The sequence below is a fragment of the Celerinatantimonas sediminis genome, from assembly GCF_046054195.1.
In the GTDB taxonomy this organism is placed as follows: domain Bacteria; phylum Pseudomonadota; class Gammaproteobacteria; order Enterobacterales; family Celerinatantimonadaceae; genus Celerinatantimonas.
Genome location: NZ_JBEQCS010000001.1, coordinates 403209 through 460879, shown reverse-complemented (window position 1 = coordinate 460879; position 57671 = coordinate 403209). Strand labels below are relative to the sequence as shown.

The 57671-nt window shown below is 43.7% G+C and carries 52 protein-coding genes (2 of these 52 cut by a window edge); 28 read left to right on the top strand and 24 right to left on the bottom strand.

The window, feature by feature from the left end; all coding sequences use genetic code 11:
• The 5 genes in view from ABTQ23_RS02175 to ABTQ23_RS02155 are tightly spaced (each overlapping or abutting the next) and all read right to left on the bottom strand, a layout consistent with a single transcriptional unit that may run on beyond the window.
• Positions 1–1340, bottom strand: partial view of a type IV pilus secretin PilQ gene (locus tag ABTQ23_RS02175; RefSeq protein ID WP_408613980.1) — the 5' portion only. Its footprint begins 307 nt before the window's first position; only the first 1340 of its 1647 coding nucleotides appear in the window; its start codon is at positions 1338–1340; its stop codon lies beyond the left edge, outside the window.
• Entirely contained in the window at positions 1244–1687 is a 444-nt protein-coding gene (locus tag ABTQ23_RS02170; RefSeq protein ID WP_408613979.1) for a hypothetical protein, read from the bottom strand. The genes ABTQ23_RS02175 and ABTQ23_RS02170 overlap by 97 nt, the downstream gene beginning before the upstream one ends.
• Positions 1684–2094 (bottom strand): hypothetical protein, encoded by a 411-nt coding sequence (locus tag ABTQ23_RS02165; RefSeq protein ID WP_408613978.1) that lies wholly within the window; start codon positions 2092–2094, stop codon positions 1684–1686. Before ABTQ23_RS02165 ends, ABTQ23_RS02170 begins: the two co-directional genes overlap by 4 nt.
• Positions 2094–2537 (bottom strand): PilN domain-containing protein, encoded by a 444-nt coding sequence (locus ABTQ23_RS02160; RefSeq protein WP_408613977.1) that lies wholly within the window; start codon positions 2535–2537, stop codon positions 2094–2096. The genes ABTQ23_RS02165 and ABTQ23_RS02160 overlap by 1 nt, the downstream gene beginning before the upstream one ends.
• Positions 2524–3369 (bottom strand): hypothetical protein, encoded by an 846-nt coding sequence (locus ABTQ23_RS02155; protein ID WP_408613976.1) that lies wholly within the window; start codon positions 3367–3369, stop codon positions 2524–2526. Before ABTQ23_RS02155 ends, ABTQ23_RS02160 begins: the two co-directional genes overlap by 14 nt.
• A gap of 172 nt (positions 3370–3541) precedes the next feature.
• On the opposite strand from ABTQ23_RS02155, the gene ABTQ23_RS02150 reads away from it, so the two are divergent.
• The 4 genes from ABTQ23_RS02150 to ABTQ23_RS02135 all read left to right on the top strand — a co-directional run bounded on the left by ABTQ23_RS02150 (position 3542) and on the right by ABTQ23_RS02135 (position 10615).
• A complete protein-coding gene (locus ABTQ23_RS02150) occupies positions 3542–6049 on the top strand; it encodes a penicillin-binding protein 1A (RefSeq protein ID WP_408613975.1) in 2508 nt (835 codons plus the stop codon).
• A 360-nt stretch (positions 6050–6409) separates the two neighbouring features.
• Positions 6410–7807 carry a sugar porter family MFS transporter gene (locus ABTQ23_RS02145; protein WP_408613974.1) on the top strand — a complete coding sequence of 466 codons (1398 nt, stop codon included), beginning with the start codon at positions 6410–6412 and terminating at the stop codon, positions 7805–7807.
• A gap of 139 nt (positions 7808–7946) precedes the next feature.
• Positions 7947–9386: a sugar porter family MFS transporter gene (locus ABTQ23_RS02140; RefSeq protein WP_408613973.1), complete on the top strand. Its 1440-nt coding sequence runs from the start codon at positions 7947–7949 to the stop codon at positions 9384–9386.
• A 44-nt stretch (positions 9387–9430) separates the two neighbouring features.
• A complete protein-coding gene (locus tag ABTQ23_RS02135) occupies positions 9431–10615 on the top strand; it encodes a Gfo/Idh/MocA family protein (protein WP_408613972.1) in 1185 nt (394 codons plus the stop codon).
• 226 nt (positions 10616–10841) lie between these two features.
• Here ABTQ23_RS02135 and ABTQ23_RS02130 read toward each other — a convergent pair whose 3' ends face one another.
• Complete coding sequence (locus tag ABTQ23_RS02130; RefSeq protein WP_408613971.1) at positions 10842–12047, bottom strand: MFS transporter; 1206 nt, start codon at positions 12045–12047, stop codon at positions 10842–10844.
• Between the two features lie 113 nt (positions 12048–12160).
• Between ABTQ23_RS02130 and soxR the strand changes: the two genes are divergently transcribed.
• From soxR to ABTQ23_RS02090, 8 genes are all read left to right on the top strand, one after another.
• Entirely contained in the window at positions 12161–12628 is a 468-nt protein-coding gene (soxR, locus tag ABTQ23_RS02125; protein WP_408613969.1) for a redox-sensitive transcriptional activator SoxR, read from the top strand.
• A gap of 101 nt (positions 12629–12729) precedes the next feature.
• The gene (locus tag ABTQ23_RS02120; RefSeq protein ID WP_408613968.1) at positions 12730–13272 is read left to right on the top strand and encodes a DUF7716 domain-containing protein; all 543 of its coding nucleotides are present in this window, start codon (positions 12730–12732) and stop codon (positions 13270–13272) included.
• 268 nt (positions 13273–13540) lie between these two features.
• Positions 13541–13843: a hypothetical protein gene (locus ABTQ23_RS02115; protein WP_408613967.1), complete on the top strand. Its 303-nt coding sequence runs from the start codon at positions 13541–13543 to the stop codon at positions 13841–13843.
• A gap of 203 nt (positions 13844–14046) precedes the next feature.
• Complete coding sequence (locus ABTQ23_RS02110) at positions 14047–14538, top strand: hypothetical protein (protein ID WP_408613966.1); 492 nt, start codon at positions 14047–14049, stop codon at positions 14536–14538.
• Positions 14539–14662: 124 nt separating this feature from the next.
• Entirely contained in the window at positions 14663–15004 is a 342-nt protein-coding gene (locus tag ABTQ23_RS02105) for a hypothetical protein (RefSeq protein ID WP_408613964.1), read from the top strand.
• Between the two features lie 54 nt (positions 15005–15058).
• Positions 15059–15583 carry a GNAT family N-acetyltransferase gene (locus ABTQ23_RS02100; protein ID WP_408613963.1) on the top strand — a complete coding sequence of 175 codons (525 nt, stop codon included), beginning with the start codon at positions 15059–15061 and terminating at the stop codon, positions 15581–15583.
• 174 nt (positions 15584–15757) lie between these two features.
• On the top strand, positions 15758–16240 hold the full coding sequence (locus ABTQ23_RS02095; protein ID WP_408613962.1) for an SMI1/KNR4 family protein: 483 nt from the start codon (positions 15758–15760) through the stop codon (positions 16238–16240).
• Between the two features lie 496 nt (positions 16241–16736).
• On the top strand, positions 16737–17156 hold the full coding sequence (locus ABTQ23_RS02090) for a hypothetical protein (RefSeq protein ID WP_408613961.1): 420 nt from the start codon (positions 16737–16739) through the stop codon (positions 17154–17156).
• Here ABTQ23_RS02090 and ABTQ23_RS02085 read toward each other — a convergent pair.
• The 3 genes from ABTQ23_RS02085 to ABTQ23_RS02075 form a co-directional block, all read right to left on the bottom strand.
• A complete protein-coding gene (locus ABTQ23_RS02085; protein ID WP_408613960.1) occupies positions 17149–17562 on the bottom strand; it encodes a GNAT family N-acetyltransferase in 414 nt (137 codons plus the stop codon). The genes ABTQ23_RS02090 and ABTQ23_RS02085 overlap by 8 nt on opposite strands.
• Positions 17563–17594: 32 nt before the next feature.
• On the bottom strand, positions 17595–18482 hold the full coding sequence (gene oxyR, locus ABTQ23_RS02080; RefSeq protein WP_408613959.1) for a DNA-binding transcriptional regulator OxyR: 888 nt from the start codon (positions 18480–18482) through the stop codon (positions 17595–17597).
• 216 nt (positions 18483–18698) lie between these two features.
• Positions 18699–19361, bottom strand: coding sequence for a TetR/AcrR family transcriptional regulator (locus ABTQ23_RS02075; RefSeq protein WP_408613958.1), 663 nt, complete (start codon positions 19359–19361; stop codon positions 18699–18701).
• 177 nt (positions 19362–19538) lie between these two features.
• Here ABTQ23_RS02075 and hlyD point away from each other — a divergent pair, with 177 nt between their 5' ends.
• From hlyD to ABTQ23_RS02055, 4 genes are read left to right on the top strand one after another with little or no spacing between them, the layout of a single operon-like run.
• On the top strand, positions 19539–20516 hold the full coding sequence (gene hlyD / locus ABTQ23_RS02070) for a secretion protein HlyD (RefSeq protein ID WP_408613957.1): 978 nt from the start codon (positions 19539–19541) through the stop codon (positions 20514–20516).
• A 7-nt stretch (positions 20517–20523) separates the two neighbouring features.
• Positions 20524–22245, top strand: a complete 1722-nt coding sequence (locus tag ABTQ23_RS02065; protein WP_408613956.1) for an ATP-binding cassette domain-containing protein — start codon at positions 20524–20526, stop codon at positions 22243–22245.
• On the top strand, positions 22245–23372 hold the full coding sequence (locus ABTQ23_RS02060) for an ABC transporter permease (RefSeq protein ID WP_408613955.1): 1128 nt from the start codon (positions 22245–22247) through the stop codon (positions 23370–23372). The genes ABTQ23_RS02065 and ABTQ23_RS02060 overlap by 1 nt, the downstream gene beginning before the upstream one ends.
• Positions 23372–24469: an ABC transporter permease gene (locus ABTQ23_RS02055; protein ID WP_408613954.1), complete on the top strand. Its 1098-nt coding sequence runs from the start codon at positions 23372–23374 to the stop codon at positions 24467–24469. The genes ABTQ23_RS02060 and ABTQ23_RS02055 overlap by 1 nt, the downstream gene beginning before the upstream one ends.
• Here ABTQ23_RS02055 and ABTQ23_RS02050 read toward each other — a convergent pair.
• Both ABTQ23_RS02050 and ABTQ23_RS02045 read right to left on the bottom strand, forming a co-directional pair.
• On the bottom strand, positions 24466–24687 hold the full coding sequence (locus ABTQ23_RS02050; RefSeq protein ID WP_408613953.1) for a hypothetical protein: 222 nt from the start codon (positions 24685–24687) through the stop codon (positions 24466–24468). The two genes, ABTQ23_RS02055 and ABTQ23_RS02050, sit on opposite strands and share 4 nt — an antisense overlap.
• A 3-nt stretch (positions 24688–24690) precedes the next feature.
• On the bottom strand, positions 24691–25551 hold the full coding sequence (locus tag ABTQ23_RS02045; protein WP_408613952.1) for a helix-turn-helix domain-containing protein: 861 nt from the start codon (positions 25549–25551) through the stop codon (positions 24691–24693).
• Between the two features lie 184 nt (positions 25552–25735).
• Between ABTQ23_RS02045 and ABTQ23_RS02040 the strand changes: the two genes are divergently transcribed.
• Together ABTQ23_RS02040 and fusA (ABTQ23_RS02035) are read left to right on the top strand one after the other, a co-directional pair.
• Positions 25736–27145, top strand: a complete 1410-nt coding sequence (locus tag ABTQ23_RS02040) for an MFS transporter (RefSeq protein WP_408613951.1) — start codon at positions 25736–25738, stop codon at positions 27143–27145.
• A gap of 432 nt (positions 27146–27577) precedes the next feature.
• Complete coding sequence (gene fusA, locus ABTQ23_RS02035; protein WP_408613950.1) at positions 27578–29668, top strand: elongation factor G; 2091 nt, start codon at positions 27578–27580, stop codon at positions 29666–29668.
• Between the two features lie 68 nt (positions 29669–29736).
• On the opposite strand, the gene ABTQ23_RS02030 is transcribed toward fusA (ABTQ23_RS02035), so the two are convergent.
• Entirely contained in the window at positions 29737–31110 is a 1374-nt protein-coding gene (locus tag ABTQ23_RS02030; protein WP_408613949.1) for an MFS transporter, read from the bottom strand.
• Positions 31111–31216: 106 nt separating this feature from the next.
• A complete protein-coding gene (locus ABTQ23_RS02025) occupies positions 31217–33436 on the bottom strand; it encodes a FepA family TonB-dependent siderophore receptor (RefSeq protein ID WP_408614050.1) in 2220 nt (739 codons plus the stop codon).
• 309 nt (positions 33437–33745) lie between these two features.
• Between ABTQ23_RS02025 and ABTQ23_RS02020 the strand changes: the two genes are divergently transcribed.
• The 4 genes from ABTQ23_RS02020 to ABTQ23_RS02005 are packed head-to-tail and all read left to right on the top strand — an operon-like array spanning position 33746 to position 37315.
• Positions 33746–34633, top strand: coding sequence for a siderophore ABC transporter substrate-binding protein (locus ABTQ23_RS02020; protein WP_408613948.1), 888 nt, complete (start codon positions 33746–33748; stop codon positions 34631–34633).
• Positions 34633–35592 (top strand): ABC transporter permease, encoded by a 960-nt coding sequence (locus ABTQ23_RS02015; protein ID WP_408613947.1) that lies wholly within the window; start codon positions 34633–34635, stop codon positions 35590–35592. The genes ABTQ23_RS02020 and ABTQ23_RS02015 overlap by 1 nt, the downstream gene beginning before the upstream one ends.
• Positions 35589–36563, top strand: a complete 975-nt coding sequence (locus ABTQ23_RS02010) for an iron chelate uptake ABC transporter family permease subunit (protein WP_408613946.1) — start codon at positions 35589–35591, stop codon at positions 36561–36563. Before ABTQ23_RS02015 ends, ABTQ23_RS02010 begins: the two co-directional genes overlap by 4 nt.
• The gene (locus tag ABTQ23_RS02005; RefSeq protein WP_408613945.1) at positions 36560–37315 is read left to right on the top strand and encodes an iron ABC transporter ATP-binding protein; all 756 of its coding nucleotides are present in this window, start codon (positions 36560–36562) and stop codon (positions 37313–37315) included. The genes ABTQ23_RS02010 and ABTQ23_RS02005 overlap by 4 nt, the downstream gene beginning before the upstream one ends.
• Positions 37316–37319: 4 nt before the next feature.
• Here the strand turns inward: ABTQ23_RS02005 and ABTQ23_RS02000 are convergent, their stop codons facing one another.
• From ABTQ23_RS02000 to ABTQ23_RS01985, 4 genes are all read right to left on the bottom strand, one after another.
• The gene (locus ABTQ23_RS02000; RefSeq protein WP_408613943.1) at positions 37320–37838 is read right to left on the bottom strand and encodes a PadR family transcriptional regulator; all 519 of its coding nucleotides are present in this window, start codon (positions 37836–37838) and stop codon (positions 37320–37322) included.
• 268 nt (positions 37839–38106) lie between these two features.
• Positions 38107–38856, bottom strand: a complete 750-nt coding sequence (locus ABTQ23_RS01995; RefSeq protein WP_408613942.1) for a DUF554 domain-containing protein — start codon at positions 38854–38856, stop codon at positions 38107–38109.
• Complete coding sequence (locus ABTQ23_RS01990; RefSeq protein ID WP_408613941.1) at positions 38853–39482, bottom strand: UbiX family flavin prenyltransferase; 630 nt, start codon at positions 39480–39482, stop codon at positions 38853–38855. The genes ABTQ23_RS01995 and ABTQ23_RS01990 overlap by 4 nt, the downstream gene beginning before the upstream one ends.
• A gap of 2 nt (positions 39483–39484) precedes the next feature.
• Positions 39485–40978 (bottom strand): UbiD family decarboxylase, encoded by a 1494-nt coding sequence (locus ABTQ23_RS01985; protein WP_408613940.1) that lies wholly within the window; start codon positions 40976–40978, stop codon positions 39485–39487.
• A gap of 133 nt (positions 40979–41111) precedes the next feature.
• On the opposite strand from ABTQ23_RS01985, the gene ABTQ23_RS01980 reads away from it, so the two are divergent.
• Positions 41112–41999 (top strand): LysR family transcriptional regulator, encoded by an 888-nt coding sequence (locus ABTQ23_RS01980; protein WP_408613939.1) that lies wholly within the window; start codon positions 41112–41114, stop codon positions 41997–41999.
• A gap of 25 nt (positions 42000–42024) precedes the next feature.
• On the opposite strand, the gene ABTQ23_RS01975 is transcribed toward ABTQ23_RS01980, so the two are convergent.
• From ABTQ23_RS01975 to ABTQ23_RS01955, 5 genes are all read right to left on the bottom strand, one after another.
• A complete protein-coding gene (locus ABTQ23_RS01975) occupies positions 42025–43410 on the bottom strand; it encodes an efflux transporter outer membrane subunit (protein ID WP_408613938.1) in 1386 nt (461 codons plus the stop codon).
• Between the two features lie 7 nt (positions 43411–43417).
• Positions 43418–46561 carry an efflux RND transporter permease subunit gene (locus ABTQ23_RS01970; RefSeq protein ID WP_408613937.1) on the bottom strand — a complete coding sequence of 1048 codons (3144 nt, stop codon included), beginning with the start codon at positions 46559–46561 and terminating at the stop codon, positions 43418–43420.
• 3 nt (positions 46562–46564) lie between these two features.
• Positions 46565–47731 (bottom strand): efflux RND transporter periplasmic adaptor subunit, encoded by a 1167-nt coding sequence (locus ABTQ23_RS01965; protein ID WP_408613936.1) that lies wholly within the window; start codon positions 47729–47731, stop codon positions 46565–46567.
• Between the two features lie 111 nt (positions 47732–47842).
• Positions 47843–49114, bottom strand: coding sequence for an ATP-binding protein (locus ABTQ23_RS01960; protein ID WP_408613935.1), 1272 nt, complete (start codon positions 49112–49114; stop codon positions 47843–47845).
• Positions 49111–49809 carry a response regulator gene (locus ABTQ23_RS01955; RefSeq protein ID WP_408613934.1) on the bottom strand — a complete coding sequence of 233 codons (699 nt, stop codon included), beginning with the start codon at positions 49807–49809 and terminating at the stop codon, positions 49111–49113. The genes ABTQ23_RS01960 and ABTQ23_RS01955 overlap by 4 nt, the downstream gene beginning before the upstream one ends.
• Before the next feature lie 373 nt (positions 49810–50182).
• Here ABTQ23_RS01955 and ABTQ23_RS01950 point away from each other — a divergent pair, with 373 nt between their 5' ends.
• From ABTQ23_RS01950 to ABTQ23_RS01930, 5 genes are all read left to right on the top strand, one after another.
• Entirely contained in the window at positions 50183–51109 is a 927-nt protein-coding gene (locus ABTQ23_RS01950) for a VirK/YbjX family protein (RefSeq protein WP_408613933.1), read from the top strand.
• A 92-nt stretch (positions 51110–51201) separates the two neighbouring features.
• A complete protein-coding gene (gene yghU, locus ABTQ23_RS01945; protein ID WP_408613932.1) occupies positions 51202–52047 on the top strand; it encodes a glutathione-dependent disulfide-bond oxidoreductase in 846 nt (281 codons plus the stop codon).
• A gap of 135 nt (positions 52048–52182) precedes the next feature.
• The gene (locus ABTQ23_RS01940) at positions 52183–53415 is read left to right on the top strand and encodes a toxin-antitoxin system YwqK family antitoxin (protein WP_408613930.1); all 1233 of its coding nucleotides are present in this window, start codon (positions 52183–52185) and stop codon (positions 53413–53415) included.
• Positions 53402–54130 (top strand): hypothetical protein, encoded by a 729-nt coding sequence (locus ABTQ23_RS01935; protein WP_408613929.1) that lies wholly within the window; start codon positions 53402–53404, stop codon positions 54128–54130. The genes ABTQ23_RS01940 and ABTQ23_RS01935 overlap by 14 nt, the downstream gene beginning before the upstream one ends.
• Positions 54130–55341 carry a hypothetical protein gene (locus ABTQ23_RS01930; protein ID WP_408613928.1) on the top strand — a complete coding sequence of 404 codons (1212 nt, stop codon included), beginning with the start codon at positions 54130–54132 and terminating at the stop codon, positions 55339–55341. Before ABTQ23_RS01935 ends, ABTQ23_RS01930 begins: the two co-directional genes overlap by 1 nt.
• Positions 55342–55450: 109 nt before the next feature.
• Here the strand turns inward: ABTQ23_RS01930 and tuf are convergent, their stop codons facing one another.
• Positions 55451–56635, bottom strand: coding sequence for an elongation factor Tu (tuf, locus tag ABTQ23_RS01925; RefSeq protein ID WP_408613927.1), 1185 nt, complete (start codon positions 56633–56635; stop codon positions 55451–55453).
• A 57-nt stretch (positions 56636–56692) separates the two neighbouring features.
• A protein-coding gene (gene fusA, locus ABTQ23_RS01920; RefSeq protein WP_408613926.1) for an elongation factor G crosses the window boundary here: on the bottom strand, positions 56693–57671 show its final stretch. 1121 nt of this gene lie beyond the right edge of the window; the window shows 979 of its 2100 coding nt (coding positions 1122–2100); its start codon lies beyond the right edge, outside the window; it ends in the stop codon at positions 56693–56695.

Sequence of the window (57671 nt, the reverse complement as noted above, 5' to 3'; positions counted from 1 at the left end):
CCATCATCTGGGGTAATTTGCGGGGTCACCTTCAAACTTAGCTCAGCTTTTTTATAAGTGACCGAAGTTGCACCACTTGCAGCAGATTCAACATAAGGGATTTCTCGCCCTTGAGCAATATAGGCGGTTTGGCGATCTAGCGTGGTTATCTGAGGGCTGGCTATAATCTCGCCTTTGTCCTCTTCTTCCAAAGCCGAAAGTTCAAGATTGAGCTGTGAGGAAACACCGAGCCTTGCCAATTTAAACGTAGCACTCGTGGTTGGCGAAGCCACTGGCAAATTAATGTTAAGTTGATCAGGCGTGCTTTGCTCAATTGAACTAACAGAACCTGCTTGCCACTGGATCCCCAGCTCTTTAGAAGCCTGTGAGCTCACGGTCACCATTTTAGATGCAATAGCCACTTCACGCACTGGCAAATCGAGGTGTTGAACCAGTTGATGTAATTGTGAAAGCTCAGAGCTAAGCGCCCGCAAAATAAGCGTATTGGTTCGCGCATCAGCCGAAACAGAACTGCGCGATGAGAGAATATGCTTTGCCGCTTTATTAATGACTTTGGCAAGGTTCGCCGCTTTGGCATAGCGAATTTTAATAAACTCAGTCTGTAGCGGCGCTAATGTTTGAGCCATTTTTTGCTGGGCAAGGCGGCTTTTTTGTCGCTTAGTTAACGTCTCAACCGACTCAACATATAAGCCGTGCTGGTGAGAGCTCGCGACCAAGTTACATAAATCCAATACCCAATCAAAGACCTGCTGCCAACTTTGCTGATGCACCGATAAACTAATAGGCGGTAAATTTTGAGCTTTAAGTAACAAACTTTGATGTCGCAATCGGGCAAGCCATAATAAAAGTTCTCCTGGAGGCATATTGGCCACATCCATCGTAATTTGCAGCGAACTCGGTTGTTGCTCAGTTATAAAGACAATCTGCAAACTTGCTTGCTGTTCTGAATGTTTTATCGTTGCCAAAACGTGAGGCAATAAGCTAATCGTTAACAGCGAGAGCTTCGGCTGCCAACTCACATGACGGATGAACCGATGATGAAGGTGAATATTCTTTAACTGTGAAAGGTCAAATTGCACAGATGAGTCAAACCAAAGTTGTACTTTAGCATTTGTCACGCTCGCTCGGTAATGAGCTAGAGCCGGAGTAAATGCTAACTTAAGGCTGTCATCATGATTATTTTGACTGATGGCGCAACGAATAGATTCAGCCCATGCCAAATGAGCGTCCAAAGAGCTACCAATTACGAGGATGATGACCAGCGCTTTAAGACACACAGAGATTTTTGTTGAGCGCTGGCAAGCATGACTTGCTCGCTGCCAATAAGATGAATTTTCCATGCAGTTCCTGCTATTTGCTGTCCTTGAAAAAATTGCAAAACATGTTGTTTTTGCTCTAAGAGTGCTTGTAGCTGGTGATTAACCGTCATATTTCCCAAATAACGCCACCCTTTCGGACACCCTGAGATTGGCTCGACTTTTTTAACTAACGAGGCCGATTTTGGATTTGCGAGTACATTCTTTGAATGAGGATGTTCTGGTTGTTTTCGCTGTGCGTGAGATGATTTGAACTTAGGCTTTTGTATAACTGGGGTAAAGGGGTCACGCGTTAGCGGCTCTGCTCTAGCTGGCACTTGCAGCCAAAGCATCAATAAAGCCAATATTTCCCAGAGCCAAGTAACTTTCATCGCGATGTTGCCTTAGGGTTTAACAGCTTCAGGCGAATGGTTAAATGCTCAGCTTTAGGACTTTTAGAGAGCGTGATTTCTTGGATTTGTTCATTAATAGCAAGATTAATCGGACTATTAAGCCACGTAATAAAAGACGCGAAATCGCCTTGCCCATTGAGAATTAGCTCTTGTCCATGGCGCTGATAAGACTGCAATGCAAAAGGCAGCTCGCTTAACCAAGAACGATTTATTTGTAAATTCGCAGAAGATTTGCGATGAACGTGAGCATTCACTAACTTTCGTTTTAAAAAGATCTGATGATGTAACTGATGAACCTGATAAGCGCAGTTAAGCCAATCTATACCCAACGCCACGAGTGTAATAACGAGCAACAGCATCGACCATTTGTTTTTATCAAGGCGCATCAGTTAAGGCTCAACGTTAAAATAAATGACTGTAACTGCTCGCCAGTGGGCGCTTTTAACTGCTCTAAATGCGCTTGTTTTACCCAGCTCAATTGGCGCAATGACCGCAAATAGCTTTTTAATACGTTGGCATTTTGGGTCTTTCCCTGCAGTCGTAATACCGACTGTTTAAGCGCTAGCTGCTCAAAGTAAACCTCTTTGGGTAATGCTAATGCGACCTCTTTAAGCCTAGTCGACCAGTGAGTTGGGTGATAATTTAGCTGATGTTGATTGCCAATTTTTCGCGATAATTGATAAAGATAGTGCGTTTGCGAGCGCACTGACTGATGCAGTTGCCAATTATGAAGCCCGAGTAGGCCAACAAAAATCCATGCCAATATCAGATAATGGCGATTAAGTTGCGAAGGTGTATTCGCATCAGGGGAAAAATTATAGCCGCTCATAAACGTTTAATGCGCCCCCAAACGCTGCCATTTGGCTGGCATCATGAATCTGGCTGCTTTTAAACTCTAATACGTCCAGTGAACAACCAAGAGATGGCAAGCTCTCACCAAAAGAGCGAACTTGTTTTAGGCGAATCCCAGGCAAACGCCGCCATAATAAAGGAAGCTGCGCTAAGTAAGTGGCTAATGACTGGCTATTGAATGAATCAATCTTGCACCAATCTAATAAGCGCCGGGCTAAAAATAAGCTAATTTCCAAACCATGGGCAGATTGCACCAGATGTAACTCAGCGAATCGTCCCACGCAAGGGATTTGCTGTTGCCACCAGCAATAGGCTCGGGCAAAACAAGCGAGATCAATACGGATTAACTGCCAATGCAATGTGCGACAAACACCATCGATAACGCCGATTAATCGTTTGGGCAGTGCAACGGCTTGAAACAGTTGATGATTGTGATGACGATAATCATTGGCAAGCCAGCGCGTTTGGATTTGCCAGCTAGCAGAAATATCCATGCCATTGCGCTGACAAGCTTGAATGATTTGATAATGGTTAGATTGGTGCTCACTCACAGCGAGCGAAATAATGGCCATCTGGACACATTCATAAGGCACATTGAACATCACTCGAACACGTTTCACACCCAGCTGTGACTTAATTTGCACAAGCAACTTGAGTAATAATTCACTGTGCTGCCATAAGCTTTGTGGCCAATTGCCTGATGTTAAAAAATCGGCCTTAAATACTTTAATCGGCTGAGCCGGACGATATAACACAGCCCGAATGGCATCTTCTTGCAGATCAATTCCTAAAGCGGCATAACTGCTCACAAACTTTCTCCCTGTTTGCTTAAGTTATGCGCTAGTTTATCCTTTTAATGATAAATAAATCAATAAAAGAGTTTAAAGAGTAATCTGTTATTTCAGTAAAATGGGTCGAATCATAGCCGCAGTTACTTATATAATTAGCGTTTACGAAAACACCAACAGGTAACCATAATTAATGACGTGGCTTAAACGACTTTTGGGGATCATGCTTCTCGGTGCCATTGTTGGCACGGCGGGAGTCGGGGCAATGTATATCTATGTACGGCCTGAATTACCGGACGTAAGCACCCTGAAAGATGTTCAGTTACAAACACCAATGCGTGTTTATACCGCTGATGGCAAACTTATTTCACAATTTGGCGAAAAACGCCGGATCCCACTGCCTATTGACGATATTCCGACCAAAATGAAGCAAGCGTTTATCGCCACAGAAGACTCTCGCTTTTATCAAAACCCAGGCATTGACCCCATTGGGATCATGCGTGCGGCGGTGAATCTAGTCATTACCGGTAAAAAGTCACAAGGTGCCAGTACAATTACGCAGCAGGTTGCCCGTAATTTCTTTCTCACTCGTGAGAAAACCTATATTCGTAAAATCAAAGAGATCTTTTTAGCGCTGCAAATTGAACACGTTTTAACTAAAAATGAAATTCTCGATTTGTACCTCAATAAAATTGCGCTGGGCTATCGCGCATTTGGTGTAGGCGCCGCCGCTCAAGTTTATTATGGCAAATCGGTGGATCAGCTGACCCTTGCGCAAATGGCCATGATCGCCGGCCTGCCCAAAGCACCTTCGGCGTTAAACCCGTTACACGACCCAGTGCGAGCGAAAGATCGACGCAATACTGTCTTGGGCCGAATGTTAGAGCAGGGTTACATCGATAAAGCAACCTATGAAAAGACGCGTCTTGAACCGATTACCGCCACCTATCATGGCGCTGAAATTGAGGTTCACGCCCCCTACCTTGCCGAAATGGTTCGCCAGCAGATGGAAGCTAAATACGGCGATAAAGCCTATACTCGCGGGCTGAAAGTCTATACAACTGTTACTGCGAGACGTCAGTTAGCGGCAGAGCATGCCCTGCGCGAAAATTTGCTTAATTACGACCAACGTCATGGGTTCCGCGGCCCAATTATGCACCTTTGGAAGGCAGGTCAGAGCGCGCTTAGCCATGATGCAATTAATCAAAAGCTTAAAACATTACCCAATTACGCGCATCTAATTGCAGCGGCCATTACCAGCGTTGCAGGCCAACAGGCTAAAGCGGTGTTAAAAGGTGGAAAAAATATCACCCTGAATTGGGATGGCATGAAATGGGCACGGCGCTTTATTACCGATAGCCGCCAAGGCGATGAGCCTAAACAAGCCAGTGATATTTTAACGGCAGGCGATGTCATTTGGGTCACCAAAGAGTCTGACTCTGATGATTACCGACTTTCACAGCTGCCCGATGCTAGCGGTGCAATTATTGCGTTGAATCCGCAAGATGGCGCGATGGAAGCAATCTCAGGCGGCTTTAGTTACAACAAGAGTAAATTTAACCGAGCCATTCAAGCCCGTCGCCAAGTTGGTTCCAATATCAAACCATTTATCTATTCCAACGCCTTTGCCAGTGGCATGACGCTAGCGACACTGGTCAATGATGCCCCTGTGAATCAGTGGGATCAGTCTTTGGGGGTTGCGTGGCGGCCGAAAAACTCGCCACCTGAATATGCCGGGCCACTGCGTCTTCGAGTCGCTCTAGCTGAGTCGAAAAACGTGGTCTCCGTGCGTTTGGTTCGCAAAATGGGCATCGATAGCGTCATTAAGCACCTGCAGCTATTTGGCTTTGAGAAAGATGAACTGCCACACAATGAAACACTTGCGTTAGGTTCAGCCTCACTTACGCCTTTGCAACTGGTGCGAGGTTATGCAACATTTGCCAATGGTGGATTTTTAATTTCGCCTTACTTTATCGACCATATTAGCGACTCAACCGATCAGATTATTTATCAGGCGCAACCTAAGATTGCCTGTCGCAATTGCGATAAAGCAGCGACTAGCCCATCGCCGAATGACTTGCTAAGTATTCAGGGCGACCCGCTAAAACAGTGTCCAATCCAATATGCCAGGGCAAACCAACTCGCTCCGCGAATTATTTCTGCGCAAAATGCTTTCTTAGTCGCACAGGCAATGCACAGTGTCATTACAGGTGGCGGCAGCTGGGCTCATCACACCGGCTGGAACGGTACAGGCTGGCGAGCACTGAGCCTGCATCGCGATGATTTATATGGCAAAAGTGGTACCACTAATGACTCGCGTGATGCTTGGTTCTCCGGCTTTGGCCCGGGGATTGTCGCAACCAGTTGGGTTGGCTTTGATGATTTCAACCGCGACCTAGGCCACAGTAGTTACAACAACAATCTGGGCAAAAATCAGGTCTACGGTGGTGAATTTGGCGGCAAAACAGCGCAACCGGCTTGGATTTCACTGATGAGAGAAGCACTTGATGGTGTACCTGAGCGTCAGATCCCAACTCCGGAAGGTATTGTCACTGTACGCATCGATGATAAAACGGGCCTGCTCAGTAACAAAACAGATTACACCAGCCGCTTTGAATATTTCATTGATGGCTCGCAGCCGACTCAGTACGCTCAGCAAAGTAACGCTGAACATGAGAATATTCAGGATCAGATCTTCTAATCTTGTTCTCCAGCTTAAAAGAAAAAGGTCAAAGCACTGCTTTGGCCTTTTCTATTTAGTTCTTCTTACAATAAACGGTTCAACTATCAACTCTAGCTAAAGTCCACCGCATCATTTTAGAAGCAGACTGACAGCGGACATAAAACGTATATCTCAAAAGCCACAAACAGTATTTTTATTCTAAAAATAAAAACTATCGAACTAAAGAGATAATTTTTAAGCAATACAAATTATGCTATTGCCAAATTGTGATGATTATCACTGATAAAATCCATATATTAAAAGAATATTTATTCCTTATTTTATTTTAATGAAAAATTAATTTCATTAAAAATTCCTCTATATCGCGGACCAAGAAATATGGATAAATTTCGATACAATATGGTGTACGTCATGCTGTGTTGTAGTGTTGCAGCGCTAGGTGGATTCCTTTTTGGTTACGACTCATCGGTCATCTCTGGAGCGATTGAACCGCTAAGTCACCATTACCAATTAACCCCTGCCGAAACCGGTTGGGCGGTCTCTAACGTCATTATTGGCTGCATTATCGGTTGTTTTGTAGCAGGCCCCTTGAGCGATAAAATCGGGCGAAAATACACACTGGCAATCACTGCCATTTTGTTTGTTGTTTCTGTCGCTGCAACCGCATGGTCGGTCAACTTTACCATGTTTGTCACCTTTCGCATGCTCGGCGGCTTATGTATAGGTGTCGCATCGGTTGTTACCCCAACCTATCTTGCCGAAATGGCACCTTCAGCTTATCGAGGACAAGTTGGCGCTCTGAATATGTTTTGCTGCGTTGGGGCGCAGGCCATTGTGCAATTTGTGAATTATTTTATTGCCCGAGGCATGAGCGCAGAACAGCTAGAACAATCAGGCTGGCGCTATATGATGGCCATGGCCTTAATCCCATGTGCTGCATTTGTCATTCTGATCTGGTTTATCCCAGAATCCCCCAGATGGTGTGTTATGAAAGGCCGATATGATCAGGCTTTAAAAACGCTCACCCACATCTCCAATCGTGAACATGCCCAATCACTGCTGGAAACCATTAAAGGCTCGTTTGCCGCAGGGCCAACCTATCAAAAAGTTGTGTACGACAAAAAAACATTCGTTTTTTTGATGATTGGCGTTGGTCTTGCGGTTTGTAGTATGGCAACCGGCATCAATGCTATTCAATATTATGGCCCATCGTTATTACTCAATATCTCCAGCAATATTGACGAAGCTATGTTCAAGTCCTCTTGGCTGGCTGTTGCGCAATTTGTTGGCGTGGTCACCGGGATGGCCATCACCGACAAATTAGGCCGGCGCAAACTGATTTTATGGGGCTCTTTATTTGCCTGCATTGGGATGGTCTACACCTTTATTGCCTTCTATTACAACGTCACAGGGCTTGCCTGTGTCATCGGTTTATTTGTGTTCATGTACACCTTTGGCGCCACTTGGGGTCAGGTTGTGTGGACACTGGTCAGTGAGATTTTCCCGAACTATTTACGCTCAGTAGGAACAAGTATTGCCATTAGTGCGATGTGGATAACTATTTTCATCATTGCGCAGCTCTTCCCCATGCTTAACAAAAGTAAATTATTAATCTCACTCTTTCATGGTGGTTTCCCGCTGATTGTCTTTGGTGTTCTTGCGCTGCTCACATTAATGTTTGCATGGCGTTATGTCCCAGAAACCAAAGGTGTTCCACTCGAGAAGATGGAGCATTTGGTTCTAGATAAATTCTATAACCAAAAAGCCCCCAAATAAGGAACCGAAAATACCGAGCCATTGTGTTTAAACATTAAAAATAAAAGAAAAAACAACTAGTTAAATTTTATTAGCAACAACTGTTCGAATTAATCAGCGCTTTTGCACTAGCACAAGCCATGAGTGGAGAGTAGAGAGAATGAGCATTTCAGTGTCAGGGATACAACTGACAACGAGCGATCCAATATTAGCAAAATCACGATATCGCACATTGCTCTGGGCCGGGGTTTTAGGCTCACTGGCAGGTTTATTATTTGGATATGACACCAGCGTGTTATCCGGAGCACTTATCTATTTGAGTGTCGATTTGGGATTTCACAGCGGCGGGTTAACCAGTTGGGACCAAGGGTTAGTCACATCAGTGCTATTACTTGGCGCAGCAATCACCGCATTTTTTGGCGGACAACTGGCTGATAAAACAGGCCGGCGCAATATTCTTAGAGTCGGTGCCTTTTTATTTTTAGTTGGCGCCGTAGCTTCAGTGGTGGCACCAAACTTTAATTGGCTCGTCATTTCGCGCTTTATTTTAGGCTGCGGCCTTGGAATAACATCAACGGTTGTGCCTATCTATCTCAGTGAAATTGCGCCAGCTGCATCGCGAGGCCGATTAATTGCCAGCAATGCCGTTATGATCAATGTCGGCCAGCTGATTGCGGTCGTTGCCAATGCGTGCGTCTCCCCGTTTGCGTCATGGCGGCTAATGTTCATTCTTGCAGCCATTCCAGCTGTACTGGTGATGATCGCCGTCTGTTTTATCGGCGATACACCGAACTGGTATGTACGGCACAATCAAAATGACAAGGCGCGCAAAGCCTTACTTAAAACTAGTACTGCAGAACAAACCGAGCAGTTTATCGCCAAAGAACAAGCCATGATGGCGCTTGAATCTGAATCTGGTAAACAGGGGCAACTTTCAGATTTATTTAGAGAAAAATGGCTGCAGCGAGTTTTATTTGTCGGCGTCATTATCGCGCTGATTAATCAGTTTACCGGCATCAATGCCGTGATGTATTTCACGCCAACACTGCTCACAACGGTAGGGCTCAGCGCTCAGAATGCACTCTTAGCTTCCGTTCCCATTGTGTTGTTAGGCACTGTGGCTGCCGTCGGTCTGGGATTTGGACTGATGGATAGAGCGCCGCGCCGGCTCGTGCTTGGCATAGGAACAACAGGCGTCGCGATTACTATGGCGGCGATTGGTTGGGTGTATGGTTTGATTGACCCATCCAACCCATCGGTTCTTATCTCGTGGGTTTTGATTGCCTTAATGGCGTTATTTTTAATTATCAATCAGGGATTTGTAGGTGCAATGACCTGGACCATTTTAGCCGAAATATTCCCCGGACATTTACGCGGTCTTGGCAATGGGCTCGCAACTGCAATCATCTGGGTCGTCAATTTTGGGATCTCACTGGTCGTTCTGCCACTACTGAACAGCATCGGTGGCCGTTCGGTATTTTGGATCTTCGCTGCCATTAACATTTTTGCTGCTCTATTTGTCTGGAAAGTTCTTCCAGAAACCCGCGGCAAAAGCCTTGATGCCATCGAGAATGAATTTCGTACTAGGGTCGAAAACTAATTTTTTAGCCTGAGTTCAATAGCAGACAAACAAAGGAACATAACATGCACATTAAACCACTCGGAATTGGTGTCGTCGGGACTGGCGATATCAGCAATGCCTATCTAGGCAATCTTTCGCGATACGACGATATTGTGCGCTTAGTTGCCGTAGCGGATATGAATACCGAACGAGCTAAACAAAAAGCTCGCCAGTATTCGATTGCAGCGACTTATTCATCCGTAGATGAGCTAGTCAAAGACCCATCGGTTGATATCGTTTTAAACCTCACCCCGCCAGCGGCGCATGCAACGGTAACGTTAACTGCGCTTAAAGCAGGCAAACATGTATATAGCGAAAAAACCATCGCCACTACCCTTGAAGATGGCCAAGAAATTCTCGACTTAGCCAAAGCGAATGGCTTAACTGTCGGCTGTGCTCCTGACACAATTTTGGGTGGCCGTTTACAAGAAGCCATTGAGCTAATCGATTCGGGCAAAATTGGTGAGATAACAGGCGGAGTTGCGAGCGCAGTTTTCCCCGGTTTGGAATGGTTTCATGCCAGCCCAGTGTTCTATTATGGTGAAGGCGTTGGCCCACTGCCTGATTTAGGCCCTTATTATTTAGCTGCACTTATCGCAACACTGGGCCCTGTTGCGCGGGTCACGGGCCTTGCTAAAAAAACTTACCAACAACGGCTAGTACACAGCGAGCCAATGAAAGGAACAGTTATCGATGTTGAAGCTCCAACCTATGTCACGGCGTTGCTAGAGTTTGAAAGCGGAAGCATTGTGACATTTCTGATTAGCTGGGACATCTGGGACTCGCAGTTACCTAGAATGGAATTTTATGGAACAAAAGGAACCATCTGTCTGCCTGATTTAGACCCATTAGAGGGGCCTAATATCTTTGGCGGTCCACTCTGGCTAAAGACTACCGAGTCATCACGCTTTGTCTATCTACCTCGACCAGAAGTTGATATGAATTGGGAATCAGTCGAGCTGCACCATCCATTTACAGAAACCAGCCACGCCCAAAATAGTCGTGGAATTGGCTTAATCGATATGGCCTATGCTCTGCAAGAAGGTCGAGCACCGCGCTTAAGTGCTGAAATGGGTTTTCATGTTCTTGAAGTGTGCACTGCAATTACCAAAGCGGCCCAAGAAAAATGTTTTGTGGAAGTTAAAAGCACATGTAACCGACCAGAGCAGATGCCCATCGACTTTCCAAAAGGCAAACCAAGAGCCTAAACATTTATCCTTTGGCCTCACTCCTAGCCAACCAGTTTGGGCAAATAAAGAAAAGCGATGGTTTTCCATTTGCTTTTCTTTTTGCGCTATAAGCTAAATTTAAGCTTCGCTTATCGCTCAACGCTTTTGCTAAATTAAACCCAAGCTTAAACAAGCGTTGCTATTCATCGGGTGGTTTTCAAATGCCGCGACCAAGCCCCGAAAATATATGCCGCCAATGTGGCAATTACGATGATGCACTAACCACAAGATTTGGCCGTTTATGAAGGCGCATCATCATCAATACTGACAACACCAGAACCCCCGCGGCAATAAAGAAACCAAAATGAGCAATGCCGAAGTGGCTTAATAAAGCGATAACGACATAACTGATACTTTGTGCAAACGTTGAGAACATTTTTAATCCGCCATCGGCCCGACCTCGTTGGTCAATATGAATACTGTGATGCATCAGGTTTACACGAGCAATACGATTTAACGCATTAAAAAAACCAAAACAAAACGTAAACATCATCAACAATGGCAATGACGTTGAAAGACTCATCCCCACTAACATCATAGCGGCGAAAGCCATAGCAGCAATCATAATCAGTGGATACGGCCCAATCGTTAATAACCGACTGATGAAGACTCCGGTGATTAACGACCCCAGCGCAAAGGCGATGTTATAAGCGGCAAACCAACCCCCAGAGATCCCGGTTTGAGAAAACCAAATGGGAACCAGCTGTTCGAGAAATGTCAGTATCGGATAGCATAAAGCCGATAACATCAAAAACAGATAAAAATGCGGCTGACGAGTAAATATTATCCGGCTTTGCGTCATGAGTTGGATAAATGAGAGTGAAAGAGAATGACGTAACTGGCGCCGATAGGGGGTGAAAAAATAGCAAATGACCGACATAGCTGAAGCCATTGCTGCAAAGATGGAAAACTCAAACATCCCCCAGCGCTGCAACAATGCTACTCCAAGGGCGCCGGCACCTAACGTAGTCGCTTGCATGGTCACCTCTTGTTTACCTGAAATAGAGGCATATTCATGCGGATAAAAATTCTCTTGGGTAAAAGCATGATTCGTTGCCCAAGCCACATTACCAGAAACCCAAAAGATTAATTGAGCCGCAGCCAACAACCAATTTGATGAAAATCCTAATCCATAAACACTGGCCACAACAGCGGCGGTTGCAGCTTGAGAGAGCTGAACAAGAATCAAAATGTTTTTACGCGAATATCGGTCAATCACAGTGGAAAGCACAGGTGTTAAAACAAAAGAAATCACCGTACACACCAACGCTACTAAAGAGACAAATACGCCCATATTCGGTGTTGATAACATCACCCAAGGTAGGGCCATCATAAAAAGTCCTGAGGATATACCATCAAAAAACCGGCCGACTAAATAGCTCCCAGCGGGTGTTTTTTCGTTAAGTTCCATTTTTTACTTCCTGTGCGATAACGTATCTCTCACCCTAAAACCTAAAGTTAACTTGAGGTAAAGTAATTTTTTAATTAATGTAACTAACACGCTGGTTCGAAGGGGGCCAAACAATGGAAATGAGCATCGGTGAAGTTGCACAAAGGGCTGGAGTAAAAGTATCAACATTGCACTTTTATGAGCAAAAAGGCCTTATTTATAGCTGGCGAAATCAAGGAAATCAGCGCCGCTATCATCGCAGCATACTGCGCCGGATTGCCGTAATAAAAGCGGCACAAACAGTTGGACTGAGCTTAGAAGATATTGCCAACTCATTGTCGGTATTACCCAAGCACCAAGCCCCCAACAAAGAGCAATGGATGCAAATGGCATCGACATGGCAAGCTATGCTTGAGCATCGAATGGCACAATTAAAAGCATTACAAAATAACTTAGGAAGTTGCATCGGCTGCGGATGCCTGTCTTTAGAATCCTGCGCGCTGTATAACCCGCAAGATATTCGTGCAAAAACTAGCGCGAATAAAACACTTCTGACTCATCCTGAAGATTGGAACAAAAGCCAAAACCATCCAACTAAATGACAATCATAAAATTTGAACAGTTAAAGAAAATTATCAACGGTTGGGAAAAGATAGATATCATGCACGCATGATATACAGTTGTTTATGGGGCTGCATAGGTAATGCGTAAAATTTTAGGGACTAAGGATTGTATGGAGAGTTTAATTAGCATTTTAAAAAGGGCAAATAGCCAATTAGAAGATGGTTGGTTGTATCTGCCTGAAGGTGAAAAATGGAGTTTTGAAACTCGTGCAATGATAATAGATGATGACTCATTAGATATCACCGAAGTTGATGAAGATGATGAGCCGATAATTGCAAAAGAAAATGGACTAATCTCTACGCTCGACACGAGGACAATAGAAAGTATCTATTCATTTGCTCAACATTTAGATGGCGAGCTGAGTGATGCTCTACTTTTTGAATCATTTTTATATTATTTCGAGAATGATTCATTCTTGCCGTATTCGGGGTTTAAAGCATTATCAGATGATGAAGCCCAAAACAAAATCGATAGGGATTTTTATGAAAATCTCGGCGATGAGAGAAAAGAAGTTCAATGTAAGACGAGCCACTGTAATAGAGGTGCTATCTCTGGCAGTGCATATTGTAAAATTCATCATTTCGAAATGGTGAAAAAAAAGAGCTGTCCCTTCAATGATTGAGGTTGCCGCTAACCAGAAATCGCAATAGATGTAAATAGCATCTGGTATTCTTTTAGGTCACTTATTTGTGATGATATTGCTAAAGCAATGAAAACATCTTGGAAAACTGATATAGAAAATATCAGGCAAGTTATAGCAGAATATCTGTGGCTTTTGTATTTAAGTCAATATACTCATAACAAAGCCCTTAAAGCGAGCCACAAAAGCATGACGAGCTTTAGTTCAAATCGACTCGAGCGTATACAGCAACTTAACTAGCGAATTGCATATGGATTTAAATGAAGAAATTGACGCTCTAAACCAATTGTTCGAAATGTACAAGGTCAACCATTGCGTACCGAGAGTTTACAACAGCCAAGATGCAGCCCGCGTTCGAGAAATGTATAAAAGTACAATGGGGCATGGCTTTTACGACTTGAAGATTTGCCAATCAAATGGCCATACGATTGACGTTAATAGCGAGAGCGAAGTTAATACAAAGCTCCATGCTTTACTTGACTCAATAAAAATAAAAATCGACAGATATCCGCAATATAAGGTTTACAAAAAACCTGGGAAAAAACGAAAATAACGATAAAAGTTGTCTACAAGCAATATAAAAATATCTCAGTAGATTAGGAAATTCCGCGAGATAAAAGTACACAAACAATTTAACTAAAGCGCAATACATGGCGACTTTAGTTTGCGATGAAGTAATACCCTGATTGCAAGTAATCACTTTTGTACAGCGTTGCTCACAACTAAAATGGGAATAATGCCAGCTAGAGAATCGTTATGGGAATAGATGTACGTTACTTCGTAGAATATAGGCGCTCAGCAGATGAAAACTGGATAGGATTTGGGGAATTTCACCCAGAGCGCAACACTGAGCTTATCGACGATTTGCGGATGCTTGGTGAGTTACGCGGTGTGCCAAAGAAATATAGTGTTTCATTCTTTGAAAGAGCATTCGTCTATATTGCTGAAGAAGAAGAAATTGCGAAGTGTATTGGCGATAAATATTGTACTAAACAGTTGGCTAATAACTGGGTAAAACAATATGGTTCTAAAATATACCATAGCAGTCGAACAGATGCTGATTGGATACTTGATCCAGAGTTCGAATCAACAAGTTGGCTACTATTTTCAGAGTTTAAGGCAATCATCGAAAATCATTTAACTAAGAACAAACTTAGCGTTGATTACGAGGCTATATGCAGCGCAATGGAAGTCATCGAAAATTGCTGCGATAAAAATTCTACTAGATTAATATTTTGGTACTGTTAAAAACACGAAGAAATCATGAATAAACCGTTTCAGCGAATGGGCTCGAAAGATAGACCAAGCAAATGCAATATAGAGTTATCGTAAAATTTTTCTCACATCAACTCATCCGCAAACGAGAGGCATTATGCCAAAAAGGAAACCACTAAAAGGGCACATTGTTCAGTCAGATGACTCTCATATTCGTTATGAGATATCAAATGAAACAATGAGCTTTTTTACCGTCCTACAAGAAATAATGTGTCGTGAGTTTGGTGCTCTTATAACGGAAGAACCTTCATACTTTATCAGTGAAGTCATAGGTGAATTTAAACTGAAAAGTACAAAATTTTACTGGGGATGGGATGACAATTCAGGTGTTTATATTCTATCTCTTTGTAAAAATGGAGACTCGTTAATTAAAGAACTAGCTATCAAGTTAAATGAATATCTAAGACCCATAAATTATGGTGAGTATATAAATGGCTAACAAAGCACAACGATAACTTACGTTGACTAGCAAAGTGATGAGGCATAAATAAATTTGGAAACAAAATTCAATATAAGAGAAGCGACATTAAATGATGTTTCAACTATATCAATTTTAGGCCGTAACACATATAAAGAACACTTTGCCGATATTTGGCATGACATTGATAGTTTTTTAAATACTGATTTTACAGATAGTGCAATTGCATCATGTATCAATTCGCCAGCAAATCATCGTTATCTTTTAGCATTTAGAGACAATACGTTGGTTGGTTTTGCCAAATTAAATATAGACTCAGAACTAAATGGCATGGGCAAAGCATGTATTGAATTGCAAAAAATCTATCTAAAAAAGAACTGTATTGGCAATCATCTTGGTTCGGCACTCATGGACTATGTCATGAAACTTGCATCTGAGCTTGCTAGCAAATACGTGTGGCTAGATGTGTTAAAAAACAACGTTCAAGCCCAACGATTCTATCAGCGATATCAATTTGAAATAGTTGATGAAATACCTTATAAAACCGACCGGTATGAGATAGGAATGTTTGTTATGCTAAAGCGATTAAAAAATAGCTAATACATTGAGCAATTGACCATTATTTATCACCTAAACGTTGAATTAAGCATTCATGGGATAGTGAAATGCTCGAAGAAATAAGAAGATATATAAAGAAGTATACCGATAACTACTATTGCATGAGCGTTAGTGGAGCGGTTCCGATTGAGATGAGAGACGGGCCAGTAAATGAAGATGGCTGGGTTCTTTGGGAAACCAATCAAAAGTAATGTCTCAGATGAAGAGTTGACGGAAATCGAAGAGCAATATGGGTTTAAATTTCCACCATATTTTGCACTTTACTTTAAAGCTTACTATCAATTACTCGATCAAGTCTTTAGCAACAAGTACGATGGTCAGCTAGTCATGATGCCTTGTTGCCCATCAGATCGACCTCTTGCTCAATTAAAAGATTTAATTGAAGCATGGAACCCATTAGTAAAATCAGGCTATATTCCGTTTGCGCAATGGGGAGATGGGTGGGGGCCCATCTGTTTAGACATGCAAAATCCGACTAGTGAAGGCAATGATTTTGCGGTTATTTGGTTTGATCACGAGCAAATCATCCCATTAGCAGAAGAAGGCTGTAAGCAAAGAGAGAATATCGTTCGTTTCTCACAACCTTTATATCGCTCATTTAAAGAGTTCTTTTACGATATATACGTGCAAGATGATTAACATATAATCAATTAAGAGCAATTCACAATGCATGGCATTTTAGTTTGCCATGAAGATAGTGATTAAGGCATCGAAGATAAGCAATGTCTATCGATGCTCATACTTTAATGCAATGTCATATATCTTAAAAAGAGCTAATTCACCTAATATTATGAATCGATTAGAAGAAATAAAAGCCAAACAATGCAAGTTAAACACCGAAGAGTTTTTGCCAAAGTTTGCATATCGCAGAAACTCTGTAGTTTATCCATTGGTTTGTCACGTTAATAATATGATGGGTTGCCTAAATGCCCAACATCTAAAGGCGGTTCCAATTTTTATTGAGCGGATAAAACAATTCATGGATGAATACCCGAACTTATCGGGCGCTGAAAGTTACTATACGTTAGTTGCTATGTATCTAATTGATGTTGAAAACTATTTAATTGAAAAGAACAGATTATAAAGTCAGTACATAAAAAATACCTTGGGCAAACCAAACATTTGGTTTTCGCGCTTGCAAGAAGAACCTATCTCTTTCACCCCCACTTTCCCAGAGGCTGTCGCCCGTTTTAGCTCATTCTTTTCTAAAAGAGACGCTCATGTCATTATATGTTTTTCTATTTTCATTAAGTTAATGATGGATAAGCAAGAAATTATAAATATCGGAGAAGTTCTTGCTAAAGAACTCGCGAAGGCATCAAGTAAATATAGTATCAAATCAGATCATTATGATATTTTAGGCTACGAATCAGCCGAAATTGAAAAAATAGCAAAAAGCATTAAAAATGGTAGTGCTGATACATCGATGTTAAGCCAGTCAACGCTGCTATCCGATTGGGGGGCAATATTAGAACATGATATCCCCGAGCTGATTTTAAAAGTGAAGCAATATAGAAAACTTTGTGAGGATTTTTTAAATTCAAACATCACTTAATAAATTTGCACATGCCAAAGCCTAGCGGTTTTCCGTCTCGCTTATTGTAGCCAAATTGGTGATAGAAATTCTCTTTACCAAAAGCTGCTAATAACGCCACTGTCGCACCACTTTTAGCGGCATCTTTAATAAATGCCTCGAGCGCGCCTATGATAATTTTACCCACACCTTGGTTTTGACAGTTTGGCGCAACCACAATATCTTGCAGATAAAAATACATCGCCCCATCACCGACAATTCGGCCAAAACCAACTAATGTCTTATCGGCATAAACACAAACTTGAAAAACTGAATGTTCTAGGCTCTTTTGCACAATCTCTGGCGCTGGGTTCACCCAGCCGACATCACTGCGAAGCTGCATAAATTCATGAACATCCGGTGAATCTTGGATTAGCTTAAATTTCACAGCTTAGCCCTCATTCAAAATCTAACGCCGGATCAAAAATGAATCTGATTTTGCACCAATTTAGCCAACTCGTTAAAACACGGACGACGCACCGAGTGCATACGATAAACTAAGCTGATAATTCGGCCAGGCTGCGGGTCATTAAAGCGTTTATAGACAAGTTCAGTATCTTCATCAGCTTTAGGAACGGCAAGCTCTGGCAATAAAGTGATGCCGCAATCAGCAGCGACCATATGACGCAGTGTTTCTAAGCTGGTTGCTTTAAAACTGGTATCTTCTTTCGCCCCTGCAGTAAAGCAATACCCCAGCGCTTGGTCGCGCAAACAGTGCCCATCTTCTAGCATTAATACGCGATGACCTTTCAGATCTTCTAATACGATGCGCTCACGCTCACGCCAAGGATGATCTTTGGGCAGAGCCAATAAAAATGGTTCACGATAAAGATCGATATGGCCAAATCGTTCCATATCGGGCAGCAGTGCGAGGATCAGACAATCTAACTCGCCCTCTTCAAGCCCTTTAATCAGATCTTTGGTCTGTTCTTCATAAAGAAACAGTTCCAGATTGGGAAAGCGCTCGCGCACCTGCGGCACAATTTTAGGCAGGACATAAGGCGCAACTGTTGGGATTAAACCAATGTGCAACGGTCCTGAAAGCGGAGCCTGATAGTTCTTTGCGATATCTTTAAGCCCTTTGACTTCCATTAAAATCAGCCGGGCTTTAGCAGCAATATCTTCGCCTGCGTGGGTAAAAATTACTTTGCGTGAGGTCCGCTCGATAAGCAACAACCCCAACTCTTCTTCAAGTTTTGAGATCTGCCCACTTAAGGTTGGTTGGCTGACAAAACACTTTTCAGCAGCTTTACGAAAGTGCTTCACCTCTTGAAGTGCAACCAAATACTCTAAATCTCGCAAGTTCATATCATTTCCCGTTGGCACGATAGCGTGGATCACAAAGATGAGTCATCAGCAGATCTCTGCGCAGCAATATCTAAAGATAGGCCGCTTAATATCGTTTGATAATGTCATTGTGCACAGATTGATAGTTTCAAACAATCAAAAATACTATACCAATAAAAATCTAAGGAAAAGACTTCGATGATAAGAATAATTCAATTCTCGCTTAAATAATAAGTTTTAAGCAGTTGCGCCCCACCCGCCACTGTTACTATCGGCCAAAGCTTTAAGTCCAGCTAATAAAAATCGTTGTAGATAATCCACCAGCTGCTCTGAGGGATAGTTAAAAATATCGGACAGCGGCATCTGCTGCTCACGATTAGCGATAAGCATCATCAAACAGGGCGAAATCACATTAAAAACAGATGGAAGCAGCCTTGGATCATCGGCGCTTAGTCCTGTGAGCTGCGAAATGAGCGCACTTAAGCGAGTAAATTTTGGCAAGATCTGTTCATTCATCACGTTGGGCAAAAATTCAGAAGGCGCGGCAATCTCGCGCGCCCAAATCCGTAACTGCCAGTTTTTTGCCCCCACAATGGCCGGAATAAGTTCGCTAATAAAGGTGCGAAATTTCTGCTCAGGAGCAAGCTTGCTGTCAATTAACGCCTCTAAGTGCTCAAGCCCCATTAACGACTCGTGTACCTGTTTTAGAATCACTTCATAGAGCCCCTGACGCGAGCCAAAATGGTAATTAACTGAAGCCAGATTCACACCACAGCTCTGACAAATCGCCTTGCTGGTTGTTCCTTGATAACCATACTGAGCGAATAGTTCGCCGGCGGCTTCAATAATCTGATCGCGAGTTTTGTCCCCATCGGGGCGCCTTCTTCGTTGCAACGCCATGACCATTTTCCTCATGTTAACTCTGCACTAAATCCATTCTGTGCCTGGTAGCAACTGATGCACTGGCTTAAATCAGAGTCATCAACATATAATTGTTTACTAATTTATCAAAAATAACTTTAAATTTAAATTTGAATTTAATATAGTGAAAACAGTCCTTGTTCATGGGAGTCGGTTATGCGTAAAGGCATATTGATTGCAATTATATTGCTCATCATCATTGGTGGTGGCGGCTACTATTACTACCAGCAAGAACAGAGCAAACAGCAACCTGTGACGCTCTATGGCAATGTCGATATTCGCACCACTGCATTAAGTTTTCGCGTTGGCGGCAGACTTAAATCCCTGAATGTCGATGAGGGGGACAAAGTGCAACAAGGCCAAGTCATTGGCGAAATAGACCCGCAGCCCTATCAAATCGCCTTAGCGCAGGCAAAAGCGCAATCTGATGCCGCAAAAGCAAATTTAGATCTGCTCAAAGCCGGTTATCGCAGCGAAGAAATTGCCCGTGCTCGTGAACAGGTCAAACAACTAAGTTCGGCCTATCAATATGCGCAGCGCTCCTATGAACGCTACCGCGCTCTGCGGCGAAAAAAAGCCATTGCGCAAGAACAACTGGATGCAGCTAAAGATAAACGCGATCAGGCACAAGCTGACTTGTTAGCGGCCCAACAACAGCTCTCGCAGTATCAACAAGGCAACCGTCCACAACAGATTGAACAAGCCAAGGCTCAGTTTGAACAAACCCAAGCCAGCGTTGCCAAAGCACAGCTAGATTTAAGTGATACCCAACTTAAAGCGCCCGCAGATGGAACCATTTTAGTCAGGGCTCACCAACCAGGCGCAATGTTAAACGCAGGCACAACGGTGTTTACGCTGGCGCTTAGCCATCCATTGTGGATTAAAGCGTATATTGATGAACCCCATCTGGCGATGGCGCAAAACGGCCGCCAAGTCACAATCACCACAGATAGCACCAAGCAAGCATTTCATGGCCATATTGGCTTTGTTTCTCCAACGGCTGAATTCACACCGAAAACGGTTCAGACCGAGCAGCTTCGCACCTCGCTGGTTTATCGCTTACGCATCATTGTGGACGACCCAACGCCACAATTACGCCAAGGAATGCCAGTGACTGTACACTTTGAAAAATAGGCGAACTATGGCTGCGACTGAGGTGGTGCTTAAAAACGTCGTCAAACGCTTTGAGCAGATGACAAAACCTGCTTTAGCCGCGCTTAATCTCACCATTGAGTCAGGTTATGTTACAGGTCTTATCGGACCTGATGGCGCAGGCAAAACGACACTGTTGCGGATGATAGCAGGGCTTATGCTCCCCAGTGAAGGAGAGCTTCAAGTCGCAGGCTTAAGCCCTTTAAAACAATCAGCGGCTTTGCATCAACAACTGGGCTATATGCCGCAAAAATTTGGCCTGTATACCGACTTAAGTGTTCAAGAGAATTTAGATTTATACGCTGATCTTCGCGGAGTGGATCTTAAAACTTGGCCGAGCACTCGCCAAAAATTGCTCGACTTTACCGATTTGGCGCGCTTTAGCTCGCGTGCTGCAGGCAATTTATCTGGCGGAATGAAGCAAAAACTAGGGCTGGCTTGCACTCTGGTTGGCCAGCCCAAAGTTCTACTATTAGACGAGCCCGGCGTGGGTGTTGACCCCATCTCTCGGCGCGAGCTTTGGAAAATGGTGCACGATCTCGCTGACGATGGCATGTTGATCATCTGGAGCACATCGTATCTTGATGAAGCAGAGCAGTGTCAACGAGTGTTATTGATGAATGAAGGCGAGCTTATCTATGAAGGTGCACCGCAAAAACTAACCGCCACCATGCAAGGGCGCAGCTTTTTAATCGATGGTGGGGCGCATCCTCGCCAAAGATTAACCAAAGTTTTAGCGCTTAATGATGTCCGCGATGCCGTGCTGCAAGGCAAACAGATCCGCACCATTACCAACGCACCGGATGTTCGAACGCTACTCACCGAGCACTTAAATCTTAGCCAACAAGCGATTAACCCCACCAGCGCCCGCTTTGAAGATGCCTTTATTGACAAATTAGGCGGTCAAGAAAATCGCCATTCAGCGCTGGCTGACATTCTACCGCAAATAGAAAACGACCATAGCAATGCTATTGAAGCGGTCAATTTAACGCGTCGATTTGGCGATTTTATCGCCACCGACCACGTCAATTTTGCCGTAAAACGCGGCGAAATATTTGGTCTGCTCGGACCTAATGGCGCAGGTAAATCGACAACCTTTCGCATGATGTGTGGTTTATTACCGGTCTCATCTGGGCAAGCGAAAGTTCTGGGAATGGATCTTAAACGCAGCCCAGGCAAAGTGCGCCAACGCTTAGGCTACATGGCCCAAAAATTTTCGCTCTACTCTAATTTAACGGTCTTACAAAATTTACAGTTTTTCTCGGGCGCATATGGACTGCATGGCAAATTACAGCGCCAAAGAATGGATGAAATGATTGACACCTTCCAGTTTCAATCGATTTTAAAACAAACGCCGGAATCACTGCCGCTTGGTTTTAAACAGCGGCTGGCATTGTCTTGTGCGCTGATGCACCAGCCGGATATTCTATTTTTAGATGAACCGACCTCGGGCGTTGATCCCCTCACCCGCCGTGAATTCTGGCTACATATCAACGGCATGGTTGAAAAAGGCGTAACGGTGATGGTCACCACTCACTTTATGGATGAAGCCGAGTATTGCGATCGCATTGGCTTAGTTTATCAAGGCCGTCTCATTGCCGTCGATCACCCCGACCAACTCAAAGCCCAAGTTATGCAAGCCGATGAGAGTGATTTAACCATGGAAGAGGCTTTTATCCGCTTGATTGAAGCGCAAACGGAGGACGCTTAATGCAAATATCGATGCGTCGTCTCAAAGCCATGTGCCGCAAAGAGAGTTACCAAATTATTCGAGATCCGAGTAACGCTCTGATAGCCATCGTCATTCCGATTTTGCTGCTCTTTATTTTTGGCTACGGCATTAATCTTGATACCGGACGATTGCATATCGGGGTGGTCAGCCAGTCGCAGGGCCAAGCCAGTCAAAACCTGTTAACCACCTTTCATAACTCCCCTTATATTCAGCTGAGCATTAGCGAACATCGCGCGCCACTGAAAGCAATGATGCAAAAAGGGAGTCTGCGCGGCATTGTCGTCATCGGTCCCGACTTTGATCGAAAAGTCATTGCCGGGCAAACGCCATCGCTACAAATTATTACCGATGGGAGCGACCCAAACACGGCCCGATTTGTCCAAAGTTATGTGCAAAGTATCTGGCAAATTTGGCAAAGCCAGCAAGAGAGTGCCAAAGGCCAAAGTGTTAACGCTCTTATTTCTGCAAGCGAGCGAGTCTGGTTTAACCCAGCTGCCATTAGCCGTCATTTTATTATTCCCGGAGCCATCAGTATTATTATGACGGTCATTGGGACGATTCTTACCTCGTTGGTTATCGCACGGGAATGGGAAAGTGGCACCATGGAGGCGTTGTTGGCCACGCGCTTAACCAGAGCCGAGCTACTGCTGAGTAAATTGCTGCCCTATTATGTTCTAGGGCTTATCGCGATGGGGTTGTGTGTGGTTGTGGCGGTAGGTTTTATGGATGTGCCATTTCGCGGCTCATTATGGTTGCTTACGCTTACAACTCTCTTATTTTTAACCAGCAGCATGGGTATTGGGTTGCTGATTTCAACGCTGACAAAAAATCAGTTTAACGCCGCGATGATCGCATTGAATGCCGCTTTTTTGCCCGCCATTATGCTCTCAGGATTTGTTTTTGAAATCGACAGCATGCCAGCGGTCATTCAACTTGCCAGTTACATTGTTCCGGCACGTTATTTTGTCAGCATTTTAAAAACGATCTTCTTAGCTGGAAACCTTGGAACCCTCATCTGGATAAACAGCCTTTATCTGATTGGCGCATCGGTCATCTTCATCGGCCTGACATACTGGAAAACCGCAGCGCGACTGGAGGATAGATAATGTTTTATCGGCTACTCACGCTCATTATCAAAGAACTGCAGTCACTATTACGTGAGCGCCAGACCCGCAATATTTTAATTTTGCCAGTGGTTTTACAGGTCTTGGTCTTCCCATTTGCAGCGACCTTAGATGTGACTCACGTTAACATGGCCGTTTTCAATCAAGACAGTGGCCATAGTTCAACGCAGCTGATTGAGCGGCTGCGCCACGCCAGCTCATTTGCTCAAGTCAAGATGGTTCACTCACAGACGCAACTTAGGCAATTGTTAGATAATCAAAAAGTACTGCTAGCGGTGCGCATTCCTGATGATTTTTCACACAAAGTCGCAGCAGGACAGAGCGTCGATGTGCAAATCTTACTCGATGGGCGCAATTCCAACAGTGCCCAGATTGCGGGCAGTTATGTTGAGCAAGTCGTAGCGCGCTTTAATCAAGAAAAAACCGGCCAAGATGAGCTCTCATCACTCGTTTATCGCAACTGGTACAACCCTAACCTTTATTACAAATGGTTTATTGTGCCATCGCTAATTGCCTTGATTACCACCATTGGTGTAATGATTGTCACTTCTTTGTCGGTGGCTCGTGAGCGAGAACAAGGCACCTTAGAGCAGCTATTGGTCTCACCGCTGAGCACCGCTGAAATTTTTTTAGGCAAAGCGATTCCGGCAATTATCGTGGCAATATTACAAGCCACAATCGTATTTTTAAGCTCTGTATTTGGCTACCAGATCCCGTTTCACGGCTCATTGGTGCTTTTTTATGGGGCTATGATTTTGTATGGCTTATCACTCATTGGGGTTGGGCTATTTATCTCAGCATTTTGTCGCACACAGCAACAGGCATTTATCGGCGTCTTCGTGTTTTTAATGCCAGCTATTTTACTCTCAGGCTATGTCGCGCCAGTTGAGAATATGCCGCAGTGGCTGCAAACCATTGTCTGGGTTAACCCGGTATTACATTTCACCGATATTACCAAGATGGTCTATCTCAAAGGGGCATCGCTCAGTGTTATCGCACCGCACCTTTGGGCAATGCTGATTATCTGTCTGGTCACAACCAGTATTGCCTATATTATTTTCAAACGAAAAGTCAGTTAACGCTCAGATTGATTGGTTTTGCCACGAACGCGCCGACGCTGCTGGACTATCAGTTGAATCACACTGATAAGCGCGATACAGGAGAAAAACAATGCAAGCCCGAGCTGAGTTTGTCTATCGCTTGGAAAGACCAAGCTTAATAGCGTAAAAATGAGGCTTAAAATTAACCGCGCCCAGTCTTTGCTCGCTTGAGAGAATTTTAAAAACTTAAACGCCATCACTTACTCCTCAATATGGCTATGAAATAGCGTCGTTAAACGCTGCATATCGTCGCTCGTTTGTGGATAAAACACATTAAACCGAGCGCTTGCCAGCTCACTATGATTCCACCAAACTTGTTTAGTCAAAGCCATTAACCCTAAATGTGCATGGCGACGCTGATAATCCAAGTGATCAAATGATTGTACTTTCTGCGTATCCCAAGCTTTAGCAAAGATAGCCGAGCACTGCTTAAACGTTTCGATGCGCTTATTAAAAATAGGATCGTTGCGTCGGTTCATCCAACGACTACGCATTAACCCAGCCATTCGCTCAAGGTGTTCTACTAAAGCGGGCTCATCATCTGCGGGTAAAAACTGCTGCCATTTGGCATTGGTGATGGCTAAATAAATATAGTTGCGCTCATCGAGCGCCAACTCATTAAGATTGATGCCACAAAACAAGGTAAACGCTTGATTCACGCCAAGGATATCAAAATAGTCATTCATCATTAACGCGGGCAATGGATTAACTTGCTCAAGCAACAATTGGCTTTGCTCTGAGAGAATTCGACAAGGCTCAAGCGCAATGGACTCGGAGTCCTCGCTTAGTGAGAGCAGGTATTCAAACTCTTGAAGATTAAGCTTTAGCACGTCCGCTAGTGTTTTTAGCACACTTTTAGAAACGCCTTTGGCTTTGCCCCTTTCTATCTTGCTATACCAAACCGTACTAATTTGTGCCAAAGCGGCAACATCTTCGCGTCTTAATCCTGGTGTGCGACTGCGCGATGAGCGAACAATTCCAACTAATTCAGGATCTATCATCTCTCGCTTTTGGCGCAAAAAAGAGCCGATTAACTGCCAATTATCACTGTTGGTCATCATCAGAAAAAGATTTTTCCTTATTGAGTTAATATCTTAATAGACGATGTTTTAGCCTCGAAAAGCTTAGCATCGTACTATTTATACGTGTTTAATTGATTTCTTGTACACCTTTAAAATCTCGTCATAATAACACGCTCTTGATCATCAGCTGTTAAAAACAGCACTGCCACAAAGAGCTCACTCTATGCAAAAAAATCAAACGCTGTCCTCATTGGGGCTGATTTTATTAGTCGCGGGGCAATTACTACCGCAACTGGACTTTTCCATTGTTAATGTGGGGCTAAATGTGATTGGTGCATCCTTGCACGCCAATACCGCAGCACTGGTGTTAATCGTAGCCCTTTATGGCGTTAGCTTTGCATCTTGTATTGCAACAGGCGCAAGACTTGGAGACCGCTTTGGTCGGCGCAAAGTTTTTATTTTAGGAATAGCCGGGTTTGCGCTGGCATCAACGCTTTGTGCTATCTCACACTCAATTTCGATGATGTTACTCGGGCGCTTGGCCCAGGGATTATTTGGCGCGTTGTTAATGCCGCAGATCCTTGCAACCATTCATGCGTGTTTAAGCGGGCACAAACACAACCGAGCCATTGGCTTATATACAGCGGTCGCAGGATTATCGGTGGCGCTTGGGCAGATGCTAGGCGGATATTTAATTAGTGCTAATTTTTTCGGTTTGGGTTGGCGAGTCGCCTTTTTAATCAATTTGCCCGTATGCGTGGTGATTATTGCCTTAAGTTTTAAGCTCATTCCTGAAACTCGCGCCAGTCAAGTCAGCTCGATGGATTTTAAAGGCATGGGACTTTTTACCACGTTGTTACTATCACTATTAATACCTATCAGCATGGCTGAGCAGTGGCCGCTATTATGGATGCTTCTTATATTGTGTGTACCACTTGCTTATTGGCTTTGGCAAACACAGATGCACCTTGAGAAAAACGGCGAACAGCCGCTGCTTCCCCCTTCTTTATTTGCGATTAAAATAACGCGAGTGGGCTTTTTAAGCGAATCCGCGGTGACCTTCTGTTATGCCGGATATCTATTTGTCAGCGCGCTAACGCTGCAACAAGCATTGCATTTTTCACCGCGCTTATCGGGTGATAGCTTTATCGCTTTAGGAGTGATGTTCTTTGTCGGCTCAATGTTAAGCCGCTCTTTAGCGAGCAAAATGAGCTACTTTAAAAGCTTTGCACTTGGCGCGCTGATTACCTTAATAGGATTTATAACAACCGCCGCGATGATGCATCATTACAATAGTGCAATTACCCTGACCCAGTTATCGCTGGCAACCGGGCTCGTTGGCTTTGGGAACGCCTTTATGCTCACCTCAGCGTTTCGAATTGCGCTATCCAAGGTGCCACTGCATCAAGCGGGCGCGGCCAGTAGCGCTTTAAATACCATTCAGCAAGGCTGTTTCGCCTTAGGCACTGCCGTCGCTGGCGCTTGTTATTCACTGTTTTTAACCCACGGAGCGCTCAATGCGATTGGCCAAACGCTGATGGTTTTATGCGTGATACTCGTGCTCATCAGCCTAAAAGTAGTGCGTTTTAAACACCAACGGCAAAGTGATTCGGACACAGTTTCAAGTCGCTAGATAGAAAAAAACCGCTCTTGGGTAAAGAGCGGTGAACTCTATTGCTTTAAGACAAGGACAATAATTGCTTAAGAAATATACTATCGAGGAAAAGCCATGGAACCCAGTAGCAATAGTGTTTACAACACTATCTATTTACCCTTATATCATCTATTAAGACGTCTCAAGGATTGCTTTGCATCAATAAAATCATTGCGAACTGATTAATAAAAGTTCAGCAAAAAATAAAACCTCGACTAAGATCTCTGTGATCTTTGGGAATCACAATGCCGAGTGTGGTTAAACATCAAACAACCCAGAAACCATCTGCTTAGACTAAATTTCCAAAGAAAATTTTAAAAAGAATGGTATTTAATCTAAAAAACGACGAGAAATACATCAAAAAAATAGGTAAAATACCGCGAAATTTTGTGTCTCCAACTGAGTATTGTTATGACAGACCTTCTAAAATACCGAAACATAGGCATTTTTGCCCATGTTGACGCTGGTAAAACCACAACAACTGAACGTATCTTGAAGTTAACCGGTAAAATTCATAAAACTGGTGAAGTTCACGATGGTGCTGCAACTACCGACTTCATGGAACAGGAAGCTGAACGTGGGATTACTATTCAGTCCGCCGCAACAACCTGTTTTTGGAAAGATCACCGCCTGAACATTATCGATACTCCAGGACACGTTGACTTCACAGTTGAAGTATATCGTTCTCTGAAAGTTCTCGACGGCGGTGTGGGTGTATTCTGTGGTAGTGGTGGTGTAGAACCACAATCAGAAACCAACTGGCGTTATGCAAACGATTCAGAAGTTGCCCGTATCATCTTTGTCAATAAACTTGACCGTATGGGTGCTGACTTCTTCCGCGTTGTTGAACAGATTAAAAATGTACTTAAAGCTCGCCCACTGGTTATGACACTGCCTATCGGCCGTGAAGATGAATTCAAAGGCGTTGTTGATGTTCTTCAACAAAAAGCTTACATCTGGGATGAAACCGGACTGCCAGAAAACTATGAAGTTATTGATATTCCAGAAGATATGGTTGACGATGCGCAAGCATATCGCGAAGAACTGATTGAAACAGCGCTTGAATTAGATGAAGACTTGATGATGGCTTACCTCGAAGAAGGTACTGAGCCAAGCATCGAAGATCTCAAACGTTGTATCCGTGAAGGGACTCGTACACTTGAGTTCTTCCCAACTTATTGTGGTAGTGCATTTAAAAACAAAGGTATTCAGCTGGTACTGGATGCTGTTGTTGATTATCTGCCTGCACCAACTGAAGTTGACCCACAGGATCTGACCGACGAAGAAACTGGTGAACCTACTGGTGAAAAAGCCATTGTTTCTGCAGAAGAACCACTTCGCGCATTGGCATTCAAAATTATGGATGACCGTTTCGGAGCCCTGACCTTTATCCGCATCTACTCTGGTGTGATGAAAAAAGGCGACACCATTTTGAACTCTGCAACCGGTAAAACAGAACGTATCGGTCGTATGGTTGAAATGAACGCGAATGACCGTACCGAGCTGACATCAGCACAAGCTGGTGACATCATCGCGGTAGTTGGTATGAAAAACGTTCAGACTGGTCATACTCTGTGTGATGTGAAAAACCCTTGTACTCTGGAACCAATGATCTTCCCAGAACCAGTAATCTCAATTGCTGTTTCACCAAAAGACAAAGGTTCTGTTGAGAAAATGGGTATCGCAATCGGTAAAATGGTTGCAGAAGATCCATCATTCCAAGTTGAAACTGATGAAGATTCAGGTGAAACCATCCTTAAAGGGATGGGTGAATTACACTTGGACATTAAAGTAGACATCCTGAAACGTACTTACGGCGTTGAACTTGTGGTTGGTAAACCTCAGGTTGCATACCGTGAAACGATCACCAAGGAAGTTGAAGATAGCTACACCCATAAGAAACAGTCTGGTGGTTCTGGTCAGTTCGGTAAAATCGACTACCGCATTAAACCAGGTGAAGTGGGTTCAGGCTTTAAATTCAGCTCTACTGTGGTTGGTGGTAACGTACCTAAAGAATTCTTCCCAGCGATCGAAAAAGGTTTCGCGGGCATGATGCATGAAGGTGTTCTGGCTGGTTACCCAGTACTGGACGTTGAAGTAGAACTGTTTGATGGTGGCTACCATGCGGTTGACTCCTCTGCGATTGCGTTTGAAATCGCAGCTAAAGGTGCATTCCGTCAGTCTATGCCAAAAGCAGGTCCTCAGCTGATTGAACCAATCATGAAAGTTGACGTATTCACTCCAGATGACAACGTTGGTGATGTTATCGGTGACTTGAACCGTCGTCGCGGTATGATTAAAGATCAGGATCCAGGTGCAACTGGCGTACGTATTAAAGCAGATGTTCCATTATCAGAAATGTTTGGTTACATCGGCCACCTGCGTACTATCACTTCTGGTCGTGGTCAATTCTCTATGGAATTCTCTCACTACCTGCCTTGCCCTCAGAACGTTGCAGAGCAAGTGATTGCAGAAGCCAAAGCTCGCAAAGCTGCTAAATAATTAGCGACTTGCATGCAAAAAACCGCCGCCTTTCGCGGCGGTTTTTTTATGTGTGAAAAATATGATGTCTATTGATTACTTTGCGTTGAAACACTCTTAGGCAATCTGAGTACATCAAACCACGCCACTAAGGCCATCGCTGCCAAAATATAAAACACCAACGAAAACAATCCTGTGGAATTATCAGCTACCCATTGAGTTTGAGGCAATATCCGCAGTAGCAATCCGCAACATGCAATGCCTAACGCCCGGCTCATTGTTCGTATAATCGAATTGATCGTCGAGCCATCGAAAATCTCATTTTTAGGCAGATCAATTACCGAAAGAGTCGATAAGGTTGTGAACTGCAATGAGCGAACAACACCACAGAAAAAGAATAAAATAGCCAATATCCAATCAGGTTGATGCAATGAGATTTGAGCACATAACACCAAACTTAACGCCACGCATAGGCCGTTAATTTTTAACACACGCCGGAACCCAAAAGTCGTAATCAGCCATGTCGTACGCGATTTAGTCAGTAAATTTCCAACAAATAACCACAATAACATGGCGCCAGAGGCGGCAGCAGAATACCCCATCGCCAATTGCATCATAAGTGGTAAAACAAAAGGCACGCAGCTAATCACTAAGCGAAATAGCATTCCGCCACGATTGCTAACCCGAAATGAGCGATGACGAAAGGCATGCAGATGAAACAGCGGCTGTGAGCTATGCAGTAAATGGTAAATAGCACCAGCCATCACCACGGCCGATATTGCCAAAATGAGTAAACTCATTCCAACGGATAATTCATTTGCAAGCTCTATCACAACCATAAATGGGGTTAAACCAAGCGTAATTAAACTAAACCCAAGGTAATCAAAGTTGCTCGAACTTGATGGTAATTCCTCAAATGTTAGCCAGATACAACCGAATAACACCGCTCCAATCGGCACATTGAGCAAAAAGATCCACGACCAATGCCAATAAGTACAAATCACCCCGCCCACAACCGGGCCTAAAATAGGTGCTAACAAACCCGGCCAGGTTAAGGTCGCCATTAATCGAATACGTTGCTCAGACGATGAATTTTGTAAAACCATCATTCGGCCAACGGGAGCCATCATCGCCCCAGCGATTCCTTGAATAATTCGCATCGTGATAAACACAGCTAATGATGGACTAAAAGCACATCCCAACGAGGCGCCAACAAATAGCCCGAGCGCACTTAACAGCACTTTCTTGGCTCCAACTCGTTTAGAGATCCACCCAGCAAGTGGCGTTCCAAGCATTACCGCAATCAGATAGCTTGAAACCGCTACCGATAACGCTGCTGCGGGGATAGCGAAATCACGAGCAATTGATGGTAGTGCCGTGTTTAAGACACTGCCATCAAGGTTTTCCACAAATCCTACCGCCGCAACAAGATAGGCATAGAAAAATGGCGAGTACTTAGCCATATAAACAGACTCTCGGTTAGAATGTAATCAGAATGACAATAAAGATATATCTTAAAGGATAAGCACTATATCATAGTCAATGCGTTACAAAAGTCTGTTTACTCATTTAAAAAGAAGCCGTCAGCTTGGCATAATAGGCTCGGCCATGTTGGTTAAAGGTATTACCACCGTTACCGCTGCGTAATATCACCTTATCAAAAATATTACTCATCCCTGCTCCCAACGAAATATGTTTCGTCAGATGATAGTTAGCGCCCATGCCTAACAAACCATAAGATCCCAAGGCCGTTGTATCCATACCATAACTATCATTACGAATCGTAGCATTGGTTCGAGGTTTGCGGCGGCCATAGAAGGTGTAATTCAGATTCATATCTAATTTGTCACTCGCTTGCCAATCGAGCATTGAGTTGAGTGTATATTTGGGAATAATTGAAATGGGATTTCCCGTTGAATAGATTTTATTTTCAATCATATAGGTGGCGTTTGTGGAGAATTTCAAATCTCGATGTAGCGGCACGCTCAGGTTCGCTTCTAAGCCTCGAACTAAAGCTTTACCAGTGTTTTGCCATTGATAAACATTGTAGGTGCTGCTGTACCAACCATCGACGGCAACCGTTCCCACTAAATCGGTTCCTGAAACAATTTTGTTTTGATAATCATTATGGAAATAAGTGATACCTGCCACATAGCCAGCATTTTTAAACTCGATACCGATTTCAGAGTTAATACTGCGTTCAGGTTTTAAATCAGCATTACCAATGAGATAACATCCACCACTAGCTTGACTGGTCGGACAACCATTGCCACTGGATAACTCTAGATAATTAGGATTAAGCTGGTAAAGGTTTGGCGCTTTAAATGTTCGTGCGATCCCTGCCTTCAAAGTAAACATCGCCCCTAACTGCTGCGATAAGTTAAGGCTTGGGCTCCAGTTATAGCCAAACTCATTATGATGATCTAAGCGCACAGCTGGCACCAATGTTGTTGATTGAGTCAATTTGATGCTATTGGCTGCATAAATCCCAAATAACGTATCTTGGCTTTTAGGACTGCTATTTTCATCATAATCCACACCATCATAGTCAAATGAAGCACTTTGACCAGTTGAAAATGGGTCGTTTAAAGTGTCATGATTCCAGTCAAACCCCACGGTTAAGGTTTGAGGAAAAATAAAATCAAGTGGAATATCTGCTTTGCTAGCGCCACGATAATTACGCAAATGGCTAGTTGAAAACGATTCTGCGCTGGTGATCTGTCCGTCAACTTTACCAGTTAAACCTTCATCCATACGGCTATTACGAGTAGCGCTATAAGAGAGCGAACTATCGGTATTACCCCAAGACCAATAGCCGGTGTGAGTAATCACATAGCTACTGCGATACATGCGATTGGTTTCAGCGCCAGCGTTGACCAGAGATTCAGTCGCATCGCTGGCCAAACTTAATGCGGTATCGCCAGCATAGATATTTCCTTGGCGGCTAAAACCATATTTAAAGTTAGTCGTTTGCCTCTCGGACATTTTCCAAGATAAAAGTGCATTAATATCTTTATTGCGAACCCCTTCCATCCCTGCTTCATCGTTGCTGCTATTGACACTGCTATTAATATTAGGGCTGTCAGCATCTGTTTTATTTACATTTCCATAAAGACGCATAGTCAGTACATCACTGGACAACGGCCCGCTTAAATCAAAGTTAGCTCGTTTGGTCGCCCCCTCTTTAGAGCTGCGAGGTTGATTCGTATAAAGGCTAAAAGAGCCATGCCATTTTTTAGTCGGTCGCTTGGTTATGATATTAACCACCCCACCCATAGCACCACTGCCATAAATAGCAGCCGCAGGTCCACGCAGCACCTCAATTCGAGCCACTTCTGAAGCAGGAACCCAATTGGTGTCCCCGCGCGTATCTCGCTCTCCAGTTCGGTCATAACGTACGGAATCCCGTGATTTTACTGGGACGCCATCAATGAGAATCAAGGTATTCTCAGGACCCATACCGCGAATATCAATCTGACGATTATTACCTCGCGAACCTGTATTTCCGTTTCCGGTTAAGTTCACCCCCGGCATTCGGCGAATTAAATCTTTGAGGTCGTTTACTGGTGGTAATTTATCAATCTCTTTTTTCGTGATAATCGATGCACCGGGTTGCTGATCAAGCATTTTGCTCGCAGTTACAGTGATATTGGGCTCAACTTCGCTGGCCTTTGTTTCACTGCTCTTATCTTTGTCACTATGGTTTTGTTGGGTTGTCTGAGCGTTTGGCGTTTTCAATAACGGATCTTGTGTCGCGGTGGTTGAGTTGCTGGTCGCAGCAAAAGCCATTGATGAACCAAGCGAAAGACATATTCCTGTGCCGACAGTTAGAAGCCGTCGAGACCTTAAACCTGAAGCCATCATAAATTTCCCTTTACAGAATAAAAAATATTTTGAATGATAATTATTATCATTATCAAAATATATCTTATCAGGAAGGAAATAATGTTTTAAGATATATCTTGATTTTTTTTATTGATATTATTCAATCACGTCTGATGACGTTGTATAAATTCAGGAGAATCTATGTTGAATTATTGGTTCAAGAGATTGCAGCCCCAATGGCTTTTAGGTGCAATTTTTACAGGGATATGTTTGGTGTCTGCCAATGTCCAGGCTTCATCGGCAACCATAACGGTCACAGACAATATTGGGCCCCATCAAATTCCAGCCCATGTAAAAAAATTGATTGTCTATAACCCGGAAATACTCGATACCTTACATGCTCTAGGGGTTCATGTCGCTGGCGTGCCAAAAGTTGAAACTTCGCTACCTGCTTTTTTAAAAGAATACGATCAAAGTAAATACCTAAATGCCGGTTCGATGTTTGAACCTGACTTTGAAGCACTTAGCCGCTTTAAACCTGATCTAATCATTGCCGGGGGGCGTACTACTCGCGCCGACAAAGAGCTAAGTAAAATCGCTCCGACACTTAATTTAGATGCAGATATGAAACAATTTCCTGATAGTTTGTTAAAACAGACCATCAAACTTGGGCAGATCTTTGGCAAACAGCAAAAGGCGCAACAACTGGTTAAAGAATTTAAACAAGAGGTTGCCAAAACCCAAGCGCTGTTACCCAAACAACACAAACGTGCTCTATTTATTTTGATCACAGGCGGGCGTTTATCGGCCTTTGGTCCAGGATCGCGATTTGGTTTTATCTATAACACGCTAAATTTCACACCAGCGCTAACCCAACTTAAATCAATGGGTCCTCATGGCAATTTAATTAGCAGTGAGCTACTTCATCAAGCCAACCCAGACTGGTTATTTGTATTAGATAGAGATGCTGCTATTGGCCGTAAAGATGCAAAACCAGCCGCTCAGGTTCTGAATAACCCACTGGTAAACAGCACAAATGCAGCAAAATTAAAACATATTGTGTATGTGAATCCAGCTGAAATGTATGTAGCAGGCGGTATCACTACCTATCTGCATGCCATCAAAAATATCCGTCAGATATTGAAAAAGCAGAACCAATAATGCCTGCGCGTTATTACGGAGCTATCAAACTTGCGGCAATTATTGGGCTACTAATGCTCTTATCCGCGGCAAGTTTGTTAACTGGCCCGGGCATGTTCAAAGGCTCTTCAGGTGCGCTCAATATCGATCTGAACATCATTGCCATCAGCCGCTTGCCACGCACTATTGCATTGCTGTTAAGTGGCGGTAGCGTGGCAGTTGCAGGACTGGTCATGCAACTGCTTAGCCAGAATCACTATGTGGAGCCTGCAACCACTGGCACCATGCAAGGAGCTGCGCTCGGCATTTTGGCCATGTATCTATTTTTCCCCAATGCGCCTGTCATGGTTAAAATCATTATGGCAAGTATTGGGGCGCTGATTTGCACTCTCATTTTTTTGCTGATGCTCATGCACATTAAAGTCAAATCGACACTTTTGGTTCCAGTCATCGGTTTAATGTACGCGGCGGTGTTAACCGCATTGCTGACATTCATTGCGATTCACTATGACCTACTGCAATCGATAGTCAGCCTACAATCGGGCGATTTCTCTGCGGTACTTAAAGGACGCTATGAAATCATCTGGATTGCCGCGATTATCACAGCAGCGCTTTGGTGGGTAGCCGATAGCTTTAGTGTCATGGCGATGGGCCGCAGCTACGCCATTAATGTGGGACTCAACTATCAGCAACTTATATTACTGGGCATTCTTGCTATCGCGCTGATAAGTGGCGTTACAATCGCAATTGTTGGAGCCCTCCCTTTTTTAGGTTTAGTGGTACCCAATCTGGTGCGAGTCCTCGTTGGGGACAATACACGCCGCGCACTGCCTTGGACATTCGTCATCGGCAGCTCCTTGGTACTGTTTTGCGATGTTGTGGGTCGTCTAATTGTCTATCCCTTTGAAATACCAGTTGGTTCAATTCTGAGCGTTTTCGGAGCACTGCTATTTCTTATTTTATTGTACCGACGCGCATGAACAAATTATCTCTTTGGCGGTTCACTCACGCCCAACGACTGATGCTACTGATGCTGCTTGGCAGTTTATCCGCAGTTGGATTTGTCTTTTTTAATCCGAGCACGTTAAACGACTTTATCATTCATAAACGCATGTGGATGTTACTCACCATGGTGATCGTTGCAATCGCCTCAGGCAGTGCAACATTAATTTTTCAGACTCTGACCAATAATCGAATTCTATCGCCATCGGTTATGGGGTTTGAATCATTGTTTGTTTTAGTGCAAAGCGCCCTAGTATTCTTTTTTTCCATCAATCAGCGCCTGGCGGCAACCGAAATGACCAAGTTTGCGCTAGAAGTTATCTTGATGGTCGCTCTAACACTTATTTTATATTATCGATTATTATTTAAACGCAAGCACAATGGTTTGTATCTGTTGGTTCTCACGGGAATTGTCTGCGGCGCACTATTCCAGGGGCTTGCCACGTTATTGCAGCGTCTGCTCTCCCCCAGTGACTTTGCCATTGTACAATCTCAAATGTTTGCTCGCTTTAGCATGGCTGCACCTCGGTTGGTAATCGTGAGTACGGTTGTAACGGCGTTATGTTTAGGTTGGCTCTGGCGCCAACGACACATTCTTAACCTACTTTCATTGGGTCGCCAGCAAACTATTTTATTGGGCGAAAACTGGCGTAATAAAGTTTTTTTACTACTCAGTGTCACCTCGTTACTCGTTGCTATCGCCACCGCTCTGATTGGTCCACTGGCGTTTTTCGGCTTTTTATCTGCCACATTAAGCTATCAGTTCATGCAAACCTATCGACATGAGTTTCTACTCCCTGCGGTCATGGGCATTGGCCTTACAGTGTTATGTCTGTCGCAGTTGATCTTAGCGCACCTGCTAGAGATGTCCGGTTCGTTATCGGTTGTTATCGAATTTATGGGTGGCTTGGTCTTTTTGTATGTGTTATTGAGATATAAAACAACATGATCCAAATTCAAAATATCTGTAAAAGTTACGGCTCTCAGCAAGTTTTAGATGACATCAATCTAACCATCAAACCGGGGGGAATTATCTCTTTAATCGGTGCGAATGGTGCGGGCAAATCAACGTTATTGTCGATAATTGGACGACTGAGCCATGCCGATAGTGGCACGATAAGCATTAATGGTCACCCTATTGCGAGCACCAACGCCAATACGATGGCCAAGTTAGTTTCGATGCAACGCCAAGAAAACCATTTTGTAGCCAGACTCAGTGTCTATGATTTAGTCAGCTTTGGTCGTTATCCCTATAGTAAAGGGCGATTAACACAACACGATAAAATGATCATTGAGCGGGCGCTAGAGTATTTGCAGCTTACTGATTTGGCCGAACGTTTTATAGATGAACTTTCTGGAGGGCAACGCCAACGAGTCTATGTGGCGATGGTTCTAAGTCAGGATACACCCTATATTCTTCTTGATGAGCCACTAAATAACCTTGATATGCGCCATGGCGTATTAATGATGAAGCTCATCCGCAATATTGCCGATGAACTTGGAAAAACCATTATATTAGTGATCCACGATATTAATTTCGCTTCGGTCTATTCAGACCGATTGATTGCAATGAAGGACGGGCGCGTTATCTTTGATGATGTTCCAAACCAGATTATGCACCCTACCATCTTAAAAAACATTTTCGACATTGATGTTGATGTTCATGTCATCAACAACCACCAAATTGGAATCTATTACTAGAAGGCTACTTATAATTATATATCTTAGCGGCTGCATCACTGATGGTCTGCGCGATAAAATCAATACGTTCTTGGCTCATGTCTGGATATTTCAAACGCTGACTACGCAATCCTATTTTTAATTTTTCCATCGCTTGAACAATCGCTTCGATACGCTCCGGCGCACGCGCTTGTACAAGTTTACGCATCTTACGCATCACTTCATTAACGGGCTCTTTATGCTCTTCTAAATAAGCCAGTCCTTGTGCTGTCACTTCATAGGCTTTTTTCGAACGACTGTCGCTTGCTTTATCAATCCAGCCTTGTTCGTATAACGTGGTTAATAGTGGATAAACAACCCCCGGACTTGGGGCATAAATTCCCTGTGAATATTCGTTTATCATCTTAATTACACCGTAACCATGCAACGGATTAAGTCGAATCAGGTGTAACGTCAGCAGCTGCAGCTCAAACTGATTAAATAGTTTGCTCCGCCGCTTTCTGAGTTTGTCTTCTGGCATACTCTCAGAATGATCTGATTTCATAAACACACTATATTGAGCCGTATAATTTGCGAACAAACTATACAAAACCAATACGATAGGCAAGGGAATAACAACGAAATTGACTAAAAATATCGCAAAATTACAGTTGAAATGACTACTTTTGCTTAATCAAGCACGCTTATTAGTCGATTAAACAGAGCAAAATAAGAACCAATCTAAAGCGTAAACGCTAGAAGAAAAAGAAGGGAATAACCAAAAAAGGGGACAGTGATACATGGTCACACTGTCCCAACCACGCATTGACGCATTAACCACTAAAAGTACTTAAGAAATGAGCAAAATGTTCCCAATACGCTGAAATCGGCATCGCCAAAATCAAAGCGGGTAGCATATTGGCAATTGGGAAAACTTTAATCTTACAAATTCGCATCCCAGTGACAAACATAATAAGTCCACCGACTGCGGTAAAATCAGCATTCATATGGGCAGTTGCCACTGGCACGATAAAGACTGCACAATAAGCTAGAATAAGCTGGATAATCAGTTGCGGAATACAGATGATTGAAACAATGTATCCTAACTGCGTTGCAAAGATAGCGGCAGTCACCAGATCAAGAAAACTTTTAGCAATCAAAATGGTCGGATCGCCAGTCATCCCTTCATGGATAGAACCAAATACCCCTGTACCGCTGGCACAGAACAACACAATCGCCGAAACCACACCAACTAAAAATTCCTGCTGCACCGCAGGGTCATTGGCATCACCTGGAGCTGGAGCCACATGTGCAATCACGCCTTTAGCTTTATTGGCTAGTACACCAATACCTTTTTCGATATAGAGTAATTCGCCGATAAGCGCACCGAGAATTAACGCCAATACCATCGCCGGTAAATTTTGCACTTTAAACAGCATAATAATGCCCATGCCCATTGAGCATGCACCCAATGTTAATGGCAAAGAACGTTTCACTCGTTCTGGGATTTTATGACTTAATCCCGCACCAATAACGCCTCCGATTAGAACCGCAGATCCATTAATATAAGGACCGATAATCATTCTCTACTTCCTTCTTCATTCAAACTTGGACCACCCTGCTCGCCCCAACGAGGCAACATCTCGTGGTCTATTCCAAATAAACTCAGTGCTCTTAAAACGCTGTGGGTGATGATTTCATCAACCGACTGAGGGTTCGCATACAGCGCAGGTACGGGGGGAAATACAATGGCGCCATACTCACTTACTTGATACATGTTCTTTAAATGCCCCAGATGCAGCGGTGTTTCGCGAGCAAGTAACACTAATTTGCGCCGCTCCTTTAAAACCACATCAGCCGCTCGGGTGAGCAGATTATCCGTCACACCATTGGCAATACTAGCCAAAGTGTGCATTGAACAAGGCGCCACTAGCATCCCCAGAGTCTTAAAAGAACCACTGGAAATCGATGCTCCAACTGCGCGTAACGGATGAACAACATCAGCAAGCGCGTATAGCTCGTCTTCACTGACATTGGTTTCGTGTTTGCGGTTTAAATGGCCTGCTTGTGAGACCACTAAGTGTGTTTCAATCGGGGTATCTTTGAGTAACTGCAGCGCTCGCAATCCATAGCGAAAACCTGAAGCACCACTAATTCCGACAACCAGCCGCGATGGACTGGTTGGGGTATTTATTAAACGGCTTGGCATCACTAGGCATCGCTATCAAAGTCAGGGAGGAAACGTTTCACATCGACGTCTTTGAAATGACTGCGTTGGAAATGCTCTCTTAAATGATAAGGAACGGTGCAATCGAAAATCGTTTTAGTGGCAATACCATGGTCACGAATAGATGTTGCATACGCAGGATCAGATGACGGATCTAAAGGATGACAACGCACGCCCGGAATGGAAACAACATCCACATCACTTTGAAAACGAGTCGTCATCGCCCACATGACATCATTCATGTCATAGATATCCACATCAGCGTCGACCAAAAAGCAGTGTTTAAGCTCAGGGAAAGCGGTAAAGGCAATTAAAGCTGCTTGCCGTTGGCGCCCTTCATCAGCTGGTCGAGTTTTGTTGATCTGCAAGATAGCGACATATTTGCCAGTACCAGGTGATGCAGCATAGACATTTTTAACCAAGCCCGGCAGTGCTCGCTCAGTCATCTGCAAAATACTCGCTTCGGTTGGAATACCCGCCATGTTGGTATGTTCTTCACTAGGTCCAATACAAGTTTGTAAGATTGGATGACGCCGATGTGTAATCGCTTTTACTTTAATAATCGGTAGTGAAGGGTTAGCCGCACCAGTGTATCCAGGAAATTCAGGCATTGCTTTACCAACGCCAGTGTTTTGATCTTCTTCAACACGACGATTTGGTAACAGTTCACCCTCGATAACCACTTCAGCTCGAGCAATTGCAAAGTTATCGATAGTTTTACACTTAACGATATCAACAGGTTTACCACGCAACGCGCCAGCGACTTGCAATTCGTCATAGCCAATTGGCGTTGTTGGTGGTTCAAAACACGCACCAATTTCAATCGCAGGATCGACACCGATGCTGATAGAAAATGGTAGAGGTTTACCTAATTTTTCAGCTTTTTCATAGAATGCGCCAATATGACGACCCGCTTGTAAGAAGACTGAAATTTCATCTTTGCTCTGCACGCACAAGCGGTGAATCGTGACGTCATATTCACCAGTTTCAGGATCAGCTGCATAGCACATTCCCATGGTGAAATATGGGCCAGCATCTTCTTCGGTATTGGTTGGAGCTGGTAAGATTTTTAAAATGTCAAAGTCAGGGTCGGTTGCATAATGAACGACTTCATGCACAGGCGCCTGCTCAGAGGCTATCTCTTTAGGTGGTAGAGGGTTCATTACCGAATCTTTAAGGACAAACGGCAATTGCTCTTTAGTAGTATTTAAAAGGCGAGCCACACGGCCTCTAGATGCTAATAAACCGATTAGAACTCGGACATCATCATAGCCTTTAACTTTGTTAAATAGCATCGCAGGGCCAAGGCGAGTCGGACGCTGTACCGTACCGAATGCGCCGACATGGCGATATACACCTGATAATTCGGCATGAGGATCAACTTCTACATCCGTTGCGACGATTTCATCAGGATAATTCTCTAAATATTGGATAGCTGTTCGTAAATCTACGACAGGGAATTCGTTGTTATTTGGCATATTACAAACCCTACAAATAGTAAGTATTTGTACATTACCATTAACTGATTGCTCACAAATAATACCGTTTTAGTTTGCTTGTAATACTCTTTTGGTATACTTATATAATAAATAGAATATCTTGAGATTAATCATGGATATCAAAAGAATAAAATATTTTTGTACGGTTGTTGAACATGGTTCTATATCCAAAGCTGCGAAAGTGTTACATATGGCACAGCCGCCATTAAGTAAACGAATTATGGAGTTAGAAGAAGAACTAGGTGTTACATTATTTAATCGAACAGCAAGAAAAATCGAACTAACAGAAAATGGTTTATATTTTTATAGAAATAGTTTAAATATACTTAATAATTTAACAAATCTTCAACAACAGATGATTGCCATAGGCAGCAATAAAAAAAGCATTATTAATATTGGTGTCTCTTACTTATATTCCCGTTATTCAAGGCCATTAATCAGCCTATTACATCAACATGACTTTGATGTGCGAGTGGCTGTATCAGATTCAAGTCATCTCGAAAAATTGTTAAAAAACAAACAGATTGATTTTGCTCTGTTGCAAGAGCCGAGTGATCATTCGTTTATCGTCAACCATTCATTAAAAAGCGTACCATTAATGGCTATCTGCCATAAAGAATTCTATAGTCAAACCACCGAAGAAACAATTTCGTTTAAAAAACTAGCTAAATTACCACTCATTTTATTGCATCGCATTGAAGGCTCAGGAACATTCGAAGTTATTCAAAATATTATTTACAATTTAAATCCCCAAGCGAATATCGCCATGCGGATTTCTGACCCTCAATTAATTATCAACTTAATTTATGACAAAACACCAGCAATAGCGCTTTTACCTAAAGACGAATTAGCGACTGTTAACCATACAAATGTAAATATATATCCAGTAACAACTGACATTAAATTATTAAAACCATCACTTATCTATATGAAAGGTAAAAAATTCAATCCAGTCATTACTGATATATTAACTGATTTTATTCAATCGCATCGTCATTAAGGCAGATTAAATCTGCCTTAATTTATTATTGATGCCAACCGCCGCCAAGTACTTTATATAAAGTAATTTGGTTAGAGAGTTGTTCGAGACGAATATCCACCAACTGGATTTTAGCGCTGTGATAGTCTTGAGCGGCATCAAGCATGTCATACAAACTGTCCGAGCCCACTGATAATTTGGCTTTAGAGAGCTCAAACTCACTTTTTAATGCTGAATAATAATCTCGATAAGCCGAATATTGTTTCGCATACCCTTGTCGATTGCTTAATGCATTAGAGACCTCTTTGAAGGCGGTTTGAATCACCTGCTGGTAATTGACTATCTCTATTTTTTTCTCGATCTTAGCAACATCAAGGTCCGCCTGTTTGCTCCCAAAATCGAAAATAGGCAACGACACCGAAGGTGTAAATGCCCAACTGCCTGAGTTGAATAAATTATCCAGCGATGAGCTTGCGAACCCAAGAGAGGAGGTCAGTGAAATCGTTGGGAAAAAAGCAGCTCGCGCCGCGCCCACATTCGCATTTGCCGCTTTTAATGAATGTTCAGCGGCGATAATATCAGGTCGATGGGTTAACAACTGCGATGGCAATCCGCCGGCAATGCTCTGCGTGAATCGCTGCGTTAAAATATCCACCGAATGACGAGCTCGGATCGATTGCGGAATCGCTGTTCCCACCACATTCGCTAAGTTATGCCAATCTTGTGCGATTGCCTGCTGATAACTTGCTACATCAGCTTGAGCTGCAGCTAAATTAGCCCTCGCTGTATTAAAATCACTTAATCCATAACTCCCGATAGCGAGCGTCTTTTGGGCTAATTGATAGCTGCTTTGATAATCACTCACGGCCTGACGAGAGAACGCCAGTGCTTGTTGATCGGCTAGCAGTTGCAGGTAATCAGTCGCAACACTTGCAATCAAAGACACTTGGGTACTTTGTTTTGAAGCCGCCGACGCGAGATATTGCTCTAACGCTTGATGTTTTAAGCTACGCAGCCGACCAAAAAAGTCAATTTCCCAAGATGATGTGCCCACCGTTAAACTATCTGAATGGCTGGTTTTACCGCTTGAGTGTTCTGCTGAACTAGAACCAGACAAGTCGATTTCTGGGGCCAAATTGGCCCGAGAAATTCGATATTCTGCACGATATTCAGCAACATCCAATGCAGCGGTTTGCAAATCTTTGTTATTTTTAAGTGCCAGTGAAATCAGCTGTTTTAAATCGGCATCGGTAAAGAAATCCTGCCAGCTAACATCAGCCCCCGTTTGCTCATCGGCGCTTTTTTTAATCGCTGTATCTTTCGGGTAGTTCTGCTCAAGATCTGCTTTAGGTCGCTGATACGTTGGTTCAAATGAACATCCGGCAACGGCGAAGGTCACACTCAACATGAGTAAAAGATGAGTTAATTTCATGGTTGCCTTACTCCTTTTCATCATCAGCTGGGTTATGTTCTTTAAATAGTCGTCTCACAACGACAAAGAACACCGGTACCAGATAAATCGCCAAAATCGTGGCAGCAATCATACCGCCAGTGACCCCGGTTCCTATCGAACGGCGGCTACTTGCGCCTGCACCAGTACTAACAACCAACGGTAAAACCCCAAAAATAAATGCCAAGGAGGTCATCAAAATAGGCCGCAATCGCATTCGACAAGCTTCCACAACGGCACTGACTATATTTTTGCCCTGAGTTTGAAGATCTTTGGCAAATTCAACGATTAAAATAGCGTTCTTAGTCGATAGGCCAATCGTTGTTAACAAGCCGACTTTGAAATAGATATCGTTTGATAAGCCGCCCATGTCAGCGGCCAGTAATGCCCCCAAGAGTCCCAATGGCACCACCAAAATAACTGATAGTGGAATAGACCAGCTTTCATACAACCCAGCCAAGCACAAAAATACCACCAGCAGCGAAATACCATACAAGTAGAGAGACTGGGAACCAGCCATCCGCTCCTGATAGGATTGCCCAGTCCATTCAATTAAATACCCTTGAGGTAAACTTTTGGCAACTTGCTCCACGGCACTCATCGCATCACCAGAGCTAAATCCAGTGGTTGTGGATGCAGTGAGCTCCATCGCATCATCGCGGTTATATCGCTCAAGTAATGGCGGGCCATAAGTCCACTGACCTGTTGCAAAGGCAGAGAAAGGCACCATCTCATCGTCATAGCCGTTGCTGGTACTGGCAGTTGCATCAGAACCTCGTACGTACCACAAATTAATATCGCTTGGCATCATCCGATAAGGCGCATCCGCTTGTACATAAACATCTTCAATGCGACTACCATCTAAGTAGTTATTCACATATGTGGAACCAAAAGCGGTAGATAACGTATCGTTCACATCTGAAATCGACAGTCCTAACTCTTTGACGCGCTGGCGATTAATCTTCACATGATATTGCAATGCATCCGGCAATCCAGAATAACGCACTGAGGAAATAGCAGCTTGTTTTCTAAGCTTCGCCATAAACTCATTTCGAACTTTCTTAAGTTTGTCATGCCCTTGACCGGTTAAATCAATCAACTCAAAATCCAGCCCACTTTGGTGACCTAGACCATGAATTGATGGCGGGTTAACCGCATAAATAGTGGCTGAAGGATCGCTGGCAAAATGCTTATTTGCTCGGGCAATCACCGCTTCAGCACTTTCATTGGCTCCACGCTTTGACCAGTCTTTAAATGTGACAAACGCCATCGCATTATTCTGACCATGGCCGCTGAAATTAAAGCCTAAGATTGACACCATTTTTGCAGTCGCAGGCTCTTGGGTGAGAAAATAATGCTGAACCTTTTTCATCACCTGCCCAGTTTTAGCAATAGGCGTTCCTGGTGGCGTCGTCACAATGACCATGATGTTACCTTGGTCTTCCTGAGGTAAGTACGTGGTCGGCAATTTAACGTACAAATAGCCAACAACAGCAACAATCACGACATAGATAACCATGCTCAATCGCGAACGACCAACGACTTTGCGAACACCTCGGCTATAACTTGATTGGGTTTTATCAAAAGTGCGATTAAACCAACCGAAGAAACCTTTGGTATGACGCGTTTGCGTTCCTGATTTTAATAGCGAACCACATAGTGCTGGCGTGAAGGTCAAGGCCAATAACACTGACAACAACATCGCCGAAACGATTGTGACTGAGAACTGGCGATAAATTGCACCGGTTGAACCGGAGAAAAAGGCCATCGGGATAAATACTGCCGTCAATACGGTTGTGATCCCAATTAATGCACCTGTTATCTGTTTCATCGCTTTAGTGGTAGCTTCTCGAGCAGAAAGATGCTCTTCGTGCATGATTCGCTCAACGTTCTCAACCACCACAATCGCATCATCGACTAATAGACCAATCGCCAAGACCATCGCGAACATCGACAACACGTTGATAGAAAAACCACAAACAGCCATGATCCCAAAGGTACCCAATAGAGCCACTGGCACCACAATGGTCGGAATTAAAGTTGCGCGGATGTTCTGTAAAAACAGATACATGACCAAGAAAACCAGCACGATTGCTTCAAACAGGGTTTTGACCACTTCCTGAATCGAAATTTTAACAAACGGTGTGGTTTCGTAGGGGTACTTCACTTTGACGTCACTAGGCAGCTGCGCCTGCAAAATTTTCATTTTGGCATGCACCGCGGCAGCAACATCCATCGCATTGGCCCCAGTTGCCAACATCACCGCGAGCGAGGCCGCAGGCTCGTTATCAAAGCTTGATGCCGTTTGATAGCTGCTCGCCCCCACCTCTACGCGCGCAACATCCTTGAGAAGTACTTTTGAGCCATCACTTTTCACCCGCAGCAAAATATTACGAAATTGCTTCGCTGAGGTCATCAGCGAATCAGCTGTAATTGTTGCGTTAATCGATTGGTCTTTGACCGCTGGGGCCCCACCAACTTGCCCGGCAGAAATCTGCACGTTTTGGTCACTGACCGCATCATCGACATCGACTGTGGTCACGCCAAGCGCCTTCATTTTGATGGGGTTCAGCCAGATGCGCATCGCTTCTTCTGGACCAAATAAGCTGACTTCACCGACGCCACTGACCTGAGTAATAGGGTCTTCCAACTGCGAGGTGATAATATTCCCAAGTTGAACTTGGTTATATTTATTATCAGGGGAAGTCAAAGAGATCAGCATCAGGAAGTTATCATTTGACTTGGTCACTTCAATCCCCTGCTCTTGAACCACCTCAGGTAGAGAAGATTTAGCCTCATCAACTTTGTTTTGTACTTGAACCTGTGCAATATCAGGATCGGTACCTTGCTTAAAGGTCAACGTAATACGAGCAGATCCAGTATTACTGCTTTGCGAAGAGATATACAGCAGGTTATCAATCCCACTTAAATCCTGTTCAATCACCCGCGTCACCGTATTGGTGATGGTTTCAGCTGAAGCCCCTGGATAGTCAACCGAAATACGTACCGATGGTGGCGCAATACTTGGATATTGTTCGACAGGTAGTGATAACACGCCAGCGGCACCGGCCAGCATAATAATAATGGCAACAACCCATGCCAAAATGGGACGATGAATAAAAAACTTCGGCATAGGTTAAGCTCCTTTATGAGCTTGACTAACAGTGACAGGCATTCCTTCGGCTAAATTACTGAATCCCTCAGTGATGACCTTGTCACCGGCGCTAATACCTTTATTAATGACCCACATATTTTTATATGAGCGTTCCACTTGCACGGCAACTTTATGGGCCTTGCCATTGACATCTAGCCACAAGGTCGCATTGCCATCGGTGTCGCGTTGAACAGCCAATTGCGGAACCAGATAGACACCTTCAGACAAGGCATCATCTAATGTGGCTTTGGCATACATACCTGGCAACAAGAGGTGGTTTTTATTAGGAATTTTAATGCGCAGCGTAATAGAGCCCGTGGTGGCATCGACATCGATTCCAGAAAATAACAATGTGCCATCTTCTGGATATTTCGAGCCATCAGCTAAGGTAATCGTCACTTTCGCCTGTTTTTTATCTTTTAACTCGCCGCGCGCAATCGCTTGGCGAAGAGCCAACCACTCATCGCTCGAGCGGGTAACATCCAGATACATGTGGTCGTAGTTATAGACGGTTGCGAGTGCTGTTGATTGTTCATCTTCAACTAGAGCCCCTGCGGTAACTGATGAAGAGCCAATCCAACCACTGATGGGTGATTTAATTTCACAGCGCTGTAGATCGATAAAAGCAGTTTGAACAGCTGCGTCATCAGTTTTCACAACGCCCTGATATTGCATCACGCTGGCTTTAGCATCGTCGTAATCCTGTTGGCTCACCGCTTTGATTTTTACCAACTTGCTGTAACGATCAGCTTTTGTCTTAGCTGCCTGTAATTGCGCTTCGGCTTGCTGGAGATCCCCCTGAGCTTGTTCATAGGCGGCTTGATATGTTGCGTCATCAATTTGATACAACACCTGGCCAGCCTTAACATTTGAACCTTCTTTAAACAGCCGTTTTTTGACGATTCCCCCGACTTGCGGGCGAATTTCAGCACTTAATAGTGCCGACAATCGCCCAGACAAAGTAGTTTGCAAAGGAAGATTTTGCGGTTTAACACTAATTGCGACAACAGGTTTCGCTGACTGAGGAGCTGCATTGTTATGCGTATCGCTTTGCTGTTCCTGGCACCCACTGAGAAATAAAATGACAGAGGATACCAACAAAAGAGAACACGAACGAACAGATGAGCTGGATTGGAAAAACAAGGACATCGACCAACACCATTAATAGTAACTGCACTGGCCTGATAGTCTAACGATTTGCTCAATTTATCGGCTTAATAGTAACTTACCGAATCTTACTTGCCGTAAGATAACTAGATGCTAGCGATTATCACTGCTCATCTGCGGGCTGAGTGTAACAGGTAATAGCACCGTTACCTGAAAAGTTTTTTCCTGATGCTCAATTTTTAGCTCACCTTGTAAATGCATGACTAATCGATGAACGATTGCCAAACCTAATCCGCTGTGCGAACCGCTGCGTGATTTATCCAATCGAGAGAAAGGCTTAAGCGCTTGCTCCCACTGCTCTTGGCTCATGCCGATACCATGATCAATTACGCTGATAGCAACACCTTGATGGTGCGGCTTGGTTTGTAAGCAGATCTCAGGCTTGCCGTAATCCTTGGCATTTTCAATTAAATTACTCAGAATTCGCTCAAGCTCTTTTTCTGGCACACAAAGCTGGTCATCAACATCAAGTTGCAATGACAGCGGCATATCACTGTAGCGCTGAGCAAGTTGTAAACACAGAGCATTTACTGAAACGGGCTCTGATTGGTCAGGTGTTTTTGCAAAATCGATAAATTGACGAATCAATCCCGAGAGCGCTTTGCAGTCTTTTAAAAATCCCGAGGTTAGTGATGAATCATCCAGCAAATTAGCCCGAACCTGCATGCGGGTGATGGGCGTTCTTAAATCATGAGCAATACCGGCTAACATGACAGTTCGGTCTTTTTCAAATTCATAAAGGCTCAGTGTCATCTCATTAAACTGTCTCATCAGAGCTGAGAGTTCGCGAGGACCGGAAGGTTTTAACTGGCTTGGTTGACGATTTTGACGAAATTCGTGCGCTGCTGCCGACAACTTTAATATCGGTCGACGCAGTTGCCAGTATAGAATAAAGCTCGCAAGTACCACTAAACACAGAATCACCATCAGAGCTAACTCAAAGCCAGTGTGTTCAATGCCTAGATTGGGAATATATAACCACAAATTTAGCGACTTACTTTGAACCCAACCGTGACCATTATTTTTATCCAATACCAATTGATAATCACGACCTAAACGTTGATTCAATGACGCCTCATATGACCTGCCAATGGGTTTGCACTGATTAGGGCAGCGCTTAAATTGGGCAGAATCAGTATTGATAATGTATATCCCTTTACGGGCCAATATAGGACGATTGACAGGTGATTTTGCCAATTGAAAAGCCAGCTCAACATATTGCGCATCACGCGTACTATTATGCTCACCAAGGTGGTGGCCAACCAGCATAATCACCGTAATCTGCACTAATGCCACGAGGGAAATCATCAACAACGCGGAGCGGCCAAACAGAGAGTTAATCAGCCGTAATAGCAGGCTCATCATGCATCACCTTGCAACAGATAACCAATCCCTCGAACCGTTTTCAAATAGACGGGCGCAGAAGGGTTCGGTTCAATAATTTGCCGAATTCGCCAGATAGGCACATCAATTCCGCGCTCAGTCACGTCAGCATAGAAGCCATAAATATCATCGATTAATTTTTTGCGCGAAACACACTGATTGAGATTGCGAGCCAACACCTCCAACATGCGATATTCATAAGCAGGCAGTTTTAACAGTTCACTGTCTCGAAATAGACATTTTTGCTGGGTATCGAGCTGATAAGGACCAAAGCTAATGATCGGTTGAGTATTTTCCGTAAACTGATGGTGGCGACGCAAAACCGCATGGATTCGCGCTAACAGCTCTTGAGGCATAAACGGTTTGCCAACATAATCATCGGCGCCCGCCTCAAGGCCCATAATTCGGTCAATGGCTTCATCACGAGCGCTTAATAAAATCACGGGTAAATTATCGCCATCCGAGCGCAACTGCTTTAATGCACTCAGGCCATCGGTACCGGGAAGCATTAAGTCTAAAACTAAAAGAGATGGCCGTTCTTTATCAAGTCGCTGGCGCAAATGGTTGGCACTGTGTAACACCGAAAACTCAATCCCATGCTGGCGAAAAAAGATCCGCAACAAATCACGAAGCTCTTCGTCATCATCCACCAGCAACACCTGAATAGGCTGCACCATAACTGTCCCTTAACGGCCAAACAAATCTATAAATTTAAGCCTCAAGAGTAAACGCCTTAACAGCGAGACTCAACCTGCACAGCTCTTAGAAAGTGTGTATAAACACTATTGATAGTTTACAAGCTTTAACTTGGTTTTATATAATTACAAAGCCTTCGGTTACCACAGTAGTACCAATTGGATGTGGACCTGCCAACTTGAGGATCTCTGCAATATTGTTTTATCAATCATTGCATCTGCACACTGAAAGCAAAGCCATTTCAAGAATGACCCTTTATTAAACAGCGGACTGTTTGCTTATAACTTGTATGGATACAAGTCATTCTTACAAGAACAATAAATAATATAAGTAAATGATTAAGGGGTAACAGCGATGATTGTTCAATCCGCTCTTCAAGCCTGTGCAAAAAATAAAAGTCACAAAGCTCGACAGGTGAGCAAATTTATTTTCCGAGCCTTAGTTTTTTATCCCTATTTTCGCAAAATGGTGGATTTTCTCTCTCAAGGCGATCGCATGATGCTGTTAAATAAACAGCCTAAATATCTGATGAAATGCATGGTGCCGTTTATCCATGTTGGCCTTAATAAAAAGGCAACACTTGACTGGCTCAACGGCCATTATCAATGGCTGGAGAACACATTTACTGACCAAACTCGTGAAACCATCTATTTAGATGAAATCATTCTCGCCGAGCTTGAAAAAGATGAGCAGCATTATCTGGTCACCCTAAGCTTTGATGGTAAAGCGCGCAAAGAAGGCGAACTAACGCTGTCACTAAAAGACACGCAAGGCAGCGTTTATTATCTGTTAGCTTTTACCTACCATAATGGCAGTTTTTACATCGGCTGCATTCAAGGAAGCACCAACGATAACGGTTTTAGCCATCAATTTACCAAGACCTTTTATGGAATGCGGCCAAAATCATTTATGGTTGCAACACTGCAATTGCTGGCTCAACGCCTTGAGATAAAATCACTCTATGCGGTAAAAAACAACGCGCATATCTATAATGCCAAACGCTACCATGGCAAAGCCCAGCGCTTTAATCTGAACTATGACCAACTTTGGGAAGAGTTAGACGGCATCAGCTCTGACGAGTGGTTCTTCCAGCTTCCTGTTGCAGTTAACCGCCGCCCGCTTGAGGATATTAAACGTTCACGGCGCAAAACTTATCGTGAGCGCTATGCTTGGTTAGATAGCTATGAGAACGAGCTATCTGATGCACTGATGCCTTGCTTAAGCGAGAATTTTCTAACGAATCAACAAAATGCGAATCCAGGTCTTGCCCTGCTTCACTAAAGGCCCCTGATGACAGCGCTGGCTCATTGTGCTTACAATGAGCCTCTAAGCGAGTATCCGTACGCAATAACCGATGCAATAAGGAGACGAACATGAGCAATAGCGACTATCAAGTTCCCAATGTTTGGCGCGACAACGATGACCTTGGGGGCACTTGGTCAAGCATTAATCGCCCGAGTGCAGGCGCTCGTTATCAAGCTGAATTACCCAAAGGAAAACATCCTTTACAGCTGTATTCAATGGGAACCCCAAATGGTCAGAAAGTCACCATTATGCTCGAAGAGTTGCTGGCATTAGGTATTAAAGGTGCTGAGTATGATGCGCACCTGATTTCAATTGCAAAAGGGGAGCAGTTCTCCAGCGGGTTTGTTAACGTTAATCCCAATTCAAAAATCCCAGCATTATTAGATACCAGTGCAGAGCAACCAGTTCGAGTGTTTGAATCAGGCCATATTCTGTTCTATTTAGCTGAAAAATTTAGCCAGTTTCTATCCGACAATCCAGCCGTTCGCATCGAACAGATGAACTGGCTCTTTTGGCTGCAAGGCAGCGCCCCGTATGTCGGTGGTGGGTTCGGCCATTTTTACAGCTATGCACCAAAGCCTATTGAATACGCGATTAACCGTTTTACGATGGAAACGAAGCGCCAGCTTGACCTGCTCGACAAGCAATGTGCCCAACACCTTTTTATCGCAGGCGATGAATATAGTATTGCCGATATTGCCATCTGGCCATGGTATGGCGCGCTCGTATTAGGCGAGCTATACGATGCGGCAGAATTTCTTGATGTGAAGAGCTATCCTCATCTTTTGCGCTGGGCGCAAAAAATCGCGGCGCGAGCGGCGGTAAAGCGTGGCCGAATAGTAAATCGCACTTGGTCAGAGCCTCATCTAGCAGAGCGCCACGATGGCGATGATTTTAATGCGTTAAACCTCTAGGCTTTTCATTTCTATTCTAAATAACACCAGTGATGCACCAATAAATAGCTAATTAGTGCGCATCACTGGTTTTCTAAATTAAAATTCTCTATGCTATGGCGTCTATTAATAATTAACTAAAATTGGCTAATGATAATGTCGTTTGCAGGACGCATCGCGTTAACTCTTACGTTAATGGGTTGTTTATTTACAGGGGCCGAAGCTGCTACGCCTCTTCAAAAATTAACGTTTAAAGACAATTTATATTATCTGAACAACCACTTATACACCGGTGGTGTCACACTACAGACCGCTAATGGGCAATCGCTGGCTTATAATGCTGTCAATAAAGATGGCAAATCGGTACGAATTCGCCGTTGGAGCCTTCTAAAATTTACCGGTTCGGTAAAAAATGGTCGCAAAGATGGTCAATGGACTACCACCTACCCCCTTGATTTTAATGATATTAAAATTGTTGAAAGCTATGACGATGGTAAGCTTAAAAGCATCAACATTTATCGCAAGACAACCCATGATCGGCAGTTAAAGCCCTATATCGAAGGGAAATTAACAAACCAAGCCAACCGTTGGCAATGGAAAGTCCATAGCAGCAGCATGTTTGACCGAACAATTACTTACACCGGCCAAACGATTGGCGTCATGCCAAAAGCTAAAGCAACCTCATTCTTTAGTGAAAACGGCCGCGACTATACAGACCTTAGTTATATCGACAAGGCTAAAGCCAACCTCAAGTTTCAGATATTTCATATCATTTTACACAAACGCCATATTGGAGACACCGATAGCAACGACTTAAAAGAAGGGCCCGATGAACTGATTCGCGATGGCCGCTGGCAGGTTATAAATAAACAGGGGCAACGTACTTATGCCATAGATTATATCTATGAGCGTGATCCTTCCACCTATGGAGCGCTGTTAGAGTATAACGATGATGGCACCAGCAAGTTTACTGGTTACTGGGAGCAAGACAACGGTCATAGAAAACGAGAAAAAATAGCCTATGACGCTCAGGGTCAGATTTTAGATTATCAACTGGTTGACCCGAAAAAAGCCATCAAACGTGAAGAACGATATTATCCCAATGGCAATCTTCAATACGCTTATTTGCCAATTAATAACAGTAAAAATTACGTATTATTAGAATATTATCCGACAGGTCAGTTATTTAAACAGCGTATTTTTAAAAGCTCTTCTGATTTTTATAGGTTGCTCGGTTTTAGCAACAGAAATTTGGTTGGAGACACGCTTATTTACAACCTGCAAGGTCATTTAATTAATCCGCCGAGCAAACCTGCATCAGTAACGTTTAATGACCCTAAAAGACTCAATCAAAAGATGCTGCGAGAGCGCCTTCATGAATCCAAATAACGACGACTTAACTCAGGCATTGCGTTGGCAGATTGAAAATGCCTATCAAAATCACTATAGCAAAGCCCTGTTAGTGACCAAACATCTACTTTTACATATTATGCCAGGATTACTTGTCATACTTTATGCTTGGCTCAATCCACTCTCTTTATGGAGTGTCACAACTTTTGCGCTGTTATGTGTCAGCTATCTGGTGTTAGCACTAGGCGCTGTGCACCTTTATTACCATTATGCTGGGGGGAACGGCTGCTATAGCGTACGTTATGAGCTAAAGGACGCTCAACTTCACCAAACCTATTGGTTAGAGCCGCTTTCAGGCAAAGTGAAATGGGCTTTTCGTTGTTATCAGTTATTGTTTATCTTGTTAATTATCGGCGCCTTTTTTACAACCATGACGTTAGCAAGCTTCCAGCCTATTTATCTCTTTAGTTTAGCGGCGCTAATTCTTTATCCCATTGCACTGATCGCGGTCTTTCATTGTCCACGAATCGAAAAAGTCCAAGAAAGAGCTATTGAGCTTAATCAAACTGAACACTGGTGGTTTAGCCCAAATCCAAATTATTTAAACGCTAAATTAATCAATCGAAAACTGAACAAGCAGATGGTTGTTACATTTGAAAATGCACAAGCATTCACTCAGTTTGAGCACCTATTGCAAGAGCAATATCCACAAGTGCGAACCATCAAATCAACCTTTATGCGGTGGCTTGCCTAATGATTTATCTGATTCGACTCATTCGTACCTGCCTTATTATCCTAGGCTCTCTGGCTGTTGGATTTTATGTCTGTGGATTTGAAGCAATTTATCCAAGTAGCTACCAGTTGGCTAGAAATGAGGGGCTAGCGCGCTATCAAACACAGCTAGAGAGCTTGCTCGATATTCATCAAGGCCATTATCAGTCTCTGCCAAGCAGCGACCCTCTGTACGCTGTACTCAAACAATTACCTTTTGCACGCCACCGTGATGACGCGATTAAACAGCTTCGACAATTGATCATGCAGAATAATCCCAGAGCAATGTTCTGGGCGGCGCAACTCATCGACTCTGATATGTGGACTGGGCGTAGCATAAAAGATCCCAGGTTTTTTTACTTTGACAAGTCGACACTCTTAGAGATGGCGGCAGCCAATAAAGACCCATACGCTGCTCGCGATTTAACACAAGGTCATCTGTGTCTGCGCGATAACAACTGTCGTGATTTTTGGTTAAATTATGCCGCTAAGCTATTTGCTGAAAAAGCCAAGCAAGGCGACTATCGAGCCAAATATGAATTAATTCAGCTCAAAAATTATCGCCACTACGATGCATCGGGGCTAGATAAGCAAGTCAGTTTTGCCATTGATGCGGCCAAACATCAATTTTATCGCCCCTTAGCTGAGCTACTACTGAGCTATCAGCGCGGTGAATATCTGCCTTTGTGGGTCGATACCAGCTATACCAGCCATTTAGCCTATCTGAGCGCAACAGATAGAAAGCTTTTGAGCAAACTTGCTCAATGGTTAACTGACCGACAATATATCGTGGATGGGGATCTAATCAAAATTGCGCGCCAAGAACTTAATCAAGATGACTACCATCGCCTGTTTATCCAATACACATTATTAGGGCAAACCAGAAAATATAGAGATATATCAATTCGCGATTATTACTCCCAACGCATACAAGATGCCGATGTAGAACATGATAAACCGTGGGCGATTGAAGCAATGGCGTTATTAAGCGCAATGGATAACTCGCAACCCAAAAAAGGCGAGCAATTTAGCGAACAAACACAAATATTTTATGACCGTGTGGTTAAACCTGAAGGGATTCAATTTGATAAAGCCGATTTGGCACAAATTGCGAAGCTCGCTGAGCAGTTTAAACAAAGACGCTCACAGAACATCTATCTAACGCCGGATAATACCTATATTCCCGATATATAGGCTTGATTAACCCTGCTAACCACCTGAAAGGTAATTGGCATAAAAGGTAAATTATCGAGATAAAAAAAACCGCCAACAATGGCGGTTTTTTATCGTTTGTGCTTTTAACTTAAGCGATGATTTTAGAAACCACGCCAGCACCTACTGTACGACCACCTTCACGAATCGCAAAACGCAGACCTTCGTCCATTGCGATTGGGCAGATCAGTTGAACAGTGAATTTAACGTTATCACCAGGCATAACCATTTCAACGCCTTCTGGCAGTTCAACGGCACCAGTTACGTCAGTTGTACGGAAGTAGAACTGTGGACGATAACCTTTGAAGAATGGCGTATGACGACCACCTTCTTCTTTGCTCAGTACGTAAACTTCAGCTTCGAAGTGAGTATGTGGAGTGATTGTTCCTGGTTTAGCCAGAACCTGACCACGTTCAACCTGTTCACGTTTAGTACCACGCAACAGCGCACCAACGTTTTCACCAGCACGGCCTTCGTCCAGCATTTTGCGGAACATTTCAACACCGGTACAAGTTGTTTTCTGAGTATCGTGAATACCCACGATTTCCACTTCTTCACCAACTTTCAAAATACCACGTTCAACACGACCAGTTACCACAGTACCACGGCCTGAGATTGAGAATACGTCTTCAATAGGCAACAGGAATGGGTGATCGATATCACGGATTGGTTCTGGGATGTTTTCATCCAGAGCTTTAGCCAGCTCAAGGATTTTTTCTTCCCATTTAGCTTCGCCTTGCAGCGCGCCCAGAGCACTACCCTGAATAACAGGAACATCATCACCTGGGAATTCATATTCAGTCAGCAGTTCACGAACTTCCATTTCAACCAGTTCGAGCAGCTCTTCATCATCAACCATGTCACATTTGTTCATGAATACGATGATATATGGAACACCAACCTGACGAGACAACAGGATATGTTCACGAGTCTGAGGCATAGGACCATCAGTTGCAGCAACAACCAGAATCGCACCGTCCATCTGAGCGGCACCAGTGATCATGTTTTTCACATAGTCAGCGTGTCCGGGGCAGTCAACGTGCGCATAGTGGCGAGTTGGAGTGTCATACTCGACATGCGAAGTGTTAATAGTAATACCACGTTCACGTTCTTCAGGGGCGTTATCAATTGATGCAAAGTCTTTTGCAGCACCACCATAAGTTTTTGCCAAAACAGTTGTGATCGCGGCGGTCAGTGTAGTTTTACCGTGGTCAACGTGACCGATGGTACCAACGTTAACGTGCGGTTTCGTACGTTCAAATTTTTCTTTAGACACAGTATTTACCTTCTATATTGTCAGGCCAGTGAAAGCCAAGCCTTCGTCTAAATGGATTTATTTAGTTTTAGCTTCAATTACAGCTTCTGCAACATTTTTTGGTGCTTCATTATACTCTTGGAACTCCATTGAGTATGATGCACGCCCTTGCGTTGCAGAACGCAGGTCCGTTGCATAGCCGAACATTTCAGCCAGAGGCACTTTGGCACGGATGATTTTTAGGCCAACTGCGCCTTCATCCATACCTTCAATAATACCACGGCGACGGTTCAAGTCACCGACAACATCACCCATCCACTCTTCAGGGGTAGTCACTTCTACTTTCATCATCGGTTCAAGCAGAGCTGGAGATGCCTGAAGAGCGCCTTTTTTGAAGCCCATAGAAGCGGCGATTTTAAATGCCATTTCATTCGAGTCGACTTCGTGGTAAGAACCATCAAACAAGGTTACTTTTACATCCAACATCGGATACCCAGCCAAAACCCCTTGAGACATTTGCTCACGAGCCCCTTTATCAATTGCTGGAATGTATTCTTTAGGAACAACACCACCAACAATTTTGTTCTCGAATGTATAACCTGTGCCAGGTTCTTGTGGTTCCAATTTCAACCATACATGGCCATACTGCCCACGGCCACCAGATTGGCGAATAAATTTGCCTTCAACTTCAACCGATTTACGAATCGTTTCGCGATAAGCAACCTGAGGTTTACCCACGTTACATTCCACTTTAAATTCGCGTTTCATACGGTCAACGATGATATCCAGGTGCAATTCACCCATACCAGAAATAATTGTCTGGCCAGATTCTTCATCAGTTTGAACTCTGAACGATGGATCTTCGGCCGCCAGTTTACCCAATGCAAGCCCCATTTTTTCTTGGTCAGCTTTAGTTTTAGGTTCAACAGCAATCGAAATAACCGGTTCAGGAAATTCCATGCGTTCCAGAATGACTTTGTTGTCCATATCGCACAACGTATCACCTGTAGTAACGTCTTTAAGACCAATTGCAGCGGCGATATCACCCGCACAAACA

Excerpts from the sequence above, each read along its gene's own strand:
- ABTQ23_RS02170 (WP_408613979.1), bottom strand. The coding sequence starts at position 1,687 with ATGAAAGTTACTTGGCTCTGGGAAATATTGGCTTTATTGATGCTTTGG.
- ABTQ23_RS02165 (WP_408613978.1), bottom strand. The coding sequence starts at position 2,094 with ATGCGCCTTGATAAAAACAAATGGTCGATGCTGTTGCTCGTTATTACA.
- ABTQ23_RS02160 (WP_408613977.1), bottom strand. The coding sequence starts at position 2,537 with ATGAGCGGCTATAATTTTTCCCCTGATGCGAATACACCTTCGCAACTT.
- ABTQ23_RS02150 (WP_408613975.1), top strand. The coding sequence starts at position 3,542 with ATGACGTGGCTTAAACGACTTTTGGGGATCATGCTTCTCGGTGCCATT.
- ABTQ23_RS02145 (WP_408613974.1), top strand. The coding sequence starts at position 6,410 with ATGGATAAATTTCGATACAATATGGTGTACGTCATGCTGTGTTGTAGT.
- ABTQ23_RS02140 (WP_408613973.1), top strand. The coding sequence starts at position 7,947 with ATGAGCATTTCAGTGTCAGGGATACAACTGACAACGAGCGATCCAATA.
- ABTQ23_RS02135 (WP_408613972.1), top strand. The coding sequence starts at position 9,431 with ATGCACATTAAACCACTCGGAATTGGTGTCGTCGGGACTGGCGATATC.
- ABTQ23_RS02130 (WP_408613971.1), bottom strand. The coding sequence starts at position 12,047 with ATGGAACTTAACGAAAAAACACCCGCTGGGAGCTATTTAGTCGGCCGG.
- soxR (WP_408613969.1), top strand. The coding sequence starts at position 12,161 with ATGGAAATGAGCATCGGTGAAGTTGCACAAAGGGCTGGAGTAAAAGTA.
- ABTQ23_RS02120 (WP_408613968.1), top strand. The coding sequence starts at position 12,730 with ATGCGTAAAATTTTAGGGACTAAGGATTGTATGGAGAGTTTAATTAGC.
- ABTQ23_RS02115 (WP_408613967.1), top strand. The coding sequence starts at position 13,541 with ATGGATTTAAATGAAGAAATTGACGCTCTAAACCAATTGTTCGAAATG.
- ABTQ23_RS02110 (WP_408613966.1), top strand. The coding sequence starts at position 14,047 with ATGGGAATAGATGTACGTTACTTCGTAGAATATAGGCGCTCAGCAGAT.
- ABTQ23_RS02105 (WP_408613964.1), top strand. The coding sequence starts at position 14,663 with ATGCCAAAAAGGAAACCACTAAAAGGGCACATTGTTCAGTCAGATGAC.
- ABTQ23_RS02095 (WP_408613962.1), top strand. The coding sequence starts at position 15,758 with ATGGCTGGGTTCTTTGGGAAACCAATCAAAAGTAATGTCTCAGATGAA.
- oxyR (WP_408613959.1), bottom strand. The coding sequence starts at position 18,482 with ATGAACTTGCGAGATTTAGAGTATTTGGTTGCACTTCAAGAGGTGAAG.
- ABTQ23_RS02075 (WP_408613958.1), bottom strand. The coding sequence starts at position 19,361 with ATGGCGTTGCAACGAAGAAGGCGCCCCGATGGGGACAAAACTCGCGAT.
- hlyD (WP_408613957.1), top strand. The coding sequence starts at position 19,539 with ATGCGTAAAGGCATATTGATTGCAATTATATTGCTCATCATCATTGGT.
- ABTQ23_RS02065 (WP_408613956.1), top strand. The coding sequence starts at position 20,524 with ATGGCTGCGACTGAGGTGGTGCTTAAAAACGTCGTCAAACGCTTTGAG.
- ABTQ23_RS02060 (WP_408613955.1), top strand. The coding sequence starts at position 22,245 with ATGCAAATATCGATGCGTCGTCTCAAAGCCATGTGCCGCAAAGAGAGT.
- ABTQ23_RS02055 (WP_408613954.1), top strand. The coding sequence starts at position 23,372 with ATGTTTTATCGGCTACTCACGCTCATTATCAAAGAACTGCAGTCACTA.
- ABTQ23_RS02050 (WP_408613953.1), bottom strand. The coding sequence starts at position 24,687 with ATGGCGTTTAAGTTTTTAAAATTCTCTCAAGCGAGCAAAGACTGGGCG.
- ABTQ23_RS02045 (WP_408613952.1), bottom strand. The coding sequence starts at position 25,551 with ATGATGACCAACAGTGATAATTGGCAGTTAATCGGCTCTTTTTTGCGC.
- ABTQ23_RS02040 (WP_408613951.1), top strand. The coding sequence starts at position 25,736 with ATGCAAAAAAATCAAACGCTGTCCTCATTGGGGCTGATTTTATTAGTC.
- fusA (WP_408613950.1), top strand. The coding sequence starts at position 27,578 with ATGACAGACCTTCTAAAATACCGAAACATAGGCATTTTTGCCCATGTT.
- ABTQ23_RS02030 (WP_408613949.1), bottom strand. The coding sequence starts at position 31,110 with ATGGCTAAGTACTCGCCATTTTTCTATGCCTATCTTGTTGCGGCGGTA.
- ABTQ23_RS02025 (WP_408614050.1), bottom strand. The coding sequence starts at position 33,436 with ATGGCTTTTGCTGCGACCAGCAACTCAACCACCGCGACACAAGATCCG.
- ABTQ23_RS02015 (WP_408613947.1), top strand. The coding sequence starts at position 34,633 with ATGCCTGCGCGTTATTACGGAGCTATCAAACTTGCGGCAATTATTGGG.
- ABTQ23_RS02010 (WP_408613946.1), top strand. The coding sequence starts at position 35,589 with ATGAACAAATTATCTCTTTGGCGGTTCACTCACGCCCAACGACTGATG.
- ABTQ23_RS02005 (WP_408613945.1), top strand. The coding sequence starts at position 36,560 with ATGATCCAAATTCAAAATATCTGTAAAAGTTACGGCTCTCAGCAAGTT.
- ABTQ23_RS02000 (WP_408613943.1), bottom strand. The coding sequence starts at position 37,838 with ATGAAATCAGATCATTCTGAGAGTATGCCAGAAGACAAACTCAGAAAG.
- ABTQ23_RS01995 (WP_408613942.1), bottom strand. The coding sequence starts at position 38,856 with ATGATTATCGGTCCTTATATTAATGGATCTGCGGTTCTAATCGGAGGC.
- ABTQ23_RS01990 (WP_408613941.1), bottom strand. The coding sequence starts at position 39,482 with ATGCCAAGCCGTTTAATAAATACCCCAACCAGTCCATCGCGGCTGGTT.
- ABTQ23_RS01985 (WP_408613940.1), bottom strand. The coding sequence starts at position 40,978 with ATGCCAAATAACAACGAATTCCCTGTCGTAGATTTACGAACAGCTATC.
- ABTQ23_RS01980 (WP_408613939.1), top strand. The coding sequence starts at position 41,112 with ATGGATATCAAAAGAATAAAATATTTTTGTACGGTTGTTGAACATGGT.
- ABTQ23_RS01975 (WP_408613938.1), bottom strand. The coding sequence starts at position 43,410 with ATGAAATTAACTCATCTTTTACTCATGTTGAGTGTGACCTTCGCCGTT.
- ABTQ23_RS01970 (WP_408613937.1), bottom strand. The coding sequence starts at position 46,561 with ATGCCGAAGTTTTTTATTCATCGTCCCATTTTGGCATGGGTTGTTGCC.
- ABTQ23_RS01965 (WP_408613936.1), bottom strand. The coding sequence starts at position 47,731 with ATGTCCTTGTTTTTCCAATCCAGCTCATCTGTTCGTTCGTGTTCTCTT.
- ABTQ23_RS01960 (WP_408613935.1), bottom strand. The coding sequence starts at position 49,114 with ATGATGAGCCTGCTATTACGGCTGATTAACTCTCTGTTTGGCCGCTCC.
- ABTQ23_RS01955 (WP_408613934.1), bottom strand. The coding sequence starts at position 49,809 with ATGGTGCAGCCTATTCAGGTGTTGCTGGTGGATGATGACGAAGAGCTT.
- ABTQ23_RS01950 (WP_408613933.1), top strand. The coding sequence starts at position 50,183 with ATGATTGTTCAATCCGCTCTTCAAGCCTGTGCAAAAAATAAAAGTCAC.
- yghU (WP_408613932.1), top strand. The coding sequence starts at position 51,202 with ATGAGCAATAGCGACTATCAAGTTCCCAATGTTTGGCGCGACAACGAT.
- ABTQ23_RS01940 (WP_408613930.1), top strand. The coding sequence starts at position 52,183 with ATGTCGTTTGCAGGACGCATCGCGTTAACTCTTACGTTAATGGGTTGT.
- ABTQ23_RS01935 (WP_408613929.1), top strand. The coding sequence starts at position 53,402 with ATGAATCCAAATAACGACGACTTAACTCAGGCATTGCGTTGGCAGATT.
- ABTQ23_RS01930 (WP_408613928.1), top strand. The coding sequence starts at position 54,130 with ATGATTTATCTGATTCGACTCATTCGTACCTGCCTTATTATCCTAGGC.